The sequence below is a fragment of the Massilia arenae genome (genome assembly GCF_008014745.1).
In the GTDB taxonomy this organism is placed as follows: domain Bacteria; phylum Pseudomonadota; class Gammaproteobacteria; order Burkholderiales; family Burkholderiaceae_D; genus Telluria; species Telluria arenae.
On record NZ_VPFD01000015.1, the window covers coordinates 112,922 to 170,592 of the forward strand.

Annotated in this window: 50 protein-coding genes (2 of these 50 running past the window's edge); 23 read left to right on the forward strand and 27 right to left on the reverse strand. The window is 67.6% G+C overall.

What is annotated here, in order from left to right; genetic code table 11:
- A protein-coding gene (locus tag FVD38_RS14430) for a hemerythrin domain-containing protein (RefSeq protein WP_147935451.1) crosses the window boundary here: on the forward strand, nt 1-317 show its 3' portion. Its footprint begins 286 nt before the window's first position; only the last 317 of its 603 coding nucleotides appear in the window; the start codon falls outside the window, past its left edge; it ends in the stop codon at nt 315-317.
- 56 nt (nt 318-373) lie between these two features.
- Here FVD38_RS14430 and FVD38_RS14435 read toward each other — a convergent pair whose 3' ends face one another.
- The 5 genes from FVD38_RS14435 to FVD38_RS14455 all read right to left on the reverse strand — a co-directional run bounded on the left by FVD38_RS14435 (nt 374) and on the right by FVD38_RS14455 (nt 4,699).
- Nucleotides 374-1,405, reverse strand: coding sequence for a patatin-like phospholipase family protein (locus FVD38_RS14435; protein WP_229493670.1), 1,032 nt, complete (start codon nt 1,403-1,405; stop codon nt 374-376).
- A 67-nt stretch (nt 1,406-1,472) separates the two neighbouring features.
- Complete coding sequence (locus FVD38_RS14440; RefSeq protein ID WP_147935453.1) at nt 1,473-2,210, reverse strand: LrgB family protein; 738 nt, start codon at nt 2,208-2,210, stop codon at nt 1,473-1,475.
- Entirely contained in the window at nt 2,203-2,556 is a 354-nt protein-coding gene (locus tag FVD38_RS14445) for a CidA/LrgA family protein (protein ID WP_147935454.1), read from the reverse strand. Before FVD38_RS14445 ends, FVD38_RS14440 begins: the two co-directional genes overlap by 8 nt.
- A gap of 93 nt (nt 2,557-2,649) precedes the next feature.
- Nucleotides 2,650-3,756: a 4-hydroxyphenylpyruvate dioxygenase gene (hppD, locus tag FVD38_RS14450; protein ID WP_147935455.1), complete on the reverse strand. Its 1,107-nt coding sequence runs from the start codon at nt 3,754-3,756 to the stop codon at nt 2,650-2,652.
- 34 nt (nt 3,757-3,790) lie between these two features.
- Nucleotides 3,791-4,699: a LysR family transcriptional regulator gene (locus FVD38_RS14455; RefSeq protein WP_147935456.1), complete on the reverse strand. Its 909-nt coding sequence runs from the start codon at nt 4,697-4,699 to the stop codon at nt 3,791-3,793.
- 180 nt (nt 4,700-4,879) lie between these two features.
- On the opposite strand from FVD38_RS14455, the gene hmgA reads away from it, so the two are divergent.
- The 6 genes from hmgA (at nt 4,880) to FVD38_RS14485 (ending at nt 11,735) form a co-directional block, all read left to right on the forward strand.
- Nucleotides 4,880-6,187, forward strand: coding sequence for a homogentisate 1,2-dioxygenase (hmgA, locus tag FVD38_RS14460; protein ID WP_147935457.1), 1,308 nt, complete (start codon nt 4,880-4,882; stop codon nt 6,185-6,187).
- 120 nt (nt 6,188-6,307) lie between these two features.
- Nucleotides 6,308-7,633, forward strand: a complete 1,326-nt coding sequence (locus tag FVD38_RS14465) for a hemolysin family protein (protein ID WP_147935458.1) — start codon at nt 6,308-6,310, stop codon at nt 7,631-7,633.
- 143 nt (nt 7,634-7,776) lie between these two features.
- Nucleotides 7,777-8,529 (forward strand): SDR family NAD(P)-dependent oxidoreductase, encoded by a 753-nt coding sequence (locus FVD38_RS14470; RefSeq protein WP_147935459.1) that lies wholly within the window; start codon nt 7,777-7,779, stop codon nt 8,527-8,529.
- 55 nt (nt 8,530-8,584) lie between these two features.
- The gene (locus FVD38_RS14475; RefSeq protein WP_147935460.1) at nt 8,585-9,388 is read left to right on the forward strand and encodes a TlpA disulfide reductase family protein; all 804 of its coding nucleotides are present in this window, start codon (nt 8,585-8,587) and stop codon (nt 9,386-9,388) included.
- A gap of 59 nt (nt 9,389-9,447) precedes the next feature.
- Nucleotides 9,448-10,149 carry an MBL fold metallo-hydrolase gene (locus tag FVD38_RS14480; protein WP_147935461.1) on the forward strand — a complete coding sequence of 234 codons (702 nt, stop codon included), beginning with the start codon at nt 9,448-9,450 and terminating at the stop codon, nt 10,147-10,149.
- A gap of 233 nt (nt 10,150-10,382) precedes the next feature.
- Nucleotides 10,383-11,735, forward strand: coding sequence for an amino acid permease (locus FVD38_RS14485; protein WP_147935462.1), 1,353 nt, complete (start codon nt 10,383-10,385; stop codon nt 11,733-11,735).
- Here FVD38_RS14485 and FVD38_RS14490 read toward each other — a convergent pair.
- Complete coding sequence (locus tag FVD38_RS14490) at nt 11,732-12,919, reverse strand: S41 family peptidase (protein ID WP_187271597.1); 1,188 nt, start codon at nt 12,917-12,919, stop codon at nt 11,732-11,734. The two genes, FVD38_RS14485 and FVD38_RS14490, sit on opposite strands and share 4 nt — an antisense overlap.
- Nucleotides 12,920-13,416: 497 nt before the next feature.
- Here FVD38_RS14490 and FVD38_RS14495 point away from each other — a divergent pair, with 497 nt between their 5' ends.
- The 4 genes from FVD38_RS14495 to lpdA are packed head-to-tail and all read left to right on the forward strand — an operon-like array spanning nt 13,417 to nt 18,440.
- Nucleotides 13,417-14,649, forward strand: a complete 1,233-nt coding sequence (locus tag FVD38_RS14495; protein WP_147935464.1) for a 3-methyl-2-oxobutanoate dehydrogenase (2-methylpropanoyl-transferring) subunit alpha — start codon at nt 13,417-13,419, stop codon at nt 14,647-14,649.
- A 37-nt stretch (nt 14,650-14,686) separates the two neighbouring features.
- Nucleotides 14,687-15,697 (forward strand): alpha-ketoacid dehydrogenase subunit beta, encoded by a 1,011-nt coding sequence (locus FVD38_RS14500; RefSeq protein WP_221176220.1) that lies wholly within the window; start codon nt 14,687-14,689, stop codon nt 15,695-15,697.
- Between the two features lie 3 nt (nt 15,698-15,700).
- Nucleotides 15,701-17,041: a dihydrolipoamide acetyltransferase family protein gene (locus FVD38_RS14505; RefSeq protein WP_147935465.1), complete on the forward strand. Its 1,341-nt coding sequence runs from the start codon at nt 15,701-15,703 to the stop codon at nt 17,039-17,041.
- Nucleotides 17,042-17,045: 4 nt separating this feature from the next.
- A complete protein-coding gene (gene lpdA, locus FVD38_RS14510) occupies nt 17,046-18,440 on the forward strand; it encodes a dihydrolipoyl dehydrogenase (RefSeq protein ID WP_147935466.1) in 1,395 nt (464 codons plus the stop codon).
- 36 nt (nt 18,441-18,476) lie between these two features.
- Here the strand turns inward: lpdA and FVD38_RS14515 are convergent, their stop codons facing one another.
- Together FVD38_RS14515 and FVD38_RS14520 are read right to left on the reverse strand one after the other, a co-directional pair.
- Nucleotides 18,477-19,121, reverse strand: coding sequence for a TetR/AcrR family transcriptional regulator (locus FVD38_RS14515; RefSeq protein WP_147935467.1), 645 nt, complete (start codon nt 19,119-19,121; stop codon nt 18,477-18,479).
- A gap of 93 nt (nt 19,122-19,214) precedes the next feature.
- Nucleotides 19,215-19,577, reverse strand: coding sequence for a hypothetical protein (locus FVD38_RS14520; protein WP_147935468.1), 363 nt, complete (start codon nt 19,575-19,577; stop codon nt 19,215-19,217).
- Between the two features lie 281 nt (nt 19,578-19,858).
- Here FVD38_RS14520 and FVD38_RS14525 point away from each other — a divergent pair, with 281 nt between their 5' ends.
- From FVD38_RS14525 to FVD38_RS14555, 7 genes are all read left to right on the forward strand, one after another.
- Complete coding sequence (locus FVD38_RS14525) at nt 19,859-21,457, forward strand: methyl-accepting chemotaxis protein (protein ID WP_147935469.1); 1,599 nt, start codon at nt 19,859-19,861, stop codon at nt 21,455-21,457.
- Between the two features lie 208 nt (nt 21,458-21,665).
- A complete protein-coding gene (locus FVD38_RS14530; RefSeq protein ID WP_147935470.1) occupies nt 21,666-23,231 on the forward strand; it encodes a methyl-accepting chemotaxis protein in 1,566 nt (521 codons plus the stop codon).
- Between the two features lie 238 nt (nt 23,232-23,469).
- On the forward strand, nt 23,470-25,719 hold the full coding sequence (locus tag FVD38_RS14535) for a TonB-dependent receptor (RefSeq protein ID WP_229493672.1): 2,250 nt from the start codon (nt 23,470-23,472) through the stop codon (nt 25,717-25,719).
- A 47-nt stretch (nt 25,720-25,766) separates the two neighbouring features.
- The gene (locus FVD38_RS14540) at nt 25,767-27,158 is read left to right on the forward strand and encodes an oxygenase MpaB family protein (protein ID WP_147935471.1); all 1,392 of its coding nucleotides are present in this window, start codon (nt 25,767-25,769) and stop codon (nt 27,156-27,158) included.
- Between the two features lie 2 nt (nt 27,159-27,160).
- Nucleotides 27,161-30,637, forward strand: coding sequence for a hybrid sensor histidine kinase/response regulator (locus tag FVD38_RS14545; RefSeq protein WP_147935472.1), 3,477 nt, complete (start codon nt 27,161-27,163; stop codon nt 30,635-30,637).
- A 166-nt stretch (nt 30,638-30,803) separates the two neighbouring features.
- On the forward strand, nt 30,804-34,322 hold the full coding sequence (locus tag FVD38_RS14550) for a hybrid sensor histidine kinase/response regulator (RefSeq protein ID WP_147935473.1): 3,519 nt from the start codon (nt 30,804-30,806) through the stop codon (nt 34,320-34,322).
- On the forward strand, nt 34,319-35,242 hold the full coding sequence (locus FVD38_RS14555) for a diguanylate cyclase domain-containing protein (RefSeq protein ID WP_147935474.1): 924 nt from the start codon (nt 34,319-34,321) through the stop codon (nt 35,240-35,242). Before FVD38_RS14550 ends, FVD38_RS14555 begins: the two co-directional genes overlap by 4 nt.
- A gap of 3 nt (nt 35,243-35,245) precedes the next feature.
- Here FVD38_RS14555 and FVD38_RS14560 read toward each other — a convergent pair whose 3' ends face one another.
- From FVD38_RS14560 to FVD38_RS14600, 9 genes are all read right to left on the reverse strand, one after another.
- On the reverse strand, nt 35,246-35,854 hold the full coding sequence (locus tag FVD38_RS14560; protein WP_147935475.1) for a DedA family protein: 609 nt from the start codon (nt 35,852-35,854) through the stop codon (nt 35,246-35,248).
- A 16-nt stretch (nt 35,855-35,870) separates the two neighbouring features.
- The gene (locus tag FVD38_RS14565; protein ID WP_147935476.1) at nt 35,871-36,350 is read right to left on the reverse strand and encodes a helix-turn-helix transcriptional regulator; all 480 of its coding nucleotides are present in this window, start codon (nt 36,348-36,350) and stop codon (nt 35,871-35,873) included.
- A gap of 120 nt (nt 36,351-36,470) precedes the next feature.
- On the reverse strand, nt 36,471-36,935 hold the full coding sequence (locus tag FVD38_RS14570) for a Rid family hydrolase (protein WP_147935477.1): 465 nt from the start codon (nt 36,933-36,935) through the stop codon (nt 36,471-36,473).
- Between the two features lie 129 nt (nt 36,936-37,064).
- Nucleotides 37,065-37,697: a response regulator transcription factor gene (locus tag FVD38_RS14575; RefSeq protein WP_123070160.1), complete on the reverse strand. Its 633-nt coding sequence runs from the start codon at nt 37,695-37,697 to the stop codon at nt 37,065-37,067.
- 65 nt (nt 37,698-37,762) lie between these two features.
- Nucleotides 37,763-38,323 (reverse strand): TMEM175 family protein, encoded by a 561-nt coding sequence (locus FVD38_RS14580; RefSeq protein ID WP_147935478.1) that lies wholly within the window; start codon nt 38,321-38,323, stop codon nt 37,763-37,765.
- A 9-nt stretch (nt 38,324-38,332) separates the two neighbouring features.
- A complete protein-coding gene (locus FVD38_RS14585) occupies nt 38,333-39,016 on the reverse strand; it encodes a YoaK family protein (protein WP_370660642.1) in 684 nt (227 codons plus the stop codon).
- A gap of 2 nt (nt 39,017-39,018) precedes the next feature.
- Nucleotides 39,019-40,899, reverse strand: coding sequence for an amidohydrolase (locus FVD38_RS14590; RefSeq protein ID WP_147935479.1), 1,881 nt, complete (start codon nt 40,897-40,899; stop codon nt 39,019-39,021).
- A 100-nt stretch (nt 40,900-40,999) separates the two neighbouring features.
- On the reverse strand, nt 41,000-41,686 hold the full coding sequence (locus FVD38_RS14595; protein ID WP_147935480.1) for a hydrolase: 687 nt from the start codon (nt 41,684-41,686) through the stop codon (nt 41,000-41,002).
- 33 nt (nt 41,687-41,719) lie between these two features.
- Nucleotides 41,720-41,992 (reverse strand): XapX domain-containing protein, encoded by a 273-nt coding sequence (locus FVD38_RS14600; RefSeq protein WP_123070161.1) that lies wholly within the window; start codon nt 41,990-41,992, stop codon nt 41,720-41,722.
- A 162-nt stretch (nt 41,993-42,154) separates the two neighbouring features.
- Here FVD38_RS14600 and FVD38_RS14605 point away from each other — a divergent pair, with 162 nt between their 5' ends.
- Nucleotides 42,155-43,087 carry a LysR substrate-binding domain-containing protein gene (locus tag FVD38_RS14605; RefSeq protein WP_147935481.1) on the forward strand — a complete coding sequence of 311 codons (933 nt, stop codon included), beginning with the start codon at nt 42,155-42,157 and terminating at the stop codon, nt 43,085-43,087.
- On the opposite strand, the gene FVD38_RS14610 is transcribed toward FVD38_RS14605, so the two are convergent.
- From FVD38_RS14610 to FVD38_RS14650, 10 genes are all read right to left on the reverse strand, one after another.
- Nucleotides 43,084-43,467, reverse strand: coding sequence for an OsmC family protein (locus FVD38_RS14610; RefSeq protein WP_147935482.1), 384 nt, complete (start codon nt 43,465-43,467; stop codon nt 43,084-43,086). The two genes, FVD38_RS14605 and FVD38_RS14610, sit on opposite strands and share 4 nt — an antisense overlap.
- A 78-nt stretch (nt 43,468-43,545) precedes the next feature.
- Complete coding sequence (locus tag FVD38_RS14615; protein ID WP_147935483.1) at nt 43,546-44,247, reverse strand: pirin family protein; 702 nt, start codon at nt 44,245-44,247, stop codon at nt 43,546-43,548.
- Between the two features lie 220 nt (nt 44,248-44,467).
- Complete coding sequence (locus FVD38_RS26885; RefSeq protein WP_229493674.1) at nt 44,468-45,847, reverse strand: TonB-dependent receptor plug domain-containing protein; 1,380 nt, start codon at nt 45,845-45,847, stop codon at nt 44,468-44,470.
- A 32-nt stretch (nt 45,848-45,879) separates the two neighbouring features.
- Nucleotides 45,880-46,965: a TonB-dependent receptor plug domain-containing protein gene (locus FVD38_RS26890; RefSeq protein ID WP_229493675.1), complete on the reverse strand. Its 1,086-nt coding sequence runs from the start codon at nt 46,963-46,965 to the stop codon at nt 45,880-45,882.
- 64 nt (nt 46,966-47,029) lie between these two features.
- Nucleotides 47,030-47,560 carry a RidA family protein gene (locus FVD38_RS14625; protein ID WP_229493677.1) on the reverse strand — a complete coding sequence of 177 codons (531 nt, stop codon included), beginning with the start codon at nt 47,558-47,560 and terminating at the stop codon, nt 47,030-47,032.
- A 20-nt stretch (nt 47,561-47,580) separates the two neighbouring features.
- Complete coding sequence (locus FVD38_RS14630; RefSeq protein WP_147935484.1) at nt 47,581-47,991, reverse strand: c-type cytochrome; 411 nt, start codon at nt 47,989-47,991, stop codon at nt 47,581-47,583.
- On the reverse strand, nt 47,988-49,574 hold the full coding sequence (locus FVD38_RS14635; RefSeq protein WP_229493679.1) for a flavin monoamine oxidase family protein: 1,587 nt from the start codon (nt 49,572-49,574) through the stop codon (nt 47,988-47,990). The genes FVD38_RS14630 and FVD38_RS14635 overlap by 4 nt, the downstream gene beginning before the upstream one ends.
- A gap of 400 nt (nt 49,575-49,974) precedes the next feature.
- Nucleotides 49,975-50,697: a hypothetical protein gene (locus FVD38_RS14640; protein WP_147935485.1), complete on the reverse strand. Its 723-nt coding sequence runs from the start codon at nt 50,695-50,697 to the stop codon at nt 49,975-49,977.
- A 70-nt stretch (nt 50,698-50,767) separates the two neighbouring features.
- Nucleotides 50,768-51,079: a c-type cytochrome gene (locus FVD38_RS14645; RefSeq protein ID WP_187271599.1), complete on the reverse strand. Its 312-nt coding sequence runs from the start codon at nt 51,077-51,079 to the stop codon at nt 50,768-50,770.
- Nucleotides 51,080-51,344: 265 nt separating this feature from the next.
- Complete coding sequence (locus FVD38_RS14650) at nt 51,345-52,964, reverse strand: methyl-accepting chemotaxis protein (RefSeq protein ID WP_147935486.1); 1,620 nt, start codon at nt 52,962-52,964, stop codon at nt 51,345-51,347.
- A 244-nt stretch (nt 52,965-53,208) separates the two neighbouring features.
- Between FVD38_RS14650 and FVD38_RS14655 the strand changes: the two genes are divergently transcribed.
- The 4 genes from FVD38_RS14655 to FVD38_RS14670 all read left to right on the forward strand — a co-directional run.
- Nucleotides 53,209-54,702, forward strand: coding sequence for an ATP-binding protein (locus tag FVD38_RS14655; protein ID WP_147935487.1), 1,494 nt, complete (start codon nt 53,209-53,211; stop codon nt 54,700-54,702).
- Nucleotides 54,699-55,367: a response regulator transcription factor gene (locus tag FVD38_RS14660; RefSeq protein ID WP_147935488.1), complete on the forward strand. Its 669-nt coding sequence runs from the start codon at nt 54,699-54,701 to the stop codon at nt 55,365-55,367. Before FVD38_RS14655 ends, FVD38_RS14660 begins: the two co-directional genes overlap by 4 nt.
- A gap of 75 nt (nt 55,368-55,442) precedes the next feature.
- A complete protein-coding gene (locus tag FVD38_RS14665) occupies nt 55,443-55,823 on the forward strand; it encodes a response regulator transcription factor (protein ID WP_123070480.1) in 381 nt (126 codons plus the stop codon).
- A gap of 85 nt (nt 55,824-55,908) precedes the next feature.
- Nucleotides 55,909-57,671, forward strand: the 5' portion of a protein-coding gene (locus tag FVD38_RS14670) for a bifunctional diguanylate cyclase/phosphodiesterase (RefSeq protein ID WP_229493681.1). It continues 940 nt past the right edge of the window; only the first 1,763 of its 2,703 coding nucleotides appear in the window; the start codon lies at nt 55,909-55,911; its stop codon lies off the right edge, out of view.

Below are 57,671 nucleotides of genomic sequence, written 5' to 3' on the forward strand. Positions count from 1 at the left end.
CCGATCCGCGCCACGACCGCCTGGTGATGGAACTGATGCGCGACGTGATGCACCACGTCGCGGAAGAGGAAACCAAGCTGTTGCCGGACGCCGAGGCGATCCTGGGCAAACAGCGCCTGTCCGAACTGGGCGCCGACATGACACGCCGCCGCATGCAGCTGGTGGGACCGAAGGCCGGCAAGCTGGCCAAGGAACACCTCGTCGGCTTCTCGGGCAGCACGGCGGCAATGGTGGTGGGCGTGGCCGGCGCCCTGCTGGCGGCGTTCGCGCTCAAGCCGAAGAAGAACACCTGGAAGACGCAGCCGGCGAATACCTGACCGTCTCTTCCGGTTACCGATGACGCCGCCGCTCGCAAGACCGGCGGCGTTTTATCTCAGATCTGGTCGGGGAAAAATACCGGCATCAGGTCGAGGGTCGATTTGACCCCGAGATGGGCGCCCTGCTCCTTCAGCCAGCGGTCGGCGGTCTTGACGCCCTGGTCGTGCAGCATCTGCAGGAAGGGCATCTCGGCATTCATCTTGGCCGACATACCGTGGTCCTGCAAAAACTCGTTTCCGCTGATCAGATGCAGGTGCTTGGTGTTGGGCGCCGCGCCTGCGCCGCGGCTCTCGTCGGGCACCCCGCTCAAATATTGCAGGGCGCTGACCTCGCGCACGAAGCTGATATTGAAGGCGATCTCGTTCGAGCGATTGGCGATGTCGGCGATATTGGTCGGCATCTCGCTGCGCGCGATCGGATTGTTCTGAATGATGATCAGGTCGCTGGCAGCTGAATGCCGCACCAGCGGCTCCAGCGGCGGATTGGCGACATAACTACCGTCCCAATACATCTCGCCATCGACCTCGACCGCCGCGAATACCGTCGGCAGGCAGGCCGAGGCCACCAGGCGCTGCACGTCCATCTCTTCTCGCCGGAACAGCTTGCCGGTGCCGGTCCGTACATTGGTCGCGGCGATGAACACCTGCAGCTCCTCGCAGTCGCGCACCCGGTCGAAGTCGATCATGGTGGCAAGGAAATTACGTAAGGGATTGAGGGTGAGCGGACCTTCACGCACCGGCCCCATCATCGCGCCCATCATTTCGAGCAGGTGGTAGGCCGGCGAAAATGCCATGGTGAAGGTGGGCGCCATGCGGTCGAGCGGCGTGCGCTGCAGCGGACTCAGGGTCGCCGCGCTGCCGAGGGTGCGCCAGAAGCGGTCGAGCGCGCGGCGCGCGCCTTCGCGACCGCCGCCGCGCGCGTAGCCGTCGGCCACCACGACCGCATTGATGGCGCCGGCGCTCGAGCCGCTCAGGGCGTCGATGACCAGGTCGTCCTCTTGCAGCAACCGGTCGAGCACGCCCCAACCGAAGGCCCCGTAGGTTCCCCCGCCCTGGATGGCGAGGCTGATCGTCTTGTAGGTCGTCAAGGTCTGCTCCATCGTGATTGATGGAGTGAGCTTAACGCGGCGCCCGATGTTGCGGCGCAGCGTAGCTTCAGGACATCCACGCCATCACGAGCGGTACCAGCCACGGCGCCAGCAGCGCTGTGAGCGCGCCGTTCAGGCCCATCGCCAGGCCGGCGAAAGCGCCCATCTCGGGGCTGACCTGGAAGGCGCGCGCCGTGCCGATGCCGTGCGAGGCCAGGCCCAGCGCGAAGCCGCAGGCGGCGTCCGAACGAATACCCAGCAGCTTGAACACGTAGCGCCCGAACACGGCGCCGAAGATGCCGGTGCCGATCACCAGCGCCGCGGTCAGCGCCGGGATGCCCCCTAGCCGCTCGGCCACCGCCATCGCGATCGGCGAGGTGGCCGATTTCGGCCCCAGCGTATAGGCCAGCTCCGGCGTGGCGCCGAGCAGCAGCGCCACGACCACGGCCGACACGATGGCCGTCACGCTGCCGGCCAGCAGCGCCGCGCCCAGCGGCAAGGCGGCGCGGCGCAGGCGCGGCAGCTGGCGCACCAGCGGCACCGCCAGCGCCACGGTGGCCGGTCCAAGCAAGAAGTGGACGAACTGGGCGCCGGCAAAATAGCGCTCATACGACATCCCGGTGAGCCACAGCACGGCCACGACTAGCGCGACCGTGATCGCCACCGGATTGGCCAGCGGCGACGCCTTGCACAGGACGAAGATGCGCTGCGCTGCCAGGTAGGCGCACAGGGTCATGGTCAGGCCCAGCAGGGGCGAGGCAGAAAGATAGACCCAGAAATGGCTGAACTCGGCGAAATCAGGCATCGCCGTCCTTCCTGGCGTCGCCCATCCCGCGCAGGATCAGGCCAGTGACGGCCAGGGCCAGCACGGTGCTGACCACGAGCGAGGCCAGGATGGCGATCCAGTGGCCGCTGCCGCTGCCTGCCGCGACCAGGATCCCGACGCCGGCCGGCACGAACAGCAGCGACAGGTGCGACAGCAACGTATTGGCGGCTTGTTCGACCAGCGCCTGGAGCTTGGGCATGGCCAGCAGCGCCACCATCAGCAACAGCATCCCGGCGACCGGTCCCGGCAAGGGAAGGTGGAAGACGAATACGATGCCTTCGCCCAGGCACTGGAACAACAACAGGACCGCGAACGCAGCCAGCATACCTCTACTCCTGACGCAAGACGGCGACCGCAAGGGCCGCCGAAAAGTGTGCAGGATAGCAAATCCAGCGCCGCCGCGTGCGCGGCGCCTGTATTACGCCTCGGCCGTGGCAGCTGCGCCGGCGATGGCGCCGCGCTTGACCTGGTCGCGCTCGATCGATTCGAACAAGGCCTTGAAGTTGCCTTCGCCGAAACCGTCGTCGCCCTTGCGCTGGATGAACTCGAAGAACACGGGGCCCAGCTGCGGCACGCCGAAGATCTGCACCAGCAGACGCGCATGGCCATCCTTGACGGCGCCGTCGAGCAGCAGTCCGCGCACCTTCAGCGCGTCGGCATCCTGGCCGTGGCCCGGGATGCGCTCGTCCAGCATCTCGTAATAGGTGTCCGGCGGTGGCGCCATCAGCGGCACGCCGGCGGCGCGCAGCTTGTCGACGGTGGCGATCAGGTCGTCGGTCAGCAGGGCGATGTGCTGGATGCCCTCGCCGTTGAACTGCATCAGGAACTCTTCGATCTGGCCGCCACCCGCTTTTCCTTCTTCGTTCAGCGGAATGCGGATCATGCCGTCCGGCGCCGTCATTGCCTTCGAGGTCAGGCCGGTGTACTCGCCCTTGATGTCGAAGTAGCGGATTTCGCGGAAGTTGAACAGCTTCTCGTAGAAACCGGCCCAGTAGGACATGCGGCCGCGGTAGACGTTGTGGGTCAGGTGGTCGATGATGGACAGGCCGTGGCCCGGTGGGTTGCGGTCGACGCCGGCGATGAATTCGAAATCGATGTCATAGATCGATTTACCGACGTTGGCACCTTCGTCAAAACGGTCGATCAGGTACAGCGGCGCGCCGCCGATGCCCTTGATGGCCGGCAGGCGCAGTTCCATGGGGCCGGTCGGGATCTCGACCGCCTGGGCGCCCAGTTCCAGCGCGCGCGCATAGGCCTTGTGCGCGTCCTTGACGCGGAAGGCCATGCCGCAGGCCGCCGGGCCATGCTCGGCCGCGAAGTAGGCCGCGTAGCTCTTCGGTTCGTTGTTGACGATGAAGTTGATCCCGCCCTGGCGGAACAAAACGACGTCCTTCGAGCGGTGCACCGCGACCTTGGTGAAGCCGAGCGCTTCGAACACCGGTTCCAGCACGCCCGGCGTGGGCGATGCGAACTCGACGAACTCGAAGCCCATCAGGCCCATCGGATTTTCGAACAGGTCTGCCATTGTCTCTTCCTTTATTTAGTTGACTCTTGTTGACTCACGTTTCCGCGAACACGTCGGCCAGGAGGCCCCGCAACCACTGGTTGCCCGGATCCTGGTTGAAGCGGCGGTGCCAGAAAATATTCGTTTGCAGCGGCGGCAGGTCGAGGGGCGGCGTCGCCCACTCGAGCCCGAACGGCACGGCCGCGCGCTCGGCCAGTTTTTGCGGCACCGTCACGACCAGGTCGCTGGTGCTCACGATATACGGCACCGCCGTAAAATGCGGCACCCGATAGCGGGTCGCCTGCCCGATGCCGGCCCTGGCCAGCGCCGCGTTGACCCGGTCGTAGGGACTGTCTGCCGCGTCCACCAGCAAATGTTCGGCTTGCGCGAAGCGCGCCAGGGTCAGCTCGCCCCGCGCCAGCGGGTGCCCCTTGCGGAACATCGCCACGAACGGCTGCCTGAACAAATGGCGCTGGTACAGCGCCTCGGACACGTCCTCGAACGGCCCCACCGCCAGGTCGACCCGCCCGCCTTCCATCTCTTCCTTGAGCGACAGCATCCCCACTCGCACCGAGCTGATCTCGACCTGGGGCGCCAACTGGCGGCAGCGCTCGATCAGCGTCGGCATGAAATACACTTCGCCCACGTCGGTCATGGCCAGCATGAAGCGCCGGTTACTGGTAGCCGGCTCGAAACGGCTGCGCTGGTTCAGCGCCAGCGCCACCTGCGCCATCGCGGCCCCGATCGGTTCGGCCATCTGGCTCGCCAGCGGGGTCGGCTGCATGCCGCTGGCGGTGCGCACGAACAGCTCGTCGCCGAAGCTGCGGCGCAGCCGCGCGAGCGCATTGCTCACGGCCGACTGCGACAGCCCCAGACGCCGCGCGGCCGACGAGATCTGGCGCTCCCTGTACACCTCCTGGAACACGGCCAGCAGATTCAGGTCGATATCGTGTGCTTCGATCATGGATTTCCCGGGCTGCCGGCCGGTCCGGCAATAGAAACGCATTGTCCACGCCCGGACGGTCGCCCGAACAGCAATATTTATGATATGAATAGTCTACATTTTTCTATTCATCTCGTAAAACATGGCGGATTATTCTAGAGTGGCGCCATCAAAGATACTATCTACCGTCCAGGAGACCCCATGAGCCACGAGCCCGGCCATCCGTCAGCCTATATGAGCGGTTTCGGCAACGAGTTCGCCACCGAAGCCCTGCCCGGCGCCCTGCCCCAGCACCGCAATTCGCCGCAGCGCGTGGCCTATGGCCTGTATGCCGAGCAGCTGTCCGGGACCGCCTTCACTGCCCCGCGCAGCCATAACCGGCGCTCGTGGCTCTACCGCATCCGTCCGGCGGCGGTGCATGGCAGCTTCGTGCCCCTGGATGCCCCACGCCTGGTAGGCCGCTTCGACACCCCTGCCCCGCCGAACCAGCTGCGCTGGAGCCCGCTGCCGATGCCGGATGCGCCGACCGACTTCATCGACGGCTGGGTGACCATGGCCGGCAACGGCTCGTTTGATGCGATGACCGGCTGCGCCATCCATATGTACGCGGCAAACCGCTCGATGGATGGCCGCTATTTTTATAACTCGGACGGCGAACTCCTGATCGTGCCGCAGCTGGGCAGGCTGTCGATCGCGACCGAACTTGGCCTCATCGAGGTGGCGCCGCAGGAAATCGCCGTGATCCCGCGTGGCGTGCGCTTCCAGGTGCAGCTCCCCGACGGTGAGGCGCGCGGCTATATCTGCGAGAACTTCGGCGCCCTGCTGCGTTTGCCCGATCTGGGCCCGCTCGGTTCCAACGGACTGGCCAACCCGCGCGACTTCCTCACGCCGACGGCGCGCTACGAAGACCTTGAAGGCGAATTCACGCTGGTGACCAAGTTCGGCGGCCGCCTGTGGCGCGCCCCGATCGGCCACTCGCCGCTGGACGTCGTGGCCTGGCACGGCAACTACGTCCCCTATAAATACGACCTGCGCCACTTCAATACGATCGGTTCGATCAGCTACGATCATCCGGATCCGTCGATCTTCCTGGTGCTGCAGTCGCCGTCGGACACGCCGGGCGTGGACACGATCGACTTCGTGATCTTCCCGCCGCGCTGGCTGGCGGCCGAGGACACCTTCCGCCCGCCCTGGTTCCACCGCAACGTCGCCAGCGAATTCATGGGCCTGATCCACGGCGCCTACGACGCCAAGGCCGAGGGTTTCGTGCCGGGCGGCGCCAGCATCCACAACTGCATGAGCGGGCACGGCCCGGACGCCGCCACCTTCGACAAGGCCAGCAGCGCCGACACCGGCCGCCCGCACAAGGTGGGCGACACCATGGCCTTCATGTTCGAGACCCGCGCCGCCCTCGTGCCGACCGCGCAGGCGCTGGCCTCGCCCCAGCTGCAGGGCGATTACCAGCAGTGCTGGGCCGGCATCCGCAAGCACTTCAGCCTGGAGCCATGACACGCAAGCGCACGCTGCGGTGTTCCCGGATTTTGTCATTTATGCCATGATTCGCGGGCAGGCCATCGTGGCCTGCCCGGCCACGGCCCGGCACGACCGGTCATGGGGCACAAGCCCAGCATGTCAGATATATTGATCATCCTCGTTCTGATCCTGTTGAACGGGGTGTTCGCGATGAGCGAACTCGCGCTCGTCTCGGCCAAGCGCATGCGCCTGGAACGGCGCGCCGAAGAAGGCAGCCGCGGCGCCCGCGCTGCGATCGCGCTGGCCGACAATCCCAGCCATTTCCTGTCCACCGTCCAGGTGGGCATCACCCTGATTGGCATCTTCACCGGCGCCTTCGGCGAAGCCTCGCTGGTGTCGCGCCTGACGCCGCAGATCGAGACCGTCGGCTTCCTGGCGCCCTACGCCTACGAGATCGCGCTGTTCGTGGTGGTGCTGGGGATTACCTTCGTCTCGATCGTCCTGGGCGAACTGGTCCCCAAGCGCATCGCGATGCGCCATCCCGAGACGATGGCGACCCTGATCGCACCGCCCCTGAACATGCTGTCGGTGGTCATGTCGCCGTTCGTCAAGGTGCTGTCGCTCACCACCGAGGCGATCGTGCGCCTGTTCGGCATTCACGACGCCAAGGAAGACGCGCCGACCGAGGAAGACATCGCCGGCATGTTCAAGGAAGGCACCGACGCCGGCCTGTTCGAGAAAACCGAGTACGACATCGTCTCGCGCGCGCTGCGCCTGGACGACCGCCACCTGAAGGCCCTCATGACGCCGCGGGTCGACCTGGTCATGATCGACCTCGACGCCGAGCGGCGCAGCACCCTGGAACTGATCAGCTGCCACACCTACAGCCGTTTCCCCGTGTACCGCGGAGACCGTGCCCAGATTCTCGGTTACGTGAAGGTGCGCGACCTGCTGGCGCAGTCGGTGCGCCATGGCTCGCTCGAGGCGGTCAATATCGAGCATGCGGTGTCCGACATCCTGTTCGTGCCCGAAACCGTGAGCGCCATGGTGCTGCTCGAGCTGTTCAAGAAGAACCGCGCCGAACTGGCCCTGATCGTCGACGAGTACGGCGATATCCAGGGCATGGTCACCCTGTCCGACGTGATGAGCGCCCTTGTGGGCGACGTCACCGTGATCGGCGAAGAGAACGATCCGGATGCGGTGCAGCGCCAGGACGGCAGCTGGCTGCTCGACGGCGGCGTCGACCTCGACCGCTTCCGCGACCTGATGAATACCGACGTGCGCTTCCCGGATGAAGGGACCGGCGCGTATCATACGCTGGCCGGCTTCGTTCTGTACCAGTTCGGCTACATCCCCAAGACCTCCGAGTTCTTCGAATGGGGCGGCTACCGGATCGAGGTGGTCGACATGGACGGCAACCGCATCGACCGCATCCTGGTGGATCGCTTGCCCGCGCCGCAGCCGGCCGCCGAGGAGGCCTGATCTTCCCTCCCTATGCGCTTCTCTCAATTGAGAGAGGAAGGCGCTTCGATGTCACACCAGCCGCTCCTGGCTCGTCTGGTTGGATGTGAGGCCCACGAAGGATCGTGGCCGGTCACGCATCCAACCCAGCAGGAGCAAGCACCATGCAGCAAAACAAGGATATCGTCATCCTCATCACCGGCGGCGCAGCCGGCATCGGCCGCGCCGCGGCAATTCAGTTCGCACAGGGCGGCGCGCGCGTCGTCGTCACCGGCCGGCGCGAGGCGCCGCTCCAGGCGCTCGCCGCCGAACATCCAGGCATCAGCTATGTCGTGGCGGACGCCGGCAAGGCCGAGGACGCGCCGCGCACGATCGCCACCGTCATCGAGCGCCATGGCCGCCTCGACGTCCTGGTCAACAATGCCGGAGCCGGCGCCATCCTGCCGCTGGCGGACGCCGACGCCGCGCAGATTCGCGACATCTTCGAGGTCAACGTCATCGGCCCGTCGCTGCTGGCGCGCGCCGCGCTGCCGCACCTGGAGGCATCCAAGGGCCTCATCCTCAACCTGTCGTCCACCTTCGGCCACAAGGCCGGCGCCCTGCTGTCCCACTACGGCGCCAGCAAGGCCGCGGTGGAACACCTGACACGCTGCTGGGCGCTGGAACTGGCGCCGCGCGGCATCCGCGTCAACGCGATCGCCGCCGGGCCGACCGAGACCGACTTCCTGGCCGAGCGGATGGGGCTCACGCCGGACCAGATCCAGGCCGTCAAGGCCGACGAAGCCGCGCGCATTCCGCTGGGCCGGCGCGGCGAGCCGGACGACGTCGGCTCGGCGATCGTGGCCCTGGCCGGCACGATGGGTGGGTGGATCACCGGCCAGGTGCTGGCCGTCGACGGCGGCCTGAACATCAGCTAGCACGCCGCGCCCGGCCAGCGCGTATACTTGTGCTTTGGATCGCACAAGGAGCAGCATGGACGTCGTCAGGCTCGGCCCCCTCATCATTCCGCTATCGGCCGTGCTGGTCGTGCTGGCCCTGCTGGCGGCGACCACCACGGCCGACTGGCTGCGCCGCCGGCGCGGCTTCGACGCCGGCACGGTACTGTGGCGGATGATCGTGGCTGGGTTCCTCGCCGCGCGCGCCGTGTTCGTGCTCAAGCACCACGACATCTACGTCAAGGCGCCATGGAGCGCGCTGGACATCCGCGACGGCGGCTTCGAGCCGGTGGCCGGCCTGATCGTCGCCTGCGTGATCGGCGCCGAACTGACACGGCGCCGCGCCGAATTGCGGCGCCCGCTGCTGGCCAGCGTGCTGGCCGGGGGCGCGGTCTGGATCGGCGGCCTGCTGGCGGCCCAGGCGCTGGCGCCGCCGCGGCCGCCCTTGCCCGACCTGATGGTGCGCCAGCTCGATGGCAGCGAGGTGGCGCTGCGCAGCCTGGGCGGCAGGCCGCTGGTGGTCAATCTGTGGGCCACCTGGTGTCCGCCGTGCCGGCGCGAGATGCCCGCCATGCAGGCGGCTCAGGCGGCCAATCCCGACATTGGCTTCGTGTTCGTCAACCAGGGCGAATCGGGCACGGTGGTGCGGCGCTTTTTGGCCACCCAGCAGCTGCGCCTGCAGAACGTGGTGATCGACCCGGCTGGGCAGCTCGCGGCGCGCACCGGCGCCGCCGGTTATCCGACGACCCTGTTCTACGACGCCGGCGGCAAGCTGCGCCTGCGTCACGTCGGCGAGCTGTCAGAGGCGACGCTGAGGGACAAGCTGGCCAGCCTGCAATGAGTTGGCTACCCGCCGCGAGCGACTTGTGGTACAACATCGCGGCAACCGAGGAGATGTCTATGCAAGTCAATCCGATCCAGCTGTTCGACGCCGAATCGTCGACCTTTACGTATATCCTGGCCGCCCCGGGCAGCTATGACGCCGTCATCATCGACCCGGTCGACCGCCATTTCACGCGCGACCTGGCCCATATCGAGCGCCTCGGCTTGCGCCTGACCCACGTGCTGGAAACCCACGCCCATGCCGACCACGTGACCTCGGCCGGCCGCCTGCGCGAGCATACGGGGGCCAAGGCCTGCGTGCCGAGCGGCTGCGACATCCCGCCGGCCGAAGTGCAGCTGCAGGACGGCGACCAGATCCGCTTCGGCCTGCACGAGCACATCGCCGTGATCCACACGCCCGGCCATACGGCCGGCAGCATGTGCTATCTGTGGCGCGGAAACCTGTTTACGGGCGATACCCTGTTGATCGACGGCTGCGGCCGCACCGACTTTCAGAGCGGAAGCTCGGACAGCCTGTACGACAGCGTCACCCGCAAGCTGTTCACCCTCGACGACCATGTGCGGGTGTGGCCGGGCCATGACTACAAGGGCCAGTCGGTGTCGACCATCGGCTGGGAGCGGCGCCACAATGCGCGCCTGGCCAACCGCAGCCGCGAGGATTTCGTTGCGCTGATGGCGGCGCTCGACCTGCCGCACCCGCGGATGATGGACGTCGCCGTGCCGGCAAACCGCAATCTCGGCCTGCCGCACAGCGTGTAATGAATCAGTAGCGCCAGGTGCGTTTGGGCGCCGGTGGGCGCTTCATGACCTTCGTTTGAAACTGTTTCCATATCAGGCCTGCCAGGGCCATCATGATCATCTTGCGCATGGTTTCTCCTTCGATGGTGGGATAACCTCAGCATAGCCGGAACCTCTAACGCGCGGCGCAGGTTTGCCTGGCCCAAAGGATGCAGTAGAATCCCTGTCTTTCTGGCAAGACCAAGAGACGGACCATGGCCGACGGGCACAACGAACTCAAGCGCGGACTCAAGAACCGCCACATCCAGCTGATCGCCCTCGGCGGCGCCATCGGCACCGGCCTCTTCCTCGGCATCGCCTCGACCATTCAGATGGCCGGCCCTTCGGTGCTGCTGGGCTATGCGATCGCCGGCGCGGTCGCCTTCCTGATCATGCGCCAGCTGGGCGAGATGATTGTCGACGAGCCGGTAGCCGGCTCCTTCAGCCACTTCGCCGACAAGTACTGCGGACGCTGGGCCGGCTTCGCCTCGGGCTGGAATTACTGGGTGATGTACATCCTGGTCAGCCTGGCCGAACTGACCGCGCTCGGCATCTATATGCAGTACTGGTTCCCGGACCTGCCGACCTGGGTCTCGGCCCTCGGCTTCTTCGTGCTGGTCAACTGCATCAGCCTGCTCAACGTGAAGGCGTTCGGGGAGATGGAATTCTGGTTCGCCGTGATCAAGGTGGTCGCGGTGGTCGGCATGATCGTGTTCGGTCTTTACCTGCTGATCGGCGGCGGCGCCGGCCCCGAGGCGGGCGTGGCCAATCTGTGGCAGCACGGCGGCTTCTTCCCGCACGGCGTGGCTGGCCTGGCGATGGCGATGGCGGTGATCATGTTCTCCTTCGGCGGCCTGGAACTGATCGGCATTACCGCCGCAGAAGCCGACGACCCGGCGCGCACGATCCCGCGCGCCACCAATAACGCCCTGTACCGGATCCTGATCTTCTACATCGGCGCGCTGGCCGTGCTCCTGATGCTGTATCCGTGGCAGAAGGTGGTCACCGGCGGCAGTCCTTTCGTGCTGATCTTCCAGGCGCTCGACAGCGGCTGGGTCGCCAACGTCCTCAACCTGGTCGTGCTGACCGCCGCGCTGTCGGTGTATAACGGCTGCGTCTACGCCAACAGCCGCATGCTGTTCGGCCTGGCCGAACAGGGCAATGCGCCGGCGGCGCTGAAGTACACCAACCGGCGCGGCGTGCCGCTGGTGGCGCTGGGCGTGTCAGCCGTGGCCACCGGGTCGGCGATCGTGATCAATTATTTCCTGCCGCGCGAAGCGCTGGGCATGGTGATGACGCTGGCCACGACCGCCCTGGTCCTGAACTGGGCCATGATTTCGTGGAGCCACCTGCGCTTCCGCCGCAGCAAGGAGGCGCTCGGCGCGACGACGACCTTCCGCAGCCCCTGGTTCCCGCTGTCAAATTACGTATGCCTGGGATTCGTTGCCCTCCTGCTGGTCGTGATGCTGCTTACGCCTGGCCTGCGCATCTCGGTATTCCTGATTCCGGTATGGCTGGCGGTGCTCGGACTGGGCTACTGGCTGCGCGAGCGGCGCAAAACCCACTAATTTTCCGGACCTGCCGCATCTCCTTCGAGAAGCGACGCCGGCGCACGACCCGAAGGCGGGTCCAGGATGAAGCGCGGCAGGGTCAGCGCCAGGCCGCTATGCGGCAGCACCACGTCGCGGATGCCTCCTGATTGCGTCCGCCTGGCGGCGCCGCCCGCGCCGACCAGCGTGGCGAAGCCGAAATCCTGCATCACGTTGGCGAACAGGATGGCGGACGAATACGTGCCGGGTCCGATACGCACATAGGTTTTACCCGCGTAGCGCAGCGGGTTTTCCGACTGCGGTTGGCGCCAGGTCGCAATCTCGCCCAGCATCGCTTTGGCCGGCGCGCCCGCCGGAGCCCGCGCCAGGCCGCGGTAGGTCGAGCCGGTCCGGTAGGGCTGCGTGGCCAGATAGGGCATCAAGCCATCCAGCCACACCGCGTCGTTCCCGCCACCGTTCTTGCTGATGTCGATCACCAGGCTGGTCACTCCCTGCGCGCGGATACGGGCGAAGGCGTCGCGCGCAAATGCCAGGAATGGCGCGGGATCGGCCATATTGAAAGTGTCGACCGTCAGCACCGCGCTGCCATCCCGGCCAATGGCGAGATCGAAGGGTTGCCGTGCCTCGTGTTCCAGGATGCGCGGTAGCGTCTGTCGAGCGGGCATGGTCACTGTGCGCCGCACGCCCTCCTCTTCCAGTACCAGTTCGTAGGCCTCGGGCGCGCCAAACCTCTTCCAGTAGTACAACCACCAGCGCTGGCCCAGCAGGTTCGCCCGGAAGCGCGCCGTATCGCCGTGCACCATGGACGACAGGGTCGACACGAGTTCCGCTGCGGCCACGCCATTGACGGAGACGACGCGGGTCGGCGTTGCAGACACATAGAGCGCGCCATCCGGATCGATGTTTACCTCGATCGGGAACAGACCGCCGCCCTCCGCCAGCCACGCACGCGTCTCCTTGCGCCAGTCCGGATAGCCGATCAAGAAATGACCATCCGCGAGCAGCGGATTGATCGATGCAAGCCGTTGCCAGGCTTCGTCGCGCGTGAGCGTGGGCGGCGCATCGTGCGAGATCCGGTCGAGCGCGTGGTGCACGGCCGGCGGATCGGTCGAGAAGCCGGGATCCGGATGCATGCGCGCGATCATGGCGCGGACGAAGGCGATATCTTCACGAAACTGCGCCGCGCTGATGGGCTGCGCCACGCCATCCGCCGCCGTCGCCGACGCACAGGCAAGGAAGAACGTCGCCAGGATCGGGCGAAGTCGGGAAATCGGGGACAACAGTCGTCGATGCATGGGTGCTTTCGATAGTCTTGCCGGTTGGCTCATCTGGAACGAATGCATGCTAGCGCCACACTTGCTGGACGGCATGGCATTTGCGACGAAATGCACTATCACGCGACGTATGCGGCTAAACGCCGCCCAGCCACGTATGTCCTCGCGTCTGTTTAGCCAAGCCCATCGACTCGCCCGCTCGATGCTCTATCGTCATCCCTGCACCCGGCGCTGTGCGCCGCACCCATGACGCATAACCCGCCTCCATCGCACCAATCCAGGCGACCCCTACCTCAACGGCAAAAAATGACGGCTTGCTATGTTGCAAAGCAATATGAAAATAGTTTCGCGCAGTTGACGTAAACGTCAACTAAGGGTCTATGATGCCTCTTGCTGCAAAACACCTCAAAAGGGAAAGCATATATATGAGCCAGAGCAATCCTCTGTCGCTGCACGTACCGGAGCCTACCGGCCGCCCGGGCTGCAAGACTGATTTTTCGTTCCTCCAGGTGAGCGCTGCCGGTTCGGTCCGGCGTCCACCGATCGATGTCGCTCCATTGGAGACAAGCGACATCGCCCAACAACTGATCCGCGTGCTCGACGAGCACGGCAATGCCGTCGGCCCCTGGGCCGAGGAGCCCGACCGCGAGCTGCTGCGCTTCGGCCTGCGCACCATGATGAAGACCCGCATCTTCGATGCGCGCATGGTGATCGCCCAGCGCCAGAAGAAGATGTCGTTCTACATGATCTCGCTCGGCGAAGAGGCGATCGGCACCGCCCACGCCCTCGCGCTGCAGGACGGCGACATGAATTTCCCCACCTACCGCCAGCAAAGCCTGCTGATGGCGCGCCAGGTGCCCTTGGTCGACATGATCTGCCAGCTGCTGTCCAATGAGCGCGATCCGCTCAAGGGCCGCCAATTGCCGGTGATGTATTCGGTGCGCGAGGCCGGCTTCTTTACCATTTCGGGCAACCTCGCCACCCAGTACCCGCAAGCCGTGGGCTGGGCCATGGCATCCGCGATCAAGGGCGACACAAAGATCGCGTCGGCCTGGATCGGCGACGGCGCCACCGCGGAATCCGATTTCTCGACCGCCCTCACCTTTGCCCATGTGTACCGCGCGCCGGTCATCCTCAACGTGGTCAATAACCAGTGGGCGATCTCGAGCTTCCAGGCGCTCGCCGGCGGCGAGAGCGTGACCTTCGCCACCCGCGGCATCGGCAGCGGCATCGCCTCGCTGCGCGTGGACGGCAATGACTTTTTGGCCGTGTTGTCGGCCTCGCGCTGGGCCGCAGAACGCGCCCGCAGCAACCTCGGTCCGACCCTGATCGAATGGGTCACCTACCGCGCGGGCCCGCACTCGACCTCGGACGATCCTTCGCGCTACCGCCCGGCCGACGACTATGCCCGCTTCCCGCTGGGCGATCCGATCGCCCGCCTGCGCCAGTACCTGAGCAATCTGGGCTGGTGGTCCGATGCCGAACACGAGGCCGTGCAGGCCGAACTCGAAGCCGAAGTGCTGGCCGCACAGAAGGAAGCCGAAAGCTACGGCACCCTGGGCGACGAGCGCGCGCCGAGCGCCGCGACCATGTTCGAAGACGTTTATAAAGACATGCCGGAGCACCTGCGCCGTCAGCGTCAGCAGTTGGGAGTATAAGATGGCACGAGACGATCAACCGAAGGACATCGCAACGATGCCGATGACCATGATCCAGGCACTGCGCTCGGCCATGGACGTGATGATGGAACGCGACGGCAACGTCGTGGTGTATGGCCAGGACGTCGGCTATTTTGGCGGCGTGTTCCGCGTCACCGACGGGCTGCAAGCGAAGTACGGCAAGTCGCGCGTGTTCGACGCGCCGATCTCGGAAGGCGGCATCGTCGGCACCGCGGTCGGCATGGCCGCCTATGGCCTGCGCCCCGTGGTCGAGATCCAGTTCGCCGACTATTTTTATCCGGCGACCGACCAGATCGTGTCCGAGGCGGCGCGCCTGCGCTACCGCTCGGCCGGCGAGTTCACCGCGTCGATGGTGATCCGCATGCCTTGCGGCGGCGGCATCTACGGCGGCCAGACCCACAGCCAGAGCCCGGAGGCTTTCTTCACCCACGTGTGCGGCCTGCGCACCGTGATGCCATCGAACCCGTACGACGCCAAGGGCCTCCTGATCGCCTCGATCGAAAACGACGATCCGGTGATCTTCCTGGAACCGAAACGTCTTTACAATGGTCCTTTTGACGGCCACCACGACCGTCCGGTCGTGCCATGGTCCGGCCATCCGAAGGGCGACGTCCCAACGGGTTACTACACCGTCGACCTGGATAAAGCGGCCATCGTCCGCCCCGGCAACGACGTCACCGTGCTGGCCTACGGCACCATGGTCTGGGTCGCCGAAGCGGCGGCGCGCGAGTCCGGCGTCGATGCCGAGGTGATCGACCTGCGCAGCATCTGGCCGCTCGACCTCGACACCATCGTCAATTCGGTCAAGAAGACCGGCCGCTGCGTGATCGTGCACGAAGCGACGCAGACCAGCGGCTTCGGCGCCGAACTGGCGGCGCTGGTGCAGGAACACTGCTTCTACCAGCTGGAAGCGCCGATCGGGCGCGTCGCCGGCTGGGACACCCCGTATCCGCATGCGCAGGAGTGGGCTTATTTCCCGGGGCCCGACCGTGTCGGCGCGGCCCTGAAACGCGTGATGGAGGGTTGATTAATGGGTATTCACGTTATCAAGATGCCTGACCTCGGCGAAGGCATCGCCGAAGTCGAAGTCGTGGCCTGGCACGTCCAACCGGGCGACGTCGTCAAGGAAGACCAGGTGCTGGCCGACGTCATGACCGACAAGGCGACGGTCGAGATCCCGTCGCCGGTCGCGGGCACCATCACGAGCCTGGGCGGCGCGATCGGCCAGTCGCTGGCCGTGGGCGCGGAACTGATCCGCCTCGAAGTCGAGGGCGCCGGCAACCAGAAGGACAAGGGTGCAGCCAGCCAGGAACCGGTCAGGACGGCCGCCGCCACCGCGCCGGCCGAAGAAGTCGCCGAGCCGCAGCTTGCAGCAGTCGCGGCCAATGAAGCATCCGCAGTAGCTCCTGCTCCTGCCCCTGTCTCCCGGCCGGCGCCGGCCGCTCGTCCAGCGCCCGTGTCGAAGGGCGCGCCCCAGTTGCGCGCCGAAGGCGAAAAACCGCTGGCCCCGCCGGCCGTGCGCCAGCGCGCCTGGGACCTGGGCGTCGAGCTGCAGTTCGTTGCCGGCAGCGGCCCGGCAGGCCGCATCACCCACGCCGACCTGGACGCCCATGTGGCCGGCCACCGCGGCGGCGCGGCCAATGGCGGCCCCGACGAACGCTATGCCGAACAGCATGGCGAACATGCGACGCAGGTAATCGGCCTGCGCCGCAAGATCGCCGAGAAGATGCAGGAGGCCAAGCGCAACATCCCGCACTTCACCTATGTCGAAGAAGTCGACGTCACCGAGCTCGAGGCGCTGCGCATCCAACTGAACGCACGCTACGGCGCCGAGCGCGGCAAGCTCACCCTGCTGCCGCTGCTGATGCGCGCCGTGGTGCTGGCCCTGCGCAGCTATCCGATGATGAGCGCGCGCTACGACGACGACAAGAACCTGCTCACCACCTATGACGCGGCCCACATCGGCATCGCGGCCCAGACCGACAACGGCCTGATGGTGCCGGTGGTGCGCCACGCCGAATCGCGCGACCCGTGGTCGAGCGCGGCCGAGATTTCGCGCCTGGCCGACGCGGCGCGCACCGGCAAGGCCACGCGCGACGAACTGACCGGCTCCACCATCACGATCACCAGCCTCGGCGCGCTGGGCGGCATCGTCACCACGCCGGTGATCAACCGCCCGGAAGTCGCCATCGTCGGCGTCAACCGCATCGTCGACCGTCCGGTGATCCGGGATGGCGCCATGGTGGCGCGCAAGATGATGAACCTGTCGTCCTCGTTCGACCATCGCGTGATCGACGGCATGGTGGCGGCCCAGTTCGTGCAGGCGATCCGGGGCTACCTCGAGTTCCCAGCAACCCTGTTCGTGGAGTGAGCCGATGGAGACGATCAACACGACCTTACTGATCATCGGCGGCGGCCCGGGCGGCTACGTGGCCGGCATCCGCGCCGGCCAGCTGGGCATCCCGGCCATCGTGGTCGAGGGCGCGAACCCCGGCGGCACCTGCCTGAACATCGGCTGCATCCCGTCGAAGGCGCTAATCCACGCGGCCGACGAGTACCACAAGACCGCCACCTATGCGGCCCAGGAATCGCCGCTCGGCATCAGCGTCGAGTCGCCGAAGATCGACCTGGCGCGCACCGTGGCCTGGAAGGACGGCATCGTCAAGCGCCTGACCGGAGGCGTCGGCGCCCTGCTCAAGAAACAGGGCGTGCGCGTGGTACACGGCTGGGCCAGGGTCCTGGACGGCAAGACCGTCGAAGTCGAGGCCGACGGCCAGGAAACGGTGCGCATCCGTTGCGAGCACCTGCTGCTGGCCAGCGGTTCGCAGGCCGTCGAGCTGCCCTTCATGCCCTTCGGCGGACCGGTGATCTCGTCGACCGAGGCGCTGTCGCAGGACAGCGTGCCGCGCCGCCTGGTGGTGGTTGGCGCCGGCTACATTGGCCTGGAGCTGGGCACGGCCTACCGCAAGCTGGGCAGCCAGGTCACCGTGGTCGAAGCGGCCGAGCGCATCCTGCCGGCCTATGACGCCGAGCTGGTCAAGCCGGTGGCCAAGTCGCTCGAGCGCCTCGGCATCGAGCTGCGCCTGGCGACGTCGGTACTGGGCATCGAAGGCGAGCGGGTAAAAGTGCGCGACGCATCCGGCGTCGAGGCCTACCTGGAAGCCGACAAGGTGCTGGTGGCCGTCGGCCGCAAGCCGGCAACCACCGGCTGGGGCCTGGAAAACCTGATGCTCGACATGGCGGGCCGCGCGATCAAGGTCGACGAGCAATGCCGCACCTCGATGCGCAATGTGTGGGCGATCGGCGACCTCACGGGCGAGCCGATGCTGGCCCACCGCGCGATGGCCCAGGGCGAGATGGTGGCCGAGATCATCGCCGGCAAGCGCCGCTGGTTCCAGCCGGCGGCGATTCCGGCGGTGTGCTACACCGATCCCGAGATCGTGGTGGCCGGCATGTCGCCATCCGAGGCGGCTGCCGCCGGCATCGACGCCATGAGCGCCAGCTTCCCGTTCAGCGCCAACGGCCGCGCGATGACGATCGAGAGTACGGATGGCTTCGTGCGCGTGGTCGCGCGCAAGGACAACCACCTGATCCTCGGGTGGCAGGCGGTCGGTGTGGGCGTGTCGGAACTGGCGGCAGGCTTTACCCAGTCGATCGAGCTGGGCGCCCAGCTGGAAGACGTCGCCCGCACCATCCACGCCCACCCGACCCTGGGCGAGGCGGTGCAGGAAGCCGCGCTGCGCGCGCTCGGCCACGCCCTGCACATCTAAGCAGAAACGCCGCCCTGTCCGGGGCGGCGTTCCAGTTCAAACCGGTCGGGTGCGGGTGCGCGGCCGCGAGGCCAGCGCCGTGCCCAGGCGCAGCGCAGTCTCGACCGCGCGCCCGATCGGCGGCTGGTAGCCATCCTCGATCCAGCGCAGGGCAATGTGGATCACGCCCCCGATCACCCCCGCCTGCAGCAATTCGTCGTCCGTCGCCTCGGCCCCCACCACGCGCGCGACTTCGCGGCCGATGGCGCGCAGCGAAGCGTCGAACGCCTGGTCCACCGCGCGGCCCACGCCCCGGATCTCGACCAGGAACACGCGCGCCGACTGCGGTTCGCGCTGCAGGGCCGCGAAGTACGCGTGCAGCATCGCACGCGAGCGCGCCACCCGGCCGCGCCCAGCCGCCTCGCCGGCGCGCAGGATTTCACCCAGCACGCCGTAGGTGACGGCATTGTAGGAATCGATCAGCAGCGCTTCGCTATTGGCGAAAGACTCGTAGAAATAACGTTCGGTCAGGCCGGCCGCCTCGCAGACCGCCTTCACCGTCGCCTGATGGTAGCCGCGCTCGCCGTAGACGGCGATGGCGCCCGCGATCAGGCGGCTGCGGCGCTCAGCGCGGCGCTGCTCCTGCGACTGGCCGCGGTAAGAGCGCGCGAGCGTGGACGTAGTGGAAAGCTCTTGGTTCATCCCCCACATTTTGACACAACTTGCCGTTGGTTATCAAAATGTGATGAATGTCGGTTTGCGCGCTAGGCTATTCGGCCTGGCACGCCCTTCGGACTACGGCTTGCGCCGCGCGGTCCCCTGGTCGTACTCGTCGTCTTTTGCATCGGCCGCGTCTGCCTCATTCTGACGATTTCCGGTAGGCCCCGACTGGCGATTGCCGCCACCCTGGAAACCCCGGTCGGACTGCTCGTCGTTCGAGCCGCCGGCCAGCAGGTCGTCGGTACGGCCGGCGGCACTTCCCTGCCCGCTTTGCTGCATTGCGCCATCGCCCTGCCGCTGGGCCGGGTCCTTGCCCTCGGCACTGGCGCCGACCTCGCCTGTGGATCCTGCGCCCATGGTTCCCGCGCTGGTGGTGCCGTTGGTGACCTGGTCCCAGCTGCGTCCTTTCACATCCTTGCCTTCGTTGTGCGTCGACATAGCGATTCTCCTCAAGTTCAATAACGTGGAACCCATCTTAGCCGTCCGGCGCACAACGGCAATAGGCGGAGGGCCTTGCGCCCTGTAGGACCCGGCGCGCCCGGCGGTGGTGATGACGATCAGGCACGAATTTTTGCTGCAAAGCAACATGATTTCGATTATTGCGATACACTATCGGATTGCGCATCTCGATTGATGCCTGTTATGCAACGGCCCCGCCTCTGTCTCGCCCTTCGCGAGCGTCCTGGCGGCCGCGCCGTCCAACCAAGAAAGAATATCCAGTGAAGAACCTGAAAATAGGCGCCCGCCTGGGGCTCGCCTTTGCCGTCGTCCTCGCCCTGCTGTTGACCATGGCTGCCACCTCCCTCCTGCGCATGCAGACGGCCGGCGATCTGACTTACCGTCTCGTCAATACCAGCACCAAGAACCAGTTCACGACCTCGGAATGGCGCAAGGCGATCGAAGTAAACGACGCCATGATCGGCACCATCTATCATGCGGGCGACGCCGGCGTGGTCGCGCAGCTCGAACCGCGCCTGCGCGCCAACGTGCGCCAGGCCGACGCCCTGCAGGCCGACGTCGACGCCAACCTCCTCAACCCGAAGGTGCGCGTGTTCCTGGACCGCGCGAAGGAACTGCGCGGCGCCTATGACGGCGCGCGCGACGCCGTGCTCGAAGCAAAGCTGGCAGGCGATCCGGCCCGCCTCGATCAGGCTTATAACGTCCAGTTCCTGCCACGCGCCCACGCCTTCGAGGCCGCGCTGACGGAATTCGCCAAGCGCCAGGGCACTGCCACCGCCGGCGTCGGCACCACCATCCTGGATTCCTATGCCGAGACCCGCATCATCCTGCTGGTGCTCGCCGTGGCTGCCGTCGCCCTTGGCGCCGGCTTCGCCTGGTTCATCACCCGCTCGATCACGGCGCCGCTGCGCCAGGCGGTCGAGGTGGCCGAGCGCGTGGCCGACGGCGACCTGGGCAGCCGGGTCGAAGCCCACGGCCGCGACGAGGTGGCGCAGCTGATGGAGGCGCTGGGCCGCATGAACGGCAACCTGGCCACCATCGTCGGCCAGGTGCGCGACGGCAGCGCGGCGATCGCGCAGGCGTCCGGCGAAATCGCCAGCGGCAACCAGGACCTGTCGAGCCGCACCGAGCAGCAGGCCGGCTCGCTCGAGGAAACCGCGGCCTCGATGGAAGAACTCACGTCTACCGTGCGCCAGAACACGGAGCACGCGCGCCGCGCCAACGGCCTGGCGGCCAGCGCAGCCGGCGTGGCCGGCGAAGGCGGCAGGATGGTCGATGAGGTGGTCGGCACCATGGGCCGCATCGACGCCTCGTCGCAGCGCATCGTCGACATCATCGGCGTCATCGACGGCATCGCCTTCCAGACCAATATCCTGGCCCTGAACGCGGCGGTCGAGGCGGCACGCGCCGGTGAGCAGGGCCGAGGCTTCGCGGTCGTCGCCGGCGAGGTGCGCACCCTGGCCCACCGCTCGGCCGCAGCGGCCAAGGAAATCAAGGGCCTGATCGACGACTCGGTGAACCAGGTCCAGCAAGGCACGCAGCAGGTGGCGCGCGCCGGCGCCACCATGGTGCAGATTGTGGACGGCATCCGCCAGGTGACCGTGATCATGGGCGAGATCGCCGCCGCCAGCGAAGAACAAAGCGCCGGCATCGAGCAGGTCAATACCGCCATCGCCGAGATGGACCGCGTGACCCAGCAGAACGCGGCCCTGGTCGAACAGGCGGCCGCCGCCGCCGACGCGATGCGCGAGCAGGCCGGGCAGCTGTCGGCCGTGGTCGGCACCTTCCGCCTCGGGAGTGGCGAAGCCGCCAGGGCTAAGCCGCAGCAACGGCCGGTACGCGCCGCCCTGCCGGCCTGACGGATCGGTCCCCGGCAACGGCCTTCCGCAACTGGCAATTGCAACATGCGTAGTACTACGCATGTTGCAAATTTGCCGCAAGGCAATTGTCTTGCCGGTTTTGCGGGTTATACTAGGGGTCTTCGACATGGCGCCGCGCGCGGCGCCTGCCGGTCCGGCCGCGCCCGCGGCCAGCCTGCAGTCACCAAGCAGACTGGAAACTACCCTCGTGAAAAAACTGAATATCGGCGCCCGCCTGGGCCTCGGCTTTGCCATTGTTCTCGTACTCTTGCTCGCCATGAGTGCCACCGCCCTGACGCGCATGCAGTCGGCGGCGGACCTGACCGACCGCCTGGTCAATACCAGCATCAAGAACCAGCGCAGCGTCGCCGAGTGGCGCCGCAATATCGAAATCAACAGCGCCATCAACGAAACCGTCTATTACGCGCCCGACGCCGGCATCCTCGACGTGGTCGGTCCCAAGCGCCAGGGGATCACCAGCCGTTCCAACGTGCTGCAGAAGGAGATCGAGGAGTCACTGCGCAACCCCGGTGTGCGCGAACAGTTCAAGCTCGTCAAGGAAGAACGCATCGGCTATATGGCCGCGCGCGATGCCCTGTTCCAGGCCAAGCGCGAAGACAACCGCGCCCGGCTCGACGACATCTACCGTAATCAGCTGAGCCCGCGCACCGTGTCCTACCTGGCCACGGTCGACAAGTTCGCCAATATGCAGATCACCGCCACCGACGGCGTGGCCCAGTCGATCCTGGCGTCCTACGCCAGCACCCGCGTGATCCTGTTCACGCTGGGCGGCGCGGCCCTGCTGCTGGGCGCCGCCTGCGCCTGGTTCATCAGCCGCTCGATCACGGCGCCGCTGCGCCAGGCGGTCGACGTGGCCGAGCGCGTGGCCGGCGGCGACCTGACCAGCCAGTTCAGCCGCCAGGTGCTCGAGCGCGGCGACGAGGTCGGCCAGCTGATGTCGGCGCTGTCGCGCATGAACGGCAGCCTGGCGACCATCGTCGGCCAGGTGCGCGACGGCACCGCCACCATTTCGGTCGCATCCGGCGAGATTGCCAGCGGCAACCAGGACCTGTCGAGCCGCACCGAACAGCAGGCCGGCTCGCTGGAAGAAACCGCGGCCTCGATGGAAGAACTCACCTCGACCGTGCGCCAGAATACCGAGCATGCGCGGCGCGCTAATGGCCTGGCGGCCAGCGCGGCCGGCGTGGCCGGCGAAGGCGGCCGCATGGTGGCCGAGGTGGTCGGTACCATGGGCCGCATCGACGCCTCGTCGCAGCGCATCGTCGACATCATCGGCGTCATCGACGGCATCGCCTTCCAGACCAATATCCTGGCCCTGAACGCGGCGGTCGAGGCAGCACGCGCCGGCGAGCAAGGCCGCGGCTTCGCGGTCGTCGCCGGAGAAGTGCGCACCCTGGCCCACCGCTCGGCCGCGGCGGCCAAGGAGATCAAGAGCCTGATCGACGACTCGGTCGGCCAGGTCCAGCAAGGCACACAGCAGGTGGCGCGCGCCGGCGCCACCATGGGGCAGATCGTCCAGAGCATCGAGCAGGTCACCGTGATCATGGGCGAGATCGCCGCCGCCAGCGAAGAGCAAAGCGCCGGCATCGAGCAGGTCAATACCGCCATCGTCGAGATGGACCGCGTGACCCAGCAGAACGCGGCCCTGGTCGAAGAAGCGGCGGCCGCCGCCGATGCGATGCGCGACCAGGCGGCGCAGCTGTCGGCCGTGGTCGGCACCTTCCGGCTGGAACACGGCAGGCAGCAGCGATAGGCTTTACGCAAGACAATCGTATCTTCTGCCTTGATTGTTCGACCAGAAAGCAGCGCGCAACGTTGCAATCTGGTCGCACTTTTGTTCAATAACTTTACTGGACACTATTGCCTATAGTCATGAACTGCTAGACTGGCAGACTTTGCATCCTCTGACGCAATTTTATTTGCTAAAAAGAACAATAAGAGGATGTTCTACCCAGGACGGGTAAGCATCGGTCTACACAGGAGTCGTCTACATGAAAGCAATGCAAGTCCGCCCAGCGCAGAAGCTGCTGGTGGCGGCGGTGTCCGGTATCGTCTGCAGCATCGCCCACGCCCAGCAGGTTCCCCCTACCCAGGACAATGGCACGGCCCTGCCCGAAGTCGTCGTCACCGCCCAGCGCACCGCCGCGCTGGCCTCGCGCACCCCGGTCGCGGTCAGCGTCGTCAGCGGCGAGCAGCTGCGCGACCTCGGCGCCATCAGCCCGGCCGACATCGGCCCGCGCCTGCCGAACGTGCACATCGACCAGGCCTTCTCGGGCCTGCGCGTGACGATCCGCGGCATCAGCAATAACGACACCACTGACAAGGGCGACCCATCGGCCGCCTTCATGCTCGACGGCGTCTATATCGCGCGTCCGGCCGGCCAGAGCGCCAACCTGCTCGACGTCGACCGCATCGAAGTGCTGCGCGGCCCGCAAGGCACGCTGTACGGCCGCAACACCACGGCCGGCCTGGTCAACGTGATCTCGAACGCCCCGACCGACCTGCTCGAAGGCGCGCTCGGCCTGGAGATGGGCACCTATGGCCGGCGCAAGGTCGACGGTGTGATCAACGTCCCCGTCAACGAGGCGCTGTCGCTGCGCGCCGCCGTCAGCCAGCTGCGCCAGGACCCGTTCCTGAAGAACGGCCAGGGCACGCCGCACCGTCCGGGCATGGACCGCGACGAACGCGATGCGCGCCTCTCCGCGAAGCTCAAGCTGAACCGCGACGCCACCCTGGTGGTGCGCTACGACCACGGCGAGACCGAGGGCAATAACGACCGCATCGTCCCCGACACCAATTTCTTCAGCGGCGTGGCCAGTGGCCGCCCGGTCTGGCGCGACAGCACTACCGACGAGCGCCTGACCAACAGCTTCCGGCCGCCGAACATGACGCCGGTGCAGGGCTGGCATGACCGCCGCGCGCGCGGCCTGTCGGCCGACCTGAGCTGGGACCTGGGCCCGGCCACTGTGTATTACCTGGGCTCGCACCGCAAGCTGGACCAGGCAATCCGCCAGAATTACTTCTACCGCGTGGCCCCGACCCTGGCCCTCGGCGTGGTCAACAACTACGACGGCCACAACGAACAGGATTCGCACGAGCTGCGCATCGCCACGAATGGCAGCGGTCCGCTCAGCGCACAGGCCGGCCTGTACTATTTCAGCGAAGACTCCAACACCTCGTACGCCTTCCAGGGCCTGCAGCCGGTCGGCCTGCCGCCGTATTACTCCTTCCCCCTGCACACCCAGGCGGAAAGCCGCGCAGTCTTCGGCCAGCTGACCTGGCGCGTGCTGGATGGGCTGCGCCTGACGGCCGGCGCGCGCCGCACCGAGGACGACAAGGACCGCGTCGGCTCGACCGACTTCCAGCAGGGACCGGTGTTCAATCCGGCCACCGACCGCCGCCTGCCGAACGCCGCCGAGCTGTCCACCTCGCGCACCACCTGGCGCCTGGGCGCCGAATACGACCTGGCCCCGGGCACGCTGCTGTACGGCAGCCTGGCGACCGGCTACAAGGCCGGCGGCTTCAATGACGGCTGCGTGGCCGGCGCCGAGATTGGCGGCGTCGCCTGCCCTGCCGCCGCCGCGGTCGAACAGGATTACCTGTATTACCAGCCCGAGGAATTGCGCGCCTGGGAGGCTGGCCTCAAGTCGCGCCTGCTGGACGGGCGCCTCAGCTTCAATGCCGCCGCCTTCTACTACGACTACACCAACCTTCAACTGAGCAGCAATGCGATCGTCTCGGGCGCCCCGCGCCTGTTGACGCGCAATGCCGGCCAGGCCCGCTCGCGCGGCCTGGAGCTGGAGGGCGAGCTGCGGGTCGGCGCCAACGGCCGCCTGCGCTACGGCGCCACCTTCCTCGACGCCCATTACGCGGTCTATAGCCCGAACGTCGGCGTGTCCTGGGCCGGCCGCAAGCTGGACCGCGCGCCGAGCCACGTCTACACTCTGGGCTACGAGCACCGCTTCCACGTGCAGGACGGGCAGTTGCACGCCGGCGTGTTCTCGCGCCGCAGCGCCGATTACGCGATCACGATCCCGAGCAACCTGCTGGAATACCGTATCCCGGCGCACACCACGACCGACGCCACCCTGCGCTACCAGCCGTCGGCAGCGAACTGGAGTCTGCTGGCGCGCGTGCGCAATCTGGAGAACTCGGTGCGGCCATCGCTGATCGACAGCTTCGGCATGGCCACGCCGACCGCGCCGCGCACCGCCGACCTGCGCCTGGACCTGCGCTTCTGAACCGGAGCTGCATTCTCACGATACCCACCGCCGTAGCAGGAGCTCATATGCACCGCGATGTAACCCATATGCCTTCCCCATCCATGCGCGCCGATCCGCCTGCAGACCTTGCCGTCGCCGGCATGCTGGCCGGGGCCGATGGACCGCAGCAGCTGGCCGACCGCATCGCTGCGGTCAATCGCGAGCTGGCGCGCTGGGATAGCAATGGCGGCCTGGCGCACTGGCAACCGGGCCCCGGCCTCGATCCGCGCGCCGCGGCGGCGCTGAAGGATTACCTGGCCGGCTGCCTGGCCCTGCCCGCGTGGGCCGAGCCGGAGCGCATCGCGCGCGCCGAAAGCCTGTTCATGGACATGAGCATGCTGTCCTGCACCCTGCTGTTCTGCGCCAGCCTGCCGGAATGCTATGTGCTGCCCGACCTGTCGGCTGTGCTGCACGCGGCAGGTCAGCTCGAGGCACACACCGACTACCGGGTGCGCGCCACCGCCGCCATGATCTTCCCCGTCATGCTCGCGGGCGGGCTGACCGCCGGCGAGGGCGCCGGCGTGGCCCAGGCGCTGAAGGTCAGGCTGATCCACGCCACCATCCGCCACCTGATCCTGCGCGGCTCACCCGAGGATTCGCTCGGCGCCGGCCCCGTGCGGCCGCTGCTGCCGGCCGGCGGCGGCATCTATCACACGCTGTATGCCCACGGCTGGGACACCGCGCGCAACGGCCTGCCGTGCAACCAGGAAGAGCTGGCCTATACCCTGCTGACCTTCCACTATGTGTTCCTGCGCAGCCTGTGCAAGCTGGGCCTGGGCCTGGAGCGCCAGGACGAGGCAGACTACCTGCATGCCTGGAACGTGCTGGGCCACATGCTCGGCATCGAGCGCTCCCTGATGCCCGATACCATGGAACAGGCGCAGCAAGCGTTCACGGAGATCCAGGCGCGCGGCCGGGAACTGGTGCGCGCGCCGGACCCGCGCCCGGCCCTGGCGGCGGCCCTGATGCGCGCCATGGAAGACGAGATTCCGCTGCGCCTGTTCAAGCCCTTCCCAACCCTGCTCACGCGCCACCTGTGCGGCCGCGACGCCAGCGCCGACCTGGGACTGAACAAGCGCCAGCCGCTGTTCTCACGGCTCGTGTTCGCGGGCGGCCTGGCCGTGGTGCGCGCCATCGACGCCACCGTGCGCCTCATCGTGCCGGGCTTCTCGATCAGCCGCATGCTCACGCGCGCCTTCGGCTACCGCCTGGTGACCCGCTTCCTGATGGACCAGACCCGGCCCCTGCGCCTGCCCGACGCGCTGCTGGGCCAGGTGCAGGATGCGCTCGGCCAGTGGCGTCACGACCCACGCGCGCCGCGCTGGATGAACCGGCTCGAAGCGCGGCTGGCCGGGCACCGCGCCACGGCAGCGGCAGTCGCCGGCGCTGACGCCGAAGCAGACCAACGGGCGGCTTGACCATGCGCGCCCTGTCCATCTTCCTCGGCCTGGCGCTCTGCCTTTTACTGTCCACCGGCGCCGGCGCTGCCCCGGCCAGCGTCGTACTCCTGGCCGCCGACACCCCGGCGGTCGAAGGCTGGCCCGCGGCGAGCCTGCTGCGCGACACCAGCAAGACCCTGGACGCGGCTGGCGCCCTGGCCGCGCCGGAACGCTTCACGGCGCCCGACAAGGCCTATGGCACCCTGGGCCTGAATCCGGCGCCGAGCTGGATCCGCATCCCGTTCCGGGTCGCGTCCGACGCCCCTGCGCATTGGGTGGTGCAGTTCGACGTCGCCCTGCTGGAATACCTCGACGTCTACCTGGTCGATGGCAAGGAGCTGCGCAAGCTGGCGGCCACCGGCCGGCGCCAGGATATGGAAGGCGCGCTCAAGGGGCGCGTCCCCGCCATCGCGCTCGAGCTCACGCCCGGCCACGACTACACCCTGCTGGTGCGGGTACAGTCGCGCGGTCCGAAGCTGCTGCCGGTGACCTTCTTCCAGCCGGACGCCTTCCACCAGGCCTCGCTCGTGGAGCAGATGCTGCAAGGCCTGTTGTTCGGCATCGCCGCCTGCCTGGTGCTGTATAGCCTTGGCCAGTGGGTCGCCCTGCGCGACGGCCTGTTCCTCAAGTATGCGCTGTTCATCGGCGGCCTGACCGTCTACCTTGCGACCTGGTACGGCACGGCCGAACAGTTCCTGTGGCGCGACCACCTGTGGCTCAGCGAGCACATGATGGGGATCGCGTCGATGATCGGTTCGGTCGGCGCCTACCTGTTCGTCGAGCAGATCATGGCGCGGCCCGGGCGCGACCGCAAATTCCGGATCGTGATGCGCAGCGGCGCGGCGATCTGCGCGCTGTCCGCCGTGGCCTGGGCCTTCGACTGGATCGCGCACCTGCCGATGATCGTCATCACCTCCACGGTCGGCGCGGTGCCGATGCTGCTCGGCGTGCCGGCCGCATTCCGGCGCATGCGCGAACGCGACGCGATCGGCGCCTATTTCCTGATCAGCTGGGTGGCCAGCTACGGCGGCACGATCACCCAGACCCTGCTCGCGGCCGGCGAGGTGCCGGTCAACTTCTGGACCGCCCACTCGCTGCAACTGGGGATCACCTTCGACATGCTGGTCTTCATGCGCATCCTGAGCCTGCGCGCCAAGGCGCTGCGCGAGGCGATGCAGCGCGCCGAGACCGAGGCGCGCATGAAGTCCGAGTTCCTGGCCAATATGAGCCACGAGATCCGTACCCCGATGAACGCGATCATCGGCATGAGCCGGCTGGCCCTGATGGCCGATCCGAATCCAAGGCTGGGCAACTACCTTTCCAAGATCCTCGGCGCCGGCGAACACCTGCTGGGCATCATCAACGACATTCTCGACCACTCGAAGATCGCGGCCGGCAAGATGTCGGTGGAGGCGGTGCCGTTCTCGCTCGACGAGATGCTCGAACAGCTGTCCAACCTGGTCGGGGTAAAAACCGACGCCAAGGGCATCGAGCTGGTATTCCGGGTCGGGCCCGGCGTGCCGGCGCGGCTGGTGGGCGATCCGCTGCGCCTGGGCCAGGTGCTGATCAACCTGACCGGCAACGCGGTCAAGTTCACCGAGCACGGCGAGATCGTGGTCGCGGTCGAGGCGCGGCCCGGTGCGGCCGGCGACGGCCGGGTCATGCTGGCGTTCTCGGTCAGCGACACCGGTATCGGCATGACCGCTGGCCAGCTCGAATACCTGTTCGACTCCTTCACCCAAGCCGACAGCTCGACCACCCGCCAATACGGCGGCACGGGCCTCGGCCTGTCGATCTCGCGCCAACTGGTCGAGCTGATGGGAGGGACGATCTCGGTCCAGAGCACGCCCGGCGCCGGCAGCTGCTTCACCTTCACCGTCCCGCTCGGGATCGACGACGGCCAGGGCGGCGCCGGCGCGCTGCGCCCGGCGATCCTGACCGACCTGCGCGCCCTGGTGGTCGACGACAGCGCCAGCGCGCGCGCCGCGCTGGCCGAGATGCTCGACACCTTCGGCGCCCAGGCCGACAGCGCCGCCTCGGGCGAGGAATGCCTGCGCATGCTGGCCGCGGCGCAGGCCGAAGGCCGCCCCTACCAGATCGTGCTGATGGATTACCTGATGCCCGACCTGGACGGCATCGCCACCATCCGCCGCATCCCCGCCTACGTGGCCGGGGCCACGCCGCCGGCGATCCTGATGGTGTCGGCCGTCGGCCGCGAAGCGGTGCTGGAAACGGCCGGCGAGCTCCCGGTCGACGCCTTCATCAACAAGCCGGTCGGCCCGGCGCTGCTATACCACAGCATGCTGCAGGTGCTGCATCCGCACGCCGCGCCGGCGCAGGACAGCGTCGACGAAGGCGCCGACCGCAAGCCGCCGGGCATCATGGCCGACCTGCCGCGCCTGGATGGCGCGCGCATCCTGCTGGCCGAGGACAACGCCAACAACCGCGAGGTCGCGCTCGACTTCATGGCGGCCGCGCGCATGCAGGTCGACGTCGCCTTCAACGGCGTGGAAGCGGTGCGCATGGCGCGCGAGGGCGACTACGACCTGGTGCTGATGGACATCCAGATGCCGGAGCTGGACGGCCATGCGGCCACGCGCCAGATCCGCCTCGATCCACGCCTGCGCACGCTGCCGATCGTGGCCATGACGGCGCACGCCATGGCCAGCGACCGCGCGCAAAGCCGCCTGGCCGGCATGAACGACCACGTGACCAAGCCGATCGACCCCGACCTGCTGTTCTGCACCCTGCTCAAGTGGATCGACCCGGCGCGCCTCGCCGGCCGCGCCATCCCGCAAGCCTCGGGGCAAGGAGCGGCGACGGCGCAGCCGGCGACGGGCGCGCGCGCCCTGCCGGCCGTGCCTGGAATCGACTGGCGCCTGGCCCTGGACAATGTCGACGGCCAGCGCAGCCGGCTCGAAAAACGCGCCGGCAGTTTCGTGCGCGAATACGGCAGCGCGCCCGACATCCTGCGCGAGGCATTGAACGGCGGCGACCATGCGCGCATGCAGTCGCTGGCGCACAACCTCAAATCGAGCGCGGCCTATATCGGCGCCTTCGAGCTGTCCGCCGCCGCCGGCCGCCTCGACCAGGACCTGCGCACCGGACTGCATGAACGGATCGGGGTCCAGGTGCCGGCCCTGATCGCCGCCGCCGAACCGGTACTGGCAGGCCTGGCCCAGCTGGCGGCCGCCGGCCGGCCGCAGCCGACCGATCCGCAGGCGCTGGCGGAGGTGTTCGCCCGCCTCGACGCCTGGCTGCGCGCCGACGATGCCCGCGCCGAGGACGCGCTCGACCACCTCGAGGCGCTGCTGGCCGGCGGCCCGTACGCGCAGGACCTGGCGCCGCTGCGGCGCGCCATCGACGAGGTCGAATACGGCGCCGCGCTGGCGCCGCTGGCGCGGCTGGCACAGCGGATTGGAGTCCGGATTGTGCCCCAGACCGAGGACAGTGTCTGAGGCGGCGCGCCGCCACGGTCATCGGCCCGGTACTGCGCGGCCCGGTACTGCGCCGCGCTACCGCGCGCCACCCAGGGCCGGTCGCGGGGCGCACAGGCACTGTCCACGGCAGAGTCTTCCTGCTAGACTGCCGAGCGGTTCGCCTGCCGCTTCCATCGAAAGATCCATGACGCCCACGCCATCTGTCCCGCACCTCCCGGCCCCTGGCGCCTTCGTGCGCCTGGCGATGGCATTCATCCTTCTGATTCTCTGCGCGTTGCCGGCGCAAGCGGCGCCGCTGCAGCTGGCGCGCGACGCCCAGGTGATCGAGGCCTGGCCCGCCGTGACTGTCCTGCACGACGCCGACAACCGCCTGGACGCGGCGGCCGCGCTGGCGGCCCCGGAGCGCTTCGAGCAGCCGCGCACCGCCTACGCGACCCTGGGCATGCTGCCCGGGACCACCTGGCTGCGCATCCCGGTGACGGTGCCGAAGGACGCCACCAATGGCTGGGTACTGCAGGTCGACTACGCCCTGCTCGACGAACTGGACGTCTACCTGGCCCGCCCCGAAGGCCTGGAGAAGATCGCGAGCCTGGGCCGCATGCAGGCGCCGTCCGGCGAATCGCTTGCCGGCCGGGTTCCGGGCGCCCTGCTGCGCCTGATTCCCGGCACCGACTACACGGTCTTGCTGCGCGTGCGTTCGGTCGGCCCCAAGATCCTGCCGATCACCTTCATGCAGCCGCATGCCGTGCTGCCCAATGCACTGGGCGAGCAGATCCTGCAAGGACTGCTGCTGGGCCTGCGCATCACCCTGTTCCTGTATGCGATCGGGCAGTGGATCACGTTGCGCGACCACCTGTTCGGCAAGTACGCGCTGCTGGCGGCCGGAGTGACCGTGTACTCGGCCGCCTGGTTCGGCATCGCCGGCCAGTACGTCTGGCCAGGCAACGCCTGGCTGCTCGAACACGGGGCCGGCATTGCCTCGATCCTGGCCTCGTGCGGCGCCTACCTGTTCGTCGAGCAGTCGCTGGCCCGCCCCGGACGCGACCGCATCTTCAGTCTGCTGATGAAGACGCTGGCCGGCCTGTGCGTGGTGACCGCGCTCGGCTTCGGCTTCGGCCTGATCAGCCATCGCTACCTGGTCATGATCGTCGGTACGCTCGGGATCCTGCCGATGCTGCTCGGCCTGCCCGGCGCCTTCCGCCGCGCGCGCGCCGGCGACATGGTCGGCACCTATTTCCTGATCGGCTGGGCCGGCGCCTTCGCCTGCGCGCTGATCACCGCCCAGCTGATCAACGGCAGGCTGCCGGCCAACTTCTGGACCATGCACGCGCTGGTGTTCGGCAGCACCTTCGACATGCTGGTCTTCATGCGCATCCTGGGCCTGCGCACCAAGGCGATCCGCGAAGCGATGCTGCGCGCCGAAGCCAGCACCCGCATGAAATCCGAGTTCCTGGCCAATATGAGCCATGAGATCCGCACCCCGATGAACGCCATCATCGGCATGAGCCGGCTGGCCCTGATGAGCGAACCGGCGCCCGCCCTGCGCAACTACCTGGGCAAGATCCTCGGCGCGAGCGAACACCTGATGGGCATCATCAACGACATCCTCGATTTCTCGCGCATCGAGGCCGGCAAACTGCATCTCGAGGAAGTGCAGTTTGACCTGGACGAGCTGCTCGAACACCTGTCCAGCCTCACCGCGGTGAAGGCCGAGGCCAAGGGCCTCGAGCTGGTGTTCCGGGTCGGACCCGGCGTGCCGACGCGCCTGGTCGGCGACCCGCTGCGCCTGGGCCAAGTGCTGATCAACCTGACCGGCAACGCCGTCAAGTTTACCGAGCATGGCGAAATCGTGGTGGCGGTCGAGGCGGAGAAGACCGTAGCCGGGCGCGTGACGCTGGCGTTCTCCGTCAGGGACACCGGGATCGGGATGACCGAGGAAGCCATCGGACGCCTGTTCCAGTCGTTCAGCCAGGCCGACAACTCGACCACCCGCAAGTATGGCGGCACCGGCCTTGGCCTGTCGATTTCGCGCCAGCTGGTCGAACTCATGGGCGGCGACATCGCGGTGCGCAGCGCACAGCGCAAGGGCAGCTGCTTCACCTTCAGCGTGCCGCTCGGGATCGCCGACGGCCAGTCCGCCGCCGCCAATGTACGCCAGGCCCTGCTGCAAGACGTGCGCGCGCTGGTGGTGGACGACAGCGCCACCGCCCGCAGCGCGCTGTCCGAGATGCTGGACGGCCTGGGCATGCGCGCCGACACCGCGGCTTCGGGCGAGGATTGCCTGGCGCTCCTGGCCCGCGCCGACGCCGCCGGCCAGCCCTACCAGGTCGTGCTGATGGACTACCTGATGCCGGGACTGGACGGGATGGAGACGATCAGCCGCATCCGCAGTAGCGCGCAAGAACACGGGCACGACCGCCCTCCACCAGCGATCCTGATAATCTCGGCCTGCACCCGCGAGACCGTGATGGGCGAAGAAGGCGAACTGCCGGTCGACGCCTTCCTGCACAAGCCGGTCGGTCCCGCCCTGCTCTATCACAGCCTGCTGCAAGCGCTGCATCCGCAGCTTGGCCCCATCGAACCTATGGAAAAATATTTGCCGGCCATGGCCGACCTGCCGCGCCTGGACGGCGCGCGCATCCTGCTCGCCGAGGACAATGCCAACAACCGCGAGGTGGCGCTCGAATTCATGGCCGCCGCCCGCATGCAGGTGGACGTCGCCTTCAACGGCGTGGAAGCGGTGCGCATGGCGCGCGCCGGCGACTACGACCTGGTGCTGATGGACATCCAGATGCCCGAGATGGACGGCCTCGCGGCCACCCGCGAGATCCGCCTCGATGCGCGCCTGCTCGAACTGCCGATCGTGGCCATGACCGCGCATGCGCTGGCCAGCGACCGCGCGCTGAGCCGCCTGGCCGGCATGAACGACCACGTGACCAAGCCGATCGACCCCGACCTGCTGTTCTGCACCCTGCTCAAGTGGATCGACCCGGCGCGCCTGGAAGGACGCCCGGCGCCGCAGGGATTCCAGCCCGCCGTCCAGGCGCAGGCCCCGGGCCACGACCCTGCCTCCACGGCGACGCTGCCGGCGGTGCCCGGCATCGACTGGCGCCTGGCCCTGGACAAGGTCGACGGCCAGCACCGCCGCCTGGAAAAGCGCGCCGGCAGCTTCGTGCGCGAATACGCCGCTGCGCCGCGCATCCTGCGCGACGCGCTGGCGGCGGGCGACCACGCGCGCCTGCAAGGGCTGGCGCACAACCTGAAGTCGAGCGCCGCCTACGTCGGCGCCTTCGAGCTGGCCGGCGCCGCCAGCCGCCTGGAGCAGGACCTGCGCGCCGGCCAGCTGGAACGGGTCGGCATCCAGGTGCCCGCGCTGGTGGCGGCCGCCGAATCGGTGCTGGCGGGCCTGGCCCAGCTGGCCGCCGCCACCCTGCCCAAGCCGAGCGATCCGAAGGCGCTGGCGGCAATCGTCGCGCGCCTCGAGGACCACCTGCGCAGCGACGATGCGCGCGCCGAGGACGCGCTGGCCCAGCTCGAAGCGCTGCTCGCGGTCAGCATCGACCCGAACCGGTACGACACCGCGCTCGATGGCGTGCGGCGCGCTGTCGCCGATATCGAGTATGCTGCCGCGCTGGCGCCGCTCGCTGCGCTGGCGGCGCAACTCGATCTCTGTCATAGCCTCAGCCTCGAAAGCAGCCGATGAACATAGTGGAGAACCAGAAGGTGCTGGTGGCGGACGACGACGCCATCAATCGCGAAGTGCTGGGCGAATTGCTCAAGCCCGAATACACGGTGCTGCTGGCCCGCAACGGCGCCCAGACCCTGGAGCGCGCCACGCGCCACCTGCCCGACCTGATCCTGCTGGACGTGATGATGCCCGACATGGACGGCTACGAGGTGCTGCGCCGCCTGCGCAGCGACCCGCAGACGGCACATATCTCGGTGATCTTCATCTCGGGCCTGGACCGCCCCGAGGACGAGGCCAACGGCCTCAAGATGGGCGCCTCGGACTACATCGTCAAGCCCTTCAACCAGACCGTGGTGATGGCGCGCGTGGCGCTGCACCTTCAGGTGGTGCGCCAGCGCCGCATGCTGGAACGGCTGGCGAACATCGACGGGCTGACCGAACTGGCCAACCGCCGCCGCTTCGACGAAATGTACAGTCTCGAATGGCAGCGCGCGCGGCGTTCGGGACGACCACTGTCGCTGGCCCTGCTCGACATCGACGCCTTCAAGCAGTTCAACGACCGCTACGGCCATCCGAGCGGCGACCGCGCGCTGCGCTCGGTGGCGCGGGTGGCCGGCGCCGCCATGCGCCGCCCGGGGGATATGGCGGCGCGCTACGGCGGCGAGGAATTGCTGCTCATGATGCCCGAAACCGACGTGTTCGAAGCACGCCGGATGGCCGAAGGGGTGCGCGAGGCGGTGATCGCCCTGAGCATCGCGCACGAGGCGTCGGGCGTGGCGCCGCTGCTGACGGTGAGTATCGGCGGCGCCACGCTCGATCCAGAGGGCGACGAAGGGCCAGCCGAACTGTTCGAGGCGGCCGACGCCCAGCTATACCGCGCCAAGCAGAGCGGACGCAACCAGGTGTGGTGGCGCGAGGGCGGCGCCGCGGTCTGAAGATTACTGGGCCTTGGCGCGCTTCTTGAAGGTCGCCACCCGGTACAGATACCAGCCGAAGAGGCCGATCAGGATCGCCTTCGACACCGGATCGACGTAGTGCGCCACCCGTTCATACTGGCTTTCCAGCATGTAGCCGGCGCCGGTCAGGATGCCGGTCCAGACCAGCGAACCCACCGTCGAGTACAACAAGAACTGCCCCATTGGCATGCCGGCCAGGCCGGCCGGGACCGAGATCAAGGTGCGGATGGCCGGGATCAGGCGCCCGAACAGCACGACCTTGCGTCCATGCTTCTCGAACGACTCCATCGCATGCTCGATGTCGCCATGGGTCACGGTCAGCCAGCGCGCATGCTTGTCGGCAAATTTTTCCAGACGCTCCTTGCCGTAGACCTTGCCGGCGTAATACCAGGGCAAGGCCCCTGCCACCGAGCCGGCCGTGCCGGCAATCAACACGCCAATCACGTTCAGGTCGCCGCGCGCGGCGACGAAACCGGCGAACGGCATGATCAACTCGGATGGGATTGGCGGGAAAATATTTTCCAACGCCATCAGGGCGAACACGGCCAGGTAACCGCCGCTCTGCATGAATTCGGTGATGAAGTCGAACACGGGGCACTCCTACGGGTTAGGCAGTCTCCACCATATCCAGTTCGATAGTGCGCTTCTGTTCGCTTTCGTACGGATCGGCGGCGACGCCTGGCCGGTTCAGGCAGCGCCATACGTGGGGCGACAGGCCGATCACCTCGTGGAAAGTGCGGGTGAAATGCGACTGGTCGCAGAAACCGTGGGCGTGGGCAATGGTCGTGAGCGGCGTGTTCGAGCTGACCATCGCCTCGCAGGCGGCCGCCAGCCGGCGCCGGATCACGTACATGCGCGGCGGCACGCCGACACTGTGCTTGAAGGCGCGCGTGAAATGGCTGACGCTCAGGCCCAGTGTTGCCGCCAGGCTGGCCGTGCGCAGGGTGGCGCCCAGGTTGGCGTCGATGTAGTCGGTGACCCGCCTCACCTGCCAGCGCGGGAGGCCGCCGTGGCAAGAATGGATGGCCCGGCCCTCGGCTGCGGGCCGGAACGGGATGGCGATAGGGATCGATGGCGCGGTCTGCATGGTGCTCTCCAGGGTGGTCGTGTTCGAGACGATCTGGACAGCATGTTGCCGCCCGCTGGAGATGTTGCACAGACAAGTTAGAGCCCCCGCCTACCCCCACTAAAGTGGGGGGGGCTTGCATCAGGCGACGCCGGCGTCCGCGAGCACGGCGCGGAAGGTTACTTCGATCAGTTGCGGCGGCAATGCAAGGCGGGTGACGCCGATCAGGTTACTGGCGCATTGCGGCTGGTCGATGCCGTAGAACTCCTTCCTGACTTTGCCTGCCACGGCAAACGCGGCATCGACGTCAAGTACATAGAGCGTTTCTTCGACGACATCGTCCAGCGTCGCGCCGAACCGGGCCAGCAGGTCGATGGCGTTACGGTAGGTCTGGCGCATCTGTTCTTCCATGCCGCTGAAGTCAAGCGGGCGGCCCTGTGCGTCGAGCGGCGCCGGTGCGACGAGTTGTCCGTCCTTGTCGTGGCCCAGCTGGCCGGACAGGTAGACCACGTCCTTGACTTGCACTGCCTGGCTGTAGCCATAGATCGATTCCCACGGAACCCCGTGGTTGGCGGTTTTCTTGCTAAGCGTAAAGTTCTTGTCCATGCTGCATGCTCCCGGTTCGTTGTCGAAGGCGATGTGCGCGCCGGGAATCCCAGCCCGCAACCGTGAGCGATTCTGACAAAAGCATCACGCTATCGTCTTGCAGGAATCTGCTGTCGCGGCGGATCCGGATCAGATTTCGAGGAATCCCCGCTCGATCCCGATGGTCACGGCATGGGTCCGGTTATTGGCGCCCAGCTTGTCCATGATGCTGCGCAGGTGGCCCTTGACCGTGTCCTCGGACAGGTTCAGGGCGGCGCCGATCTGCTTGTTGCCGTTGCCGCGGGCGATCAGCTCCAGCACCTGCAGCTCGCGCACCGTCAGGCTTTCCTGGCCCAGGTGGCGCGCCAGCTCGCCGGCGATCTCGGACGGGATATAGCGGTGACCGGCGGCCAGCACGCGGATGGCGTCGGTCAGTTCCTTGCGCAAGGAGCTCTTGAGGAGGTAGCCCTGGGCGCCGCTCTTGATCGCCTGCATGGCGCGGGCGTCGCCGCGGAAGGTGGTCAGGATCGCCAGGCAGGCGTGGGGGAATTCGGCCCGGATCGCGGCGATCGCGTCCATGCCGTTCAGGTGCGGCATCTGCAGATCGACCAGGGTGACATGGGGCCGCAGCTTGCGGTAAAGCGCGACCGCCTCGAGGCCGTCGGACGCTTCGCCGACCACCCGCATATCGGGCTGGCTGGCGATCACGGCCGCGATCCCCTCGCGCATCAGGGGATGGTCGTCGGCGATCAGGACGTCGATGGTGCGCTGTTGACTATTCACGGTGCTCCTCTTCTTGTTCTTGGCTGGCGACGGGCATCATGCCAGCGCCGCCACGTGGCGTCCAGTCACGACGCCCCCCGCTCGATCCGGTTCGGCACCAGCCATAGCGCCGCCAGCAGCACATGGATCAGCGCCGCCAGCGGCGGCTGCCACAGCGATACCCCCACCGCCAGCGCGTACATGGCCAGCGACAGCCGGTTCTTGGCGTTCTGCCAGGTATGGGCATGATCCAGGCCGGCAAGCGTCCCCAGGCGCCACGACAGCAGCATGAAGGACACCGAGCACAGGAACAGCACCACGCCGTACAGGGCCACCGGCGCCGGCGCCGTCGGGTATTCGGCCGCCCAGGCGGTCACGAACGGGATCAGCGACATCCAGAACAGCAGGTGCAGGTTGGCCCACAGCGTCGCCCAGTCGACCCGCTCCACGCGCTCGAACAGCGCATGGTGGTTGACCCAGTAGATGCCGACGTAGACGAAACTCAGGGCATAACGCAACCAGCCCGGCACGACCGCCAGCATGTCGCCGAGGGTCGTGCCGTGCGGAGGCGTCAGCTCCAGCACCATGATGGTGAGGATGACGGCGATCACGCCGTCGCTGAACGCCTCCAGGCGGGTCTTGGTCATATGTCCTTCCTAGGCCTGGTCCAGGCTGGGCTTGACCAGGTGCAGGCACAGGATCGCCACCGGCACGATCAGCGCCACGAAGCCGAACGCCAGGAACAGGAAAGCCCCCGCCGCGCAGCCGATCGCGAAGCCGAACAGCGGCCAGAAAAACTTGCTGCAGCGCGCCGTGGTGGCCGCATCGCCGGCGCCGCGCAGCTGGTCGACGGAATCGATCACAAGCTGGGTCACGTTCCCGGTCATCATCGAGGTCGGCGCCAGGTGGGCCAGCAGCAGCTTGCTGGCCGCGCTGTGGGCGCCCATGGCCGCGGTGCCGAGCAGGCCGGCCGCCATGGCCAGCGCCGACATATCGCGCGCCACCGGCTCGGACAGCATTCCGCAGGCCATGAAGCCGATCAGCAGGACCAGTTGCAGCAGGTACGAAGGCCGATGCGCGTCGACGCCGCGCCGCTCGCACGACGCCACCAGCAGGCGCGCCGCGGCGATGCCGAGGATGAAGGCCGGGAAGGCCAGGATCTTCAGCAGCGACGGAATGTTCGCCGGATCGGCCAGCGAAGCGCCGAGCAGCACGAAGTTGCCGGTAACGTGGGCCGTGAACAGGCCGAACAGGCCGATGAAGCCCAAGGTATCAACATAGCCGCCGAGGAAGCCCATATTGAAACCCTGCAGGCGCGATGGGGCAGGAGTAGCGGCCATCATCAGAACGCGAAGCAGCTGCAGCCGAGTGCGCCCCAGAAGCTGCTGTAATCCGACACTGGCATGCTCGAGCGACGCGCCTTGTCATGGCTGTGGGCGTGCACGCCGCATGGGCCGCTGCACTGGTGCGGCAGCGCTTTCTGCTGCACGCTTTGCTGCACTCCTGGTTCGACCTTCCTCCAGTGGCCCGGCACCTTGCTCACCGGCGACCATTCGGGCAGCACCGGAATCGGCGGCGGCCCAAGGCTGGTGAATTCAGCGGCGCCGTACACGATGCGGCCGCCGACCACGGTCAGCACCGATTCGATCGCCTTGATCTCTTCGGCGTCGATGCTGAAGAAATCCTGCGACAGCACCGCCAGGTCGGCCAGCATGCCTTCGCGGATGCGACCTTTACGCTCTTGCTCGTTGGAGAACCATGCGCTGCCCGCAGTCCACAGTTCCAGCGCTACCTGGCGCGGCAAGTGGCCGGCGGTGCCGTACAGTGGCAGGCCACCCACGGTGCGGCCCGTCACCAGCCAGTACAGCGATGTCCACGGGTTGTAGCTGGCCACGCGGGTGGCGTCGGTGCCGGCGCCGACCGGCACGCCGGTTTCCAGCATCCGTTTCACCGGCGGCGTCGATTCGGCCGCCGCGCTGCCATAACGCTCGACGAAATACTCGCCCTGGAAGGCCATGCGGTGCTGGATCGCGATGCCGCCGCCGAGCGCGGCGACGCGGTCGATATTGCGCTGGGTGATGGTCTCGCAGTGGTCGAACATCCAGTGCAGGCCGTCGAACGGGATGTCGCGGTTGACCTTCTCGAACACGTCGAGCATGCGCGAGATGGATTCATCATAAGTCGCATGCAGGCGGAACGGCCAGCGCTGGGCCACCAGGTGGCGCACCACGCGTTCGAGTTCGTCTTCCATGCCGGGATCGAGGTCCGGGCGCGGCTCCAGGAAATCCTCGAAGTCGGCCGCCGAGAACACCAGCATCTCGCCGGCGCCGTTGGCGCGGTAGTAGTCGCTGCCCTGCCCCGGCGTCACCATGCCGGTCCAGCGCTGGAAGTCTTCCAGCTCCTTGCCCTTGTTCTGGGTGAACAGGTTGTAGGCGATGCGGATGGTGAGCTGCTCGGCCTTGTCGAGTTGCTCGATGACCGCGTAGTCCTCGGGGTAATTCTGGAAGCCGCCGCCGGCGTCGATCGCGCTGGTCAGGCCCAGGCGGTTCAGTTCGCGCATGAACTGCCGGGTCGAGTTCACCTGCAGGTCGTAGGGCAGCTTGGGGCCCTTGGCCAGGGTCGCGTACAGGATCATCGCGTTCGGACGCGCGATCAGCATGCCGGTCGGGTTGCCGGCGCCATCGCGCACGATCTCGCCGCCCGGGGGATTCGGCGTGTCTTTCGTGTAGCCCACCGCGCGCAGGGCCGCGCGATTGAGCAAGGCGCGGTCATACAGGTGCAGGATGAACACCGGCGTATCCGGCGCGGCGGCGTTGATCTCGTCCAGCGTCGGCATGCGGCGCTCGGCGAACTGGAATTCGTTCCAGCCGCCCACCACCCTCACCCACTGCGGATTCGGCGTGCGGTCGGCCTGTTCCTTCAGCATGCGCAGGGCGTCAGCCAGCGAGGGCACGCCTTCCCAGCGCAGCTCGAGGTTGTAGTTGAGGCCTCCGCGGATCAGGTGCAGGTGCGAGTCGTTCAGGCCCGGCACGACGGTGCGGCCGTTCAGGTCGATCACCTGGCTGCCGTCACGGCGGTGGCGCATCACGTAGTCGGTGTCGCCCACGGCCAGGAAGCGTCCGTCCTGGATGGCGACGGCGCTGGCCTGGGGCTGCTCGCGGTCGATCGTGTTGAAGCAACCGTTGATGAGGATAAGCGGCGGGGTGGACTGTGCTTGGTTCATGCGTGTACTCCAAATGTCGCCGGGCGTGACGCGCCCGGCGGGTTTGCGGCAACCGCCGCGCGCTTTGGAGGGCGTGCGGCGGCGAGAACTTCGGTAAAACTCAGCGTGCTGGAACGGGCGCCAGCACCTCGTGCGTGCCCTGGGCGCGCGCCGGGGCCTTGTGGACCATGGTGTAGGCATAGTCCACGCCCATGCCGTAGGCGCCCGAGTGCTCGGTGACGATCTTCATCACGTCGTTATAGGTGTCGCGGTGGGCCCAGTCACGCTGCCACTCGAGCAGCACCTGCTGCCAGGTCACCGGCACCACGCCGGCCTGCACCATGCGCAGCATGGCCATGTCGTGCGCTTCCTTGGTGGTGCCGCCCGAGGCGTCCGACACCATGTAGATTTCGTAGTCGCCTTCCAGCATCGCGCACAAGGCGAAGGTGGTGTTGCACACCTCGGTCCACAGGCCGGCCACGATGACCTTCTTGCGGCCGTTGGCCTTGAGCGCATCGCGCACCTTCTGGTCGTCCCACGAGTTCATCGAGGTGCGCTCCAGGATCTGATGGCCCGGGAACACGTCCAGCAGCTCCGGGTAGGTGTGGCCCGAGAACGATTCGGTTTCGACCGTGGTGATCGTGGTCGGGACGTTGAACACCTTGGCCGCCTTGGCCAGGCCGACGACGTTGTTCTTCAGGGTCTGGCGGTCGATCGACTGCACGCCGAACGCCATCTGCGGCTGGTGGTCGATGACGATCAGCTGCGAATTCTGCGGGGTCAGGACTTCGAGTTTTGGATTGCTCATGATGTTCTCCTTTTGGTGATGAAAATGTGAGGATCAGCCCTGGCGCGGGCCGTCCTTGACGCCAGGCTCCGGCGCCTTGGCGGCCACGCCGGTGATCTTGGGTTTGCATTCGCTGGCGAACCAGCTGGCGGTGATCGGCGCGCCCTCGATCAGGCGCTTGGCGACCGGGACGATCTGTTCGCCGATCAGCATGCCGAGCAGGCCGATCAGGGCGATGGCGGGCGGCGCCGGCGAGCGCACGTTGATCAGGCCGTACAACAGGCCGGCCAGGATGCCGGCGCCCAGTGAAATCAGATACATGTCCAGCTCCTCCTTGCGGGAGGCGCCAAATCGGCGCCCGTTCATTCCAGTATCGTTAGACCATCGCCGCGGCGATAGAATCAGATTGCTATTTTCAAAGCCCGGGGGCTTGGATTGTTGCGCGCCTTGGCGCTACCATTGCGCCATCACGCACCACGGGACCTACAATTGCTCAAGCTCAGCCTCGACGCCCTCCAGATCATCGAAACCATCGCCCGCCGCGGCTCCTTCGCCGGGGCTGCGAAAGAACTGTTCCGCGTGCCCTCGACCATCTCCTACACGGTCTCCAAGCTCGAGGATGACCTGGGCGTGCGCCTGTTCGACCGCTTCGGCCCCAAGGTGACGCTTACCGCCGCCGGCCAGGAACTGCTCAAGGAAGGCCGCTACCTGTTGCGCGCCGCCGGCGACCTCGAATCGCGGGTGCGGCGCGTGGCCTCGGGCTGGGAAACCGAGATCGCCCTGGGCATGGATTCGGTGCTGTCGGCCGGCGCGCTGCAGCCCGACATCGAAGCCTTCTATGGCGTGGCCGACCAGACCCGGCTGCGCATCGTGCGCGAGTCGCTGTCGGGCACCTGGGACGCCCTGCTCGACCGCCGTGTCGACCTGCTGGTGGGCGCCGCCGGCGAGGGCCCGTCGGGCGGCGGCTATACCGCCGAACCGCTCGGCACCAGCGCCTTCGTGTTCACGGTCGCCCCGCACCATCCGCTGGCGCGGCTCGAGCATCCGCTCGACAAGACCGACCTGCTGCCCTACCGGGCGATCTCGGTCTCGGACTCGGCGCGGGTGCTTGGCGCACGCACGGTCGGCCTGCTGTTCGGGCAAGAGACGCTGGCGGTGCCCGATATGCGCACCAAGTACGAGTTCCAGGTCCAGGGCCTCGGCTTCGGCTTTCTACCGGAGGCATGGGCGCGACCGGCCATCGACCAAGGCTTGCTGATCGAAAAACAGGTGGTGGAGCCGAAGGCGGACGAGACTTTCTATCTCGCCTGGCGCAGCGGCGAGGATGGCGCCGCGCTCAAGTGGTGGATCGAGCGCATGCGCACGGGTGGCGCATTCGCCCGCATGCTGCCCGACCCGTGCGCGGGGCCGGCCGAGGCTTAAACCCCCTCGGTGTGGATGTGGATCGTGCCGGACAGGGTCTTGTGGACCGGGCACTTGTTGGCGATGTCGAGCAGGCGAGCGCGTTCGTCCTCGCTCAGTTGGCCGACGAATTCGATGTGGCGGCGCAGTTCGTAGGCGCCGTCCTGCTGGCCGTGGTCGATCGCGACCCGCACGTCGTCGAGTTGCATGCCTTTGCGCTTCGCGTACATCGTCACGGTCAGCGCGGTGCAGGCGGCCAGGGACGCGGCCAGCAGATCGTGGGGTTCAGGGCCACTGTCGTCGCCGCCGAAGGCTTCGGGGGCGTCGGCAATCAGCTCGTGCTTGCCGATCCTGATCTTGTATTGAAGCTTATCGTTGCCGCGGGTGGTCGTCACTTGCATCGTCGTCTCCTGTTATCGTGGTGATCGAGGCGCCGCCCCGCTGGCGGGACGGCGTTTTACATGGCTGCTGATGGTCGCTTACTGTGGCAGGTCGAACAATAACACTTCGGCGCCGGCGGCCTGGGCCAGGGTCACGGCTTCTTCACCGCTGACCTTCAGTGCGTCGCCGCCTTCCAGGGCGATGCCATTGACCGTCACCTGGCCGCGCACCACGTGGACATAGGCCTGGCGGCCGGCGCCCAGAGTATGTTTGACCTCGTCCTCGCCATCGAGGATGGTCGCATACAGGGCGGCATCCTGGCGGATCGAGACCGACCCTTCGCGGCCGTCGGGCGACCCGATCAGGCGCAGCTTGCCGGTCTTGTCGGCCGTGTCGAAGTGCTTTTCTTCGTAGCGCGGCTCGGCGCCGCCCACGTTCGGCATGATCCAGATCTGCAGGAAGTGCACGCCCTCTGTTTTCGAGTGGTTGTACTCGCTGTGCACCACCCCTGAACCCGCGCTCATGATCTGCACGTCGCCGTAGCGCAGCACCGAACCGTTGCCCATGCTGTCCTTGTGCTCCAGCGCGCCGTCGAGCACATAGGAAATGATCTCCATATCGCGGTGGCCGTGCGAATCAAAACCGCGGCCGGGCTGCACCTTGTCTTCGTTGATGACGCGCAGCGGACCGAAGCCCATATGCTTCGGATCGTGGTAGTGGCCGAAGGAGAAGGTGTGCTTCGAGTCCAGCCAGCCAAAGCTTGCGCCGCCGCGTTCATTGCTTTTACGTACGTTCAACATGGTGTCATCCTTTCGTGGGGGTGATCATCGAAGCGCTCGATCGCCAGGGCGGGGAATCCGCCGGTCGATCTGTCTTGCGTTCGATGCGATGGAGTCATTATGCTCGCGCCACGAAGAGTTGAAAAACGGGTAATTTAGCGGCCTTTCATCGAAATTTTCGAACATGACCCAAAAGCCCGGTGGGCGGCCGCCACGCCGCCGCCCACCGCGCGCCGTCCGGTCAGAACTTCAGGCTGGCGCGCGCGTAGTAATAGCCGCCATTGATGCCGAAGGGAGAGAAGGCCGGATAGATCGTCACCGCGCCGTTGTCCAGGTTGGCGCGCTGCTCGGCCAGCACCAGCGGGTTGACCATGTCCGGGTACTCGTTGAACAGGTTGTTCGCCCCCAGCGACAGGGTCCAGGCCTTGCTGAACTGGTAGCTCACCTCGAGATCGGTCAGCAGCTTGGGTTTGATCTTGTTTTCATAGTAGACCGAACCGTCCGACGAGAACTGCTCCGACGATTTGCCGAAGTAGTTCTCGCGCAGGTTGACGGTCCATGCGCCCACCTTCCACAGTGCGCCCAGGTTGACCCGCATGCGCGGCGAGGCGGTCTCCAGGTGCGAGATCGCGGTCTCGTCGAGCAGGGTCTGCGGTTGCAGCTCGGGCGGCGCCTGGTTGATCTTGATGACCTCCACATGGTTGTAGTTAGCCGCCGCCGACCAGTCGACCCGCCCGTAGCTGCCGTAGTTGCTGGTCATGGTGGCCACCGCCTCCATGCCGCGGCTGCGCGTATTGACCGCATTGGAGAAGATGTTGATCCCGGTCTGGACCACGGTCGGATCGAGCACGTTGCCGTTGGCGAGGATCGCCGCCGTCACTGCCGGCGCATTGACCGCACCGCCGGAGCCATACAGGGCGCCGCTGCCGACGATGCGGTCGCGGATCGTGATCTGGTAGGCGTCGAGCGTGATCGCCAGGCCGGCCCGCGGATTGAGCACCAGGCCGGCGCTGATATTGGTCGAGGCTTCGGGCTTGAGGCCATTGATGCCCACCAGCCGCGCGCCTGGTGAATTAGGCGCCAGCTGCACGAAGGCGCTGCGCGGCGAGACGTTGGTGGCCGAATAATACGACTCGGCCAGCGTCGGCGCGCGGAAGCCGTTGCTGTAGGTCGCGCGCAGCGCCACCGCCGGCGAGAAGTCGTAGCGGCTGGTCAGCTTGCCGACCTTGGCGTTGCCGAAGTCGCTGAAGCGCTCGTAGCGGCCGGCGATGTCCACCGTCCAGCCGGGCAGCGGCTGGACCGCCAGGTTGACGTAAGCCGCCTTGTTGTTGCGGCTATGGCTGCCGGCGTCGGTGAGCGAGAAGCCGGGATACGACTGCGAGCCTTCCTTGTAGCGCGACGCGGCGTCGCCGGCCACGATCTCGTAGGTGTCGCGGCGGTGCTCGAGGCCCAGGGCCAAGGTCAGCGGCGAGGCCCAGCCGACGTCGAATTCGCGGCTCAGGTCGAAGTTATTGGCCCACTGGCTGGCGCGGAATTCGCCGGCATCGAATTCGAGCGGCGTGGCGCCGGTGTTGGTGTACAGCGAGATGTTGGCCGAGTTGGCCACGCCGAGCTTGGTCACGTCCTTGCCGTAGGTGCTGGACAGGTCCAGTTCTAGGCCCCGAACAGCCGGCCCTTGATCCCGAGGGTGAAGGCATAGTCTTCCTCGTCGAAGGTCTCTTGCGGGCTGAAGCCGAAGGGATAGATTTGCGGCAGCCGGTTCGGCATGCGGTAGTTCTCCCAGGCGCGCGCTTCCTTCTTGCCATAGGTCGCGAAGCTGTACAGCGACGTGTCGGCGCCGAAGTCGACCCCGAAATTGGCGGCGGCGATGTGCTGGCGATACTGGGCGTCGCCCTGGATCTTGTTCAGGTAGGGGTAGCCGGGCGCGTTGACCAGGGACGGCATTTCGGCCATGATGGCCGGGTCGACCACGCGCGGATCGATGCCGCCGCGCTCCGAGAAGCCGTGGTACTTGGTCTCGGCGGTCAGGCTCAGGAAGGCGTCGGCGAACGGGGTCAGGCCGTTATTGGCCATGCCGTCGCCGGTATGGCCGCCGCCGTCCATATAGCCGCCGCCGTTGACGTTGGCTGTGCCGCCGCGGCTGTTCGACTTGAGGATGATGTTGATCACGCCGGCGATGGCGTCGGTGCCGTATTGCGCCGCGGCGCCGTCCTGCAACACCTCGATGCGGTCGATCGCCGCCACCGGAATGTAGTTCAGGTCGGCCGCCGCGCCGCCCTGGTAAGGACCGCCCAGCACCGCCAGGTTGGCGGTGCCGTGGCGCCGCTTGCCGTTGACCAGCACCAGCGTATTGTTCGGGCTCAGGCCGCGCAGGCGCGCCGACAGCGTCATGTTCGCCATATCGCTGCCGAAGGCCTGGGCGTTGAGCGAAGGCAGGTTCTGCGACAGCGCCTGGATCAGGTCGGGCTGGCCGGTGCGGCCCAGCGAGGCCGCGTCCAGCACCTGGATCGGCGAGGCGCTGTTCTCGACCGTGAGACCGGCGGCGCGGGTGCCGGTGACGATCACCACGCCGCTGTTCGAGACGCCCTGCGGGGCGGCATCAGGCGCAGGCGCCGCTGCGCTGGCGGGCGCATTGTCCTCGTCGCGCCCGGCATCCGGGCCGGGTTCGGCGGCGGCATTGGCGCAGATGCCGCAGGTGAGCAGGCCGGCGATGCCGGTATGAAGAAAGCCTTTGACCATGTGTTTCCCCTAGTTGGAATTGTTAGACGAGAACAGCCTTGCTTGCTTCTTGCGGTTTGCTTGCCTACTTCTTCGCGGCGACCACCTCGATCTCCACCAGCCAGCCCGGATTGCTCAGGGCCGCCACCTGCATCACCGCGCGCGCCGGCAGATTGGGCTGGGCGCCGCCGAAGAACTGGGTATAGCCGGCCATGAAGCCGGCGACGTCGGCGCGGCCTCCGTGCTCCGGGTCGCCCACCAGGAACACCTGCATCTTGACCACGTCGCCCATGCCCAGGCCCATCCCCTGCAGGATGTCGCGGATGCGCTGCAGGACGCCGACCGTCTGGGTGCGGGTGTCGCCGAAGGCGGCGATCGAGTTCGGATCGCGCTCCTTGTGCACGACCGGCGGCACCTGGCCGCTGATGAAGTGGATGGTGGCGTTGGGCGGCACGCTCACTGCCTGGGCAATCGGGAAATCGGAGTTCGGGATCTTGTGACGCACGATGTCCTGGGCGCCCGCTGCAGCCGGCAGCAGCAAGGGCAGGAGCAGCAGCGAGGTGGCGAGTCGTGAGGCGGGACGGCGGTCGACATTCTTCATCAGCAGGCCTTTCATGGTGGTTGGAAGAAAACGGTTCAATGCTTGTTGCCGAAACGGTTGCGGCTGGCCGGCGGCAGCTGCAGGGCCGTGCGCAGCGCGCCGACCTCGGCGTCCGCGACCGGCGCGGCCCGGTTGCCCCAGCTGGCGCGCACATAACTGAGCACCGCCGCGATGTCGGCGTCATCGAGGCTGCCGCTGAAATCGGGCATGCCGCCGCGTCCCTTGAGCAGCACCTCGGTCGCCTCGGCCGGCGCGCCAATCGCCAGCGCGCTGCCGGCCAGCGCCGGGAATGCGCCGGGGATGCCGCGTCCGTCGGCCTGGTGGCAGGCCGCGCAATTCTTCGCGAACAGGGTCTTGCCGTCGGCGGCGTCTGGCGCCGTCTGCGCCAAGGCAGGGCCCGCGCACAGCCAGGCGGCCAGCGCCCAAAGCGTGAAAATGGGCTTCATGCGCTCGCCCTCCGGTGCAGCCGTTCGATCTGCTGCCAGGCCGATTCGATGGCCCCGGCCTGCCAGCCGGTGAGATAACTCAGGTGTTCGCCGGCGAGCTGCACCCTGCCCTCGCCCTCGAGCAGCAGCGGATAGGCGTCGCGGCGCGCCGCATCGTTCCATTCGGCCCAGCCGCCCAGGCTGTACTGAACCCGGTGCCAGGCCACCGAGAACGCGTTCTCGTAGGCGCTGCGGTAGGCGGGAAAGATTTTCTCGCCGGCGGCCAGCGCGAATTCGGTCCGCTGCGCCGTCGACAGCGCACTGACTTCGATGGCGTCGAGCGCATAGTTGTAGTAGCCGAGCACCACGCCCTTGCGCTGCTGCCAGCCGTTCGACGGCAGCGAGATCGTGTTGATGCCCTTGAGATCGGTGAGGACGTGGCCGCCGTAGATATGGTCGTCCTCTTCCCAGAAGCGGCGCCCCATCTGCAGGCCGATCTTTCCGACCGGGGCATAGGGCACGGCCTTGAGCGCCGCCTTGAAGCCGGGCGAGAAATCGGTGTCGATCATGCGCAGCACCGACAGCGGCAAGGTGCACAGGCAGTAATCGGCCTTCACGCTGGAGGCCTGGCCGCTGGCGGTGTCGTGCAGGTCGATGGTGACGCCGGCGGCGTCCTGGCGGATGCGTCGTACTTCGGCCCCGTAGCGGATCGTGTCGCCCAGGCGCGCGGCGAAGGCCTGCGGGATCCGGTCCATGCCGCCCACCGGCTGGAACATGGTCGCGTGCATCGGAAATTCCTGCACCGCGCTGTACACCTTGCCCACCCTGGCCGCGAGCAGGTCGCCGAAGGCCAGCGGGTCGGACGGCGTGCCGGCGCCCGGGACCAGGCCGGCGCCCGGATTGGTGGCGAAGCCGCGCCCGCTGCGGCCCTTGTAGGCCAGGTCGCCCACGCCGAGGGCACCTTCGCGCGCCAGGTAGTCGAGCAGCAGCATCTGGTCCTCGCTGCTCAATCGCACATCGAGCTGGCGCGACTGGACCGACTTGGCCAGCAATTCGGCGACGTGGCCGCGCATGTCGGCCTTGATCTGCGCCCCGCGCAGGCGCCGCTTCGACAAGGGCCCGCCCTCTTCAAGATAGACCCAGGCGTGGTCGTTCTCGTTGACCATCACCTCGAGCGGCACCGCGAATTCACGGGCGTAGTGCAGGGTCGACTGGTGGTCGAGCGGGATGCGCCATGGCCCGTGGTTGATGTAGTGGCCGCGGTCGAAGCGGCACAGCTGTTCCTCGCCACCGAGTTCGCGCAGCCTGAAACCACGGCGCGCCGTCTGGCAGCGCCCGCCAGCGTAGGGGCGCGCCTCGAGCACCTGCACCCGGTAGCCCAGCTTGCGCAACTCGTAGGCCGCGGAGAGGCCGGCCAGCCCGGCGCCGAGGATCGCGACCTTTTTTCCCTTGCCGCTGCCCGTGAGCGGCGGCGGCGCCGTCACCTTCGAGGCGATCCCCATGCCCCACGCATTCATCGACTTCAACAACAGCGCCGAGCCGCCGACGGCGGCCGCGCGGTGCAGGAAAGCACGCCGGGTCAGCGGCGATTTCACAGCGCTCATCCACACCTCCACATGTCAATACAAAGGACTCAGACAGGTGGCCTCAGAGCAATCGCCATGCCATTAAGGCGAGGATTTCGCGCTATAACATCCGGACAAAATAGAGTTTATTTACAGCCACTCCAAATGTAAGAAGGCTGTAAGCGAATTTATGCAAACAGAATTCGGGTTGACGCATGTCACACTCGTACGTACGAAACTGCCGGGTGCTGCTCGACTTGTGACAGCGCAAACATTATTCAAATTCACTGGCGCCGACACTGCAGCGGGCCCGGCGCCGACGGCCATGTGACACGCCAATGTCCGCGGCCACGGCCATGCACCGCTGTGGCGTCGAACCGCACCTTATTGGGTTACAGAAATAATCGATGCACCGCGACGGGCGGCCGGCGGCGGCCCGTCAGGCCGATGGCAGCAAGCCGTCGCGCACGATCCAGTAGCTGAACTGGCCGTAGCTCGGGATGGCCCCGGGCGCGGCATCGGCGAAGTGCTCGGCCAGCATCTGGCGATAGGCCGCGGCCGGCGAGAACCGGCGGTGCGTGCCCGCGTAGCGCGCCACCGCCTCCCGGAACAGCGCGCGCAGCGCATCGTCGATGTTGGCGCCCGGCCCCGCGCCCTTGCGCGGCCGACCGCGCTTGACGCCGGCGCGCGCTTCGCGCGTCTTGCCGCGCGCACCGGAATTGGCGTAGTCCGGTAGCAGCGCATCGAGGGTCTGGCCCCGTTCCCAGTAGCGGCGCAAGTAGCGCATGATGTTGGCGGGAGCGATGCCCTGCGCGGCGCTGCATGCCGCCACCATGGCGGCGCGCTCGCGCGACAGGTACAGCGCCGGGAGGTCCTGGTGCAGCGTGCGCACCACGTTCCAGGCCTTCAGTTGACGGCGGCGCTGGCTATCGGACGGGGCGCCTGCGGGGCTGACGGCGCGCCAGGGATCGGGCCGCAGCAGGCGCGTGCGCCGCTCGCGCAGCGCGGCGTACAGGACGCGCAGGGACGCCGGGCGGGGCAACGCCCCCGGAATGCCAAGCGCATAGATATAGGCCTGGGCGCCGGCCGGGTCGATCCACAGGATGCGCAGCGGACGGCCGGGAGCGTCCAGATATTCGATGACGTCATTCGGGAGGAACATGGGCGGGTCCTGTCGTTCAGGTGCCTCGCCCGTATGCAAGGACCGCGCCAGTGGCGCCGCCACAGATCGGTCATTTCTGCGCCAGGATCCACTTGGCCAGTGTCTGCGCTTCCGCATCGCTGACCTGCGGATTGGCTGGCATCGGGATCGGGCCCCAAGTGCCGCTGCTGCCCTTCTGGATCTTCAGCGCCAGGCGCGCCTCGGCGCCGGAGTCCTTCGCGTACTTGGTCGCGACATCCTTGTAGGACGGGCCGACCAGTTTGGAGGCGACGGTGTGGCAGGCCATGCAGGCCTTGGCCTTGGCCAGGTCGGCGCTGGCGTGGGCTGCGGGCATCGCGGCGGCGGCGGCGAAGGTCGCGGCCAGGATCATGGTGTTCTTCATAGGTGCTCCTGTAAGGACTGTAGTGACAATGGGGCGCTGTGCAGAGGGACCGACCGCCTCGTCCCTCACGCACCCGGCATGATAGCCGACAATGCCGCGCGATTGCGACCCCATCACGTGAGGATCGCCAGTTGCGGCAAGGGCGTATGGACGATGATCGCGGCCGCTCCACACGCGACCAGCATGACCGCCGCGGCCATCAGTGCGATGCGCAGGTATTCACTCGGACGCATGGCGGCCTCCAGCCAAGGTGAGTGCGAGGCCGTCACGCCGGCTGCGGCGCAGCCAGCCTGCGCGCACCGCGCCGATCCCCTTCCAGCGCCGGGGCGCTTGTGGCTGGAGCCAGGCGGAAGGCCGCGACCAGGCGCCCGAGGCCGACCGCCTGCCGCTCCAGTTCCGCGGTCGAGGCCAGCGAGTGGCCGGCCAGCTCGGCGTCATGGCGCGTGGCCTCGTCGATCGACACCAGCGAGCGGCTCAGTTGCTCGACGCCGGCGCTCTGCTCGCGCGACGCGGCGCTGATCTCGGCCATGATGGCCGCCACCTGGCCGGCGCCGGCCGCGACCTCCTTGACCGCCGCGCCGGCGTCGCCCGCCACCCGGGCCCCGGCCTGCACCCGCGCCAGCGCTTCCTCGATCAATTGGCGGATCTCGCGCGCCGAAGCGGCGCTGCGGTTGGCCAGGTGGCGCACCTCACCGGCCACCACGGCGAAACCACGCCCGCTCTCGCCGGCGCGCGCCGCCTCGACCGCCGCGTTCAGCGACAGAAGATTGGTCTGGAACGCGATCTCGTCGATCACGGCCACGATGCCCGACATGCGCTGTGCCGATTCGCTGATGCTGTCCATGGTCGCGCCCACTTCCGCCATCGCGCCGGCGCCGTCGACCGCGGCGCGCGCGCCGCTGGCAGCCAGCTCGCTGGCGCGCAGCGCATTGGCCGCGTTGTTGGCGACCGTGGCGCTCATCTCTTCCATCGTGGCCGCGGTTTCCTCCAGCGTCGCCGCCTGGGTGCTGGCGCGCTGGGCCAGCTCGCGGCTGCCCGCCACGATGTCGCCCGCCACCCGCTCGACGTGCACCGCGCCGGCACGGATCTGGCGCACCATGTCCTCCAGCCGCGCATGCATGCGGGCCAGTGCCACCAGCAGCTGGCCCGTCTCGTCGTTGCCGCGGGCGACGATCTCGCCGTCGAGCCGGCCCTGGGCCACGCGTCCGGCGATCGCCACCGCTTCTTGCAGCGGCGCCGCGATCTGGCGCGCGATCCAGTACGCCAGCAGGCCGCCGACGATCACCGCGCCCACCAGCAGAGCGACGATCCTCGCGTGGGCCTGGCGATAGACCGTCTCGGCCCGCGCTGCGGCGGCCGCGCTGCCCGCCTCGTCGAGGTCGACCAGCCGGTTCACCAGGTCGGTACTGCGGAAGTTATGGCGCCGCGATTCTCCCCTCAGCAGCGTGCGCGCCGCGGCCTTGTCGCCGGCCCGCGACAGCGCCGCCACCTGGCCCACCGCGTCCTGGTAGGCGTTCAGCGACGCCTCGAATTGGGCCAGCGTGTCGCGCTCCGCGCCGGGGAGCGCCAGGCCGCGGTAGGTGTCGAGCTGCGAGCGCAGGGTGGCCATCTGGCGCGCCATTTCGGACTCGTAATAGGCATGATCGGCGTCGTCGGCGGACAGCACGTGCTGCACCTCATAGGTGCGGTAACGCAGCAGGGAACCCTTGATCTGCAGGATCCCGCTCACGCTGGGCTGCCATTTGTGCTGCATCTCGCCCACCACCGCGTGCAGCTTGCCCATCTGGGCCACGCCGAAGGCGGCCAGCAATACCATCAGCGCCGCCATCGTGGCGACGGCCAGCATGATCTTGGTGGCGATTTTCAAGTCCTGGAACCATTTCATTATTCATTATCCTTCTCAGGTTGCGGGCCGCGCTCGGGGCCCGGAACGGTGCGTGGGACCGCTCATGAGACTGATGATAGGCAGGCAAGCCCGGCCCCACCATGCGATGTTGGTATCGGCTAGCTATACCTAGGTTTAATGCCGGCCTACTCCCGCCAGCCGGTTACTTGCCATATACTCCAGTTGGTCGAAAGACCAGGACAAGGGATGCGGCAAGCGCCGCCTATAACAAAAGAAAGAGGACATGTTCCAGTCACCGGGTTCGAAGCTGCGCGCCGCCGGGGTGGTGCTGCTCACGCTCGCGATCTTCGCGGTCGACGCCTTCACGGCGCTCGACATCGCCATCGCGGTGCTGTACGTGGTGGTGGTGCTGTGCGCCACCAGCGTCTGGTCGCGCCGCGGCGTGCTGCTCACCGGTGTCGCCTGCGCAGCGCTGACGGTGGGCGCCTTTGCCCTCACCCACCACGGCGTGGTGTCCAGCCCGATGGCGCGCTGCCTGGTCAGCGTCGCCGCGATCGCGATCACCACGGTGCTGGCCCTGGCCGGCATGGCGGCCACCGATGCACTACGCCAGCGCTCGGAGTCGCTGCGCCTGTCCGAGGCCTTCCTCGCCAGCACCCAGCGCATCAGCCGTACCAGCAGCTTCCGCTTCCAGGCCCCGGGCGGCGCGATGCACTGGTCGGAAGAAGCCGCGCGCATCTACGGCGTCGGCCTCGAGGTCACGCCCACGCAGGCGCTGGTGCGCGAACGCACCCATCCCGACGACTGGCCGCTGCTGGACGACGTCATCGCCCAGTCCGACCGCGGCGAGGCGACGATCGAGCTGCGCCACCGCCTGCGCATGCCGGACGGCACGGTCAAGCACGTGCACATGATCGCGCGCCTGGCGGCGGTCCACGACGGCCAGTTCGAATACCTGGGCGCGCTGATGGACGTCAGCGCCGCCCACGAGGCGGCCGAGACGCTGCACCGCACCCAGGCCGAGCTGGCGCACGCGACCCGCGTCACCACCCTGGGCGAGCTGGCGGCCTCGATCGCGCACGAAGTCAACCAGCCGCTGGCGGCGGTGTCCACCAACGGCAACGCCTGCCTGCGCTGGCTGAACCGTCCCGAGCCCGACCTGCTCGAAGCGCGCCTGGCGCTCGACCGGATCCTGGCCGACACCTACCGCGCCAGCGAAGTGATCCAGCGTATCCGCGCGCTGGCGCGCAAGGGCGAGGCCCAGCGCCTGCCGCTCGACGTCAATACCCTGCTGCGCGACACCGCGGCCCTGGTCCAGCGTGAACTGAGCAACCACCGCATCGTGCTCGAGCTGAACCTGGCGCCCGGCCTGCCGCCGGTCGCAGGGGACGCGGTCCAGCTGCAGCAGGTGGTCATCAACCTCCTGATGAACGCGATGCAGGCGATCGACGGCGCGGCGCCGGAGTGGCTGCGGCGCCAGCAACGCATCGTGTTGTCCACGCGCCTGGACGGCGATCAGGTCGAGATCGAGGTGGCCGACAGCGGTCCGGGCCTGAGCGAGCTGCAGGCCGGCCGCCTGTTCGAGGCCTTCTATACCACCAAGGCCGACGGCATGGGCATGGGCCTGGCGATCTGCCGCTCGATCGTCGAGGCGCACGGCGGCAGCATCCGCGCCATGGTGCATGCCGGACCGGGGGCGACCCTGGCGTTCACGCTGCCGTGCGCCGCAGTGAAGGTGGAGGATACGTCGAACGCCGTGACGGGAGCCCCGGCATGAGTGCAGACCTGAATGCGGAAAAAAGCGCGCCGACGGTCTTCATCGTCGACGACGACGCCCCGCTGCGCGCCGCGCTCGCGAGCCTGCTCGGCTCCTGCGGCTTCCAGGCCGTGGCCTGCGCCTCGGGCGCCGAATTCCTGGCCAGCGCGCTGCCCGACGGACCCTGCTGCCTGCTGCTCGACGTGCGCCTGCAGGGCGCCAGCGGACTCGATTTCCAGGCCGAGCCGGGGCGGCGCCGGATCGACCTGCCGATCGTGTTCATGACCGGCCACGGCGACATCCCGATGACGGTGCGCGCGATGAAGGCCGGCGCGGTCGACTTCCTGGCCAAGCCGTTCCGCGAGCAAGACCTGCTCGACGCGGTGGCGGCGGCGCTGGCGCGCGACGGCGAGCGGCGCGCCAGCGCACGCGCGGCCGACGAACTGGCGGCGCGCTATGCCGGCCTCACGCCGCGCGAACGCGAGATCATGGGCCTGGCCGCGAGCGGGCTGATGAACAAGCAGATCGCCGGCCAGGTGGGCACCAGCGAAATCACGGTCAAGATCCACCGCGCGAACGCGATGCGCAAGATGCAGGCCAAGACCTTCGCCGACCTGGTGCGCATGGCCGAGGCGCTGGGCCTGGACGTGGCGCAAGCGCGACCCGGATCCTATACCCGGGTATGATGTCGCGTGGCCGGGAATGCCGTTATCCTGCTTGCGAGAACAGGATGCCTTTCGCCTCCTGAACCGGAGCGCCCAGTGTCACAGTTAACCATTTCCATCATCGACGACGACGACTCGGTGCGCCAGGCGCTCGGCAGCCTGGTGCGCTCGCTCGGCTTCGCCGCCGCGCTGTTCGGCTCGGCCGAGCAGTTCATCGAGGCCGGCGGCGTCAAGGCCAGCGCGGTGGTCGTCACCGACGTCCAGATGCCCGGCATGAACGGCGTCGACCTGCAGGATCGCCTGCGCCGCGAAGGGCACACCGTGCCCATGATCTTCATTACCGCCTTCCCCGAGGAGGCACTGCGCAAGCGCGCTTTCGCCGCCGGCGCCTGCTGCTTCCTCGGCAAGCCCTTCGACGGCGACATCATGATCCGCTGCATCGAAGCGGCGCTGTCGCCCGACACCCCGATCTATTGAAGCGCGACTCATACCCGACCATACTCAGGTGTGATGGCAGGCAAGGCAAGAGCTCCTTACGATGGCCGGCATGGAGGAACCGAACATGCCCGAGCAATCCCAACTGCGCCTGCCGCGCCGCCGCCTGACCGAATGGATCCTGTTCGCCGCCGGACTCCTGTCGAGCGGGGCGATCCTGGTGTACATGATTCTTACCGAACGCGCCAGCGCGATCGACGGCGACGCCGCGCGCATGCGCGCCCAGGCGCTGGTGATCGACCAGGCGCTGCACCGCCAGCTGGCCGGCGTGCGCTCGGCGCTCGACAGCGCGCGCCAAGCCCTGCAGCCCGGCAGCGCCTGCGACGCCGCCTGCCGCCACACGCTGCTGCAGTCGCTGCGGCGCTCGATGCCCGGGGTGCGCGCCCTGCTCTCGATCGGGCCCGACGGCCGCATCGCGCTGTCCGACGACGACATCGGCGACCACCGCCTGGACGACCGGCGCTACCTGGACGGCCTGCATCACCTGTGCAATGCGCGCACCATGACGGTGTCCGATCCGTTCGAGAACGCGCCCGGTGAATTCAATATCAAGGTGTCGATGTCGCGCGGCCTGGACAACGGCTGCGGCCGCGGCGCGGTCAGCGCGATCCTGAATCCCGACTACTTCGACGCCGTGATGCGCTCGGCCCTGTATGCGCCCGATATGTATATCGCGATCGCCGATGCCGGCGGCCAGCGCCTGCTGTACGTGCCGCCCGATCCGGCCATGATGCGGCGCGGCCTGCCGGACCGCCTGGTCGGCCACCACCAGTCCGGCGGCGAGCCGGTGTCGGTCACGCGCGACCGGCGCGACGACGGCGTCGAGCAACTGGTGGTCCAGCGCAGCATGACGCTGGACGGACTGCAGATCGACCGCGAGCTGGTGATCGCGCTCGGACGCGACGCGTCCGAAGTGACGCGGGCCTGGCGCCGCCTGGCCCTGACCTGCGGCATCGGCGGGGCCGCGTTCTGGCTGACCTGCTGCGCCGGCCTGCTGATGGCGCAGGCCCGGCGCCGCTCCCTGCGCGCGCTCGAGCGGGCCGCGGAACTGGACCGGATCGAGGCCGCCGAGCGGGTCGAGCTGGCCCTGAACGGCGCCAGCCTGGCGCTGTGGGACTGGGACCTGGCAGGCGGCCGCCTGCAGGTCGACGCGCGCGGCTGCGCCATGCTCGGCTACACGATGCCGGAACAGGAACAGGGCCGCATCGACTGGTCCGCGCTGGTACACCCGGAAGACGCCGACGCCTTCCTGGGCGAGCTCGAACGCCACCAGGCCGGGCTGACCCCGAGCTTCGAGGCCGAGTTCCGCATGCGCCACCGCGCCGGCCACTGGATCTGGATCCAGTCGCGCGGCAAGGTCGTGGCGCGGACCGCCGACGGCGCCGCACTGCGCATGGTCGGCACCCGCACTGACATCAGCGCGCGCCGCCAGGCCGAGGCCGAGATCGCCCACCTGGCCTTCTATGACGGCCTGACCAAGCTGCCGAACCGGCGCCTGCTGATGGACCGCCTGAGCCACGCGCTGGCCAAGGCCGAACGCGCCGGTGAATTCGGCGCGGTGCTGTTCGTCGACCTGGACAACTTCAAGACCCTGAACGACACCCTGGGCCACGACATGGGCGACCGCCTGCTCGAGATGGTGGCGTTTCGCCTGCAGCTGGTCACGCGCGAAGCCGACACCGTGGCGCGCCTGGGCGGCGACGAATTCGTGGTGCTGCTCGAAGACCTGGGCAAATCGGCGGTCACCGCCTCGGCCACCGCCGAGATCGTGGCGCAAAAGGTCCTCGACACCCTGAGCATGCCCTACCAGCTCGACGGCCACGAGCTGCG

Coding starts and splice junctions, on each gene's coding strand:
- FVD38_RS14440 (WP_147935453.1), bottom strand. CDS start 2,210: ATGCCTGATTTCGCCGAGTTCAGCCATTTCTGGGTCTATCTTTCTGCC.
- FVD38_RS14445 (WP_147935454.1), bottom strand. CDS start 2,556: ATGCTGGCTGCGTTCGCGGTCCTGTTGTTGTTCCAGTGCCTGGGCGAA.
- hppD (WP_147935455.1), bottom strand. CDS start 3,756: ATGGCAGACCTGTTCGAAAATCCGATGGGCCTGATGGGCTTCGAGTTC.
- FVD38_RS14455 (WP_147935456.1), bottom strand. CDS start 4,699: ATGATCGAAGCACACGATATCGACCTGAATCTGCTGGCCGTGTTCCAG.
- hmgA (WP_147935457.1), top strand. CDS start 4,880: ATGAGCCACGAGCCCGGCCATCCGTCAGCCTATATGAGCGGTTTCGGC.
- FVD38_RS14465 (WP_147935458.1), top strand. CDS start 6,308: ATGTCAGATATATTGATCATCCTCGTTCTGATCCTGTTGAACGGGGTG.
- FVD38_RS14470 (WP_147935459.1), top strand. CDS start 7,777: ATGCAGCAAAACAAGGATATCGTCATCCTCATCACCGGCGGCGCAGCC.
- FVD38_RS14475 (WP_147935460.1), top strand. CDS start 8,585: ATGGACGTCGTCAGGCTCGGCCCCCTCATCATTCCGCTATCGGCCGTG.
- FVD38_RS14480 (WP_147935461.1), top strand. CDS start 9,448: ATGCAAGTCAATCCGATCCAGCTGTTCGACGCCGAATCGTCGACCTTT.
- FVD38_RS14485 (WP_147935462.1), top strand. CDS start 10,383: ATGGCCGACGGGCACAACGAACTCAAGCGCGGACTCAAGAACCGCCAC.
- FVD38_RS14495 (WP_147935464.1), top strand. CDS start 13,417: ATGAGCCAGAGCAATCCTCTGTCGCTGCACGTACCGGAGCCTACCGGC.
- FVD38_RS14500 (WP_221176220.1), top strand. CDS start 14,687: ATGCCGATGACCATGATCCAGGCACTGCGCTCGGCCATGGACGTGATG.
- FVD38_RS14505 (WP_147935465.1), top strand. CDS start 15,701: ATGGGTATTCACGTTATCAAGATGCCTGACCTCGGCGAAGGCATCGCC.
- lpdA (WP_147935466.1), top strand. CDS start 17,046: ATGGAGACGATCAACACGACCTTACTGATCATCGGCGGCGGCCCGGGC.
- FVD38_RS14515 (WP_147935467.1), bottom strand. CDS start 19,121: ATGAACCAAGAGCTTTCCACTACGTCCACGCTCGCGCGCTCTTACCGC.
- FVD38_RS14520 (WP_147935468.1), bottom strand. CDS start 19,577: ATGTCGACGCACAACGAAGGCAAGGATGTGAAAGGACGCAGCTGGGAC.
- FVD38_RS14535 (WP_229493672.1), top strand. CDS start 23,470: ATGAAAGCAATGCAAGTCCGCCCAGCGCAGAAGCTGCTGGTGGCGGCG.
- FVD38_RS14540 (WP_147935471.1), top strand. CDS start 25,767: ATGCACCGCGATGTAACCCATATGCCTTCCCCATCCATGCGCGCCGAT.
- FVD38_RS14545 (WP_147935472.1), top strand. CDS start 27,161: ATGCGCGCCCTGTCCATCTTCCTCGGCCTGGCGCTCTGCCTTTTACTG.
- FVD38_RS14550 (WP_147935473.1), top strand. CDS start 30,804: ATGACGCCCACGCCATCTGTCCCGCACCTCCCGGCCCCTGGCGCCTTC.
- FVD38_RS14555 (WP_147935474.1), top strand. CDS start 34,319: ATGAACATAGTGGAGAACCAGAAGGTGCTGGTGGCGGACGACGACGCC.
- FVD38_RS14565 (WP_147935476.1), bottom strand. CDS start 36,350: ATGCAGACCGCGCCATCGATCCCTATCGCCATCCCGTTCCGGCCCGCA.
- FVD38_RS14570 (WP_147935477.1), bottom strand. CDS start 36,935: ATGGACAAGAACTTTACGCTTAGCAAGAAAACCGCCAACCACGGGGTT.
- FVD38_RS14580 (WP_147935478.1), bottom strand. CDS start 38,323: ATGACCAAGACCCGCCTGGAGGCGTTCAGCGACGGCGTGATCGCCGTC.
- FVD38_RS14585 (WP_370660642.1), bottom strand. CDS start 39,016: ATGGCCGCTACTCCTGCCCCATCGCGCCTGCAGGGTTTCAATATGGGC.
- FVD38_RS14590 (WP_147935479.1), bottom strand. CDS start 40,899: ATGAACCAAGCACAGTCCACCCCGCCGCTTATCCTCATCAACGGTTGC.
- FVD38_RS14595 (WP_147935480.1), bottom strand. CDS start 41,686: ATGAGCAATCCAAAACTCGAAGTCCTGACCCCGCAGAATTCGCAGCTG.
- FVD38_RS14610 (WP_147935482.1), bottom strand. CDS start 43,467: ATGCAAGTGACGACCACCCGCGGCAACGATAAGCTTCAATACAAGATC.
- FVD38_RS14615 (WP_147935483.1), bottom strand. CDS start 44,247: ATGTTGAACGTACGTAAAAGCAATGAACGCGGCGGCGCAAGCTTTGGC.
- FVD38_RS26890 (WP_229493675.1), bottom strand. CDS start 46,965: ATGGTCAAAGGCTTTCTTCATACCGGCATCGCCGGCCTGCTCACCTGC.
- FVD38_RS14625 (WP_229493677.1), bottom strand. CDS start 47,560: ATGAAAGGCCTGCTGATGAAGAATGTCGACCGCCGTCCCGCCTCACGA.
- FVD38_RS14630 (WP_147935484.1), bottom strand. CDS start 47,991: ATGAAGCCCATTTTCACGCTTTGGGCGCTGGCCGCCTGGCTGTGCGCG.
- FVD38_RS14635 (WP_229493679.1), bottom strand. CDS start 49,574: ATGAGCGCTGTGAAATCGCCGCTGACCCGGCGTGCTTTCCTGCACCGC.
- FVD38_RS14640 (WP_147935485.1), bottom strand. CDS start 50,697: ATGTTCCTCCCGAATGACGTCATCGAATATCTGGACGCTCCCGGCCGT.
- FVD38_RS14645 (WP_187271599.1), bottom strand. CDS start 51,079: ATGAAGAACACCATGATCCTGGCCGCGACCTTCGCCGCCGCCGCCGCG.
- FVD38_RS14650 (WP_147935486.1), bottom strand. CDS start 52,964: ATGAAATGGTTCCAGGACTTGAAAATCGCCACCAAGATCATGCTGGCC.
- FVD38_RS14655 (WP_147935487.1), top strand. CDS start 53,209: ATGTTCCAGTCACCGGGTTCGAAGCTGCGCGCCGCCGGGGTGGTGCTG.
- FVD38_RS14660 (WP_147935488.1), top strand. CDS start 54,699: ATGAGTGCAGACCTGAATGCGGAAAAAAGCGCGCCGACGGTCTTCATC.